Origin of the sequence: Occallatibacter gabretensis (genome assembly GCF_001449115.1) — a bacterium.
GTDB classification, from domain to species: Bacteria; Acidobacteriota; Terriglobia; order Terriglobales; family Acidobacteriaceae; genus Telmatobacter; species Telmatobacter gabretensis.
The window spans coordinates 403,701-461,371 of the sequence record NZ_LAIJ01000009.1; the positions used below are offsets into that span (position 1 = coordinate 403,701).

Annotated in this window: 46 protein-coding genes (1 of these 46 only partly in view); 21 read left to right on the forward strand and 25 right to left on the reverse strand. The window is 58.6% G+C overall.

Annotated features, from left to right (window positions below):
* The 4 genes in view from VO84_RS07975 to VO84_RS23025 are tightly spaced (at most 13 nt apart) and all read left to right on the forward strand, a layout consistent with a single transcriptional unit that may run on beyond the window.
* Positions 1-194: the 3' portion of a putative baseplate assembly protein gene (locus VO84_RS07975; RefSeq protein WP_058187134.1), read on the forward strand. It extends 3,136 nt beyond the left edge of the window; only the last 194 of its 3,330 coding nucleotides appear in the window; the start codon falls outside the window, past its left edge; it ends in the stop codon at positions 192-194.
* Positions 191-3,217 (forward strand): putative baseplate assembly protein, encoded by a 3,027-nt coding sequence (locus VO84_RS07980; protein WP_058187136.1) that lies wholly within the window; start codon positions 191-193, stop codon positions 3,215-3,217. The genes VO84_RS07975 and VO84_RS07980 overlap by 4 nt, the downstream gene beginning before the upstream one ends.
* Positions 3,214-5,370, forward strand: a complete 2,157-nt coding sequence (locus tag VO84_RS07985) for a hypothetical protein (RefSeq protein WP_058187138.1) — start codon at positions 3,214-3,216, stop codon at positions 5,368-5,370. Before VO84_RS07980 ends, VO84_RS07985 begins: the two co-directional genes overlap by 4 nt.
* Positions 5,371-5,383: 13 nt before the next feature.
* The gene (locus VO84_RS23025; RefSeq protein WP_058187140.1) at positions 5,384-9,163 is read left to right on the forward strand and encodes a DUF6519 domain-containing protein; all 3,780 of its coding nucleotides are present in this window, start codon (positions 5,384-5,386) and stop codon (positions 9,161-9,163) included.
* 67 nt (positions 9,164-9,230) lie between these two features.
* Here the strand turns inward: VO84_RS23025 and VO84_RS07995 are convergent, their stop codons facing one another.
* From VO84_RS07995 to VO84_RS22475, 3 genes are all read right to left on the reverse strand, one after another.
* The gene (locus VO84_RS07995; RefSeq protein ID WP_082661833.1) at positions 9,231-10,535 is read right to left on the reverse strand and encodes a glycosyl hydrolase family 8; all 1,305 of its coding nucleotides are present in this window, start codon (positions 10,533-10,535) and stop codon (positions 9,231-9,233) included.
* A 130-nt stretch (positions 10,536-10,665) separates the two neighbouring features.
* Complete coding sequence (gene xrtE, locus VO84_RS08000) at positions 10,666-12,297, reverse strand: exosortase E/protease, VPEID-CTERM system (protein WP_058187142.1); 1,632 nt, start codon at positions 12,295-12,297, stop codon at positions 10,666-10,668.
* 76 nt (positions 12,298-12,373) lie between these two features.
* Complete coding sequence (locus tag VO84_RS22475) at positions 12,374-12,619, reverse strand: hypothetical protein (RefSeq protein ID WP_157439794.1); 246 nt, start codon at positions 12,617-12,619, stop codon at positions 12,374-12,376.
* Positions 12,620-13,208: 589 nt separating this feature from the next.
* Here VO84_RS22475 and abc-f point away from each other — a divergent pair.
* On the forward strand, positions 13,209-15,158 hold the full coding sequence (gene abc-f / locus VO84_RS08005; protein WP_058187144.1) for a ribosomal protection-like ABC-F family protein: 1,950 nt from the start codon (positions 13,209-13,211) through the stop codon (positions 15,156-15,158).
* A gap of 52 nt (positions 15,159-15,210) precedes the next feature.
* Here abc-f and VO84_RS08010 read toward each other — a convergent pair whose 3' ends face one another.
* Complete coding sequence (locus VO84_RS08010; RefSeq protein ID WP_331458399.1) at positions 15,211-15,984, reverse strand: sulfite exporter TauE/SafE family protein; 774 nt, start codon at positions 15,982-15,984, stop codon at positions 15,211-15,213.
* Between the two features lie 61 nt (positions 15,985-16,045).
* On the opposite strand from VO84_RS08010, the gene VO84_RS08015 reads away from it, so the two are divergent.
* The 4 genes from VO84_RS08015 to VO84_RS08030 all read left to right on the forward strand — a co-directional run bounded on the left by VO84_RS08015 (position 16,046) and on the right by VO84_RS08030 (position 23,137).
* On the forward strand, positions 16,046-18,892 hold the full coding sequence (locus VO84_RS08015) for a phosphoenolpyruvate carboxylase (RefSeq protein WP_058187147.1): 2,847 nt from the start codon (positions 16,046-16,048) through the stop codon (positions 18,890-18,892).
* Positions 18,893-19,098: 206 nt separating this feature from the next.
* On the forward strand, positions 19,099-20,073 hold the full coding sequence (cysK, locus tag VO84_RS08020) for a cysteine synthase A (protein ID WP_058187148.1): 975 nt from the start codon (positions 19,099-19,101) through the stop codon (positions 20,071-20,073).
* A gap of 72 nt (positions 20,074-20,145) precedes the next feature.
* Positions 20,146-20,874: a serine O-acetyltransferase gene (gene cysE / locus VO84_RS08025; RefSeq protein ID WP_058187149.1), complete on the forward strand. Its 729-nt coding sequence runs from the start codon at positions 20,146-20,148 to the stop codon at positions 20,872-20,874.
* Positions 20,875-20,971: 97 nt separating this feature from the next.
* The gene (locus VO84_RS08030; RefSeq protein WP_058187150.1) at positions 20,972-23,137 is read left to right on the forward strand and encodes a PKD domain-containing protein; all 2,166 of its coding nucleotides are present in this window, start codon (positions 20,972-20,974) and stop codon (positions 23,135-23,137) included.
* Between the two features lie 24 nt (positions 23,138-23,161).
* On the opposite strand, the gene VO84_RS08035 is transcribed toward VO84_RS08030, so the two are convergent.
* Positions 23,162-24,328, reverse strand: coding sequence for a tetratricopeptide repeat protein (locus VO84_RS08035; protein ID WP_058187151.1), 1,167 nt, complete (start codon positions 24,326-24,328; stop codon positions 23,162-23,164).
* Positions 24,329-24,390: 62 nt separating this feature from the next.
* Positions 24,391-25,653 (reverse strand): amino acid deaminase, encoded by a 1,263-nt coding sequence (locus tag VO84_RS08040; RefSeq protein WP_058187152.1) that lies wholly within the window; start codon positions 25,651-25,653, stop codon positions 24,391-24,393.
* 28 nt (positions 25,654-25,681) lie between these two features.
* Between VO84_RS08040 and VO84_RS08045 the strand changes: the two genes are divergently transcribed.
* From VO84_RS08045 to VO84_RS08060, 4 genes are all read left to right on the forward strand, one after another.
* A complete protein-coding gene (locus tag VO84_RS08045) occupies positions 25,682-27,145 on the forward strand; it encodes an N-acyl-D-amino-acid deacylase family protein (protein ID WP_058188657.1) in 1,464 nt (487 codons plus the stop codon).
* Positions 27,138-28,490, forward strand: coding sequence for a GntT/GntP/DsdX family permease (locus VO84_RS08050; RefSeq protein ID WP_058187153.1), 1,353 nt, complete (start codon positions 27,138-27,140; stop codon positions 28,488-28,490). Before VO84_RS08045 ends, VO84_RS08050 begins: the two co-directional genes overlap by 8 nt.
* Before the next feature lie 99 nt (positions 28,491-28,589).
* Positions 28,590-29,702: a lactonase family protein gene (locus tag VO84_RS08055; RefSeq protein WP_058187154.1), complete on the forward strand. Its 1,113-nt coding sequence runs from the start codon at positions 28,590-28,592 to the stop codon at positions 29,700-29,702.
* Positions 29,703-29,902: 200 nt separating this feature from the next.
* Positions 29,903-31,153 (forward strand): O-antigen ligase family protein, encoded by a 1,251-nt coding sequence (locus VO84_RS08060; protein WP_058187155.1) that lies wholly within the window; start codon positions 29,903-29,905, stop codon positions 31,151-31,153.
* Between the two features lie 227 nt (positions 31,154-31,380).
* On the opposite strand, the gene VO84_RS08065 is transcribed toward VO84_RS08060, so the two are convergent.
* The 9 genes from VO84_RS08065 to VO84_RS08105 all read right to left on the reverse strand — a co-directional run bounded on the left by VO84_RS08065 (position 31,381) and on the right by VO84_RS08105 (position 40,487).
* Positions 31,381-32,265 carry a cytochrome c oxidase assembly protein gene (locus tag VO84_RS08065; RefSeq protein WP_197413955.1) on the reverse strand — a complete coding sequence of 295 codons (885 nt, stop codon included), beginning with the start codon at positions 32,263-32,265 and terminating at the stop codon, positions 31,381-31,383.
* A 2-nt stretch (positions 32,266-32,267) separates the two neighbouring features.
* Positions 32,268-33,731: a cytochrome b N-terminal domain-containing protein gene (locus tag VO84_RS08070; RefSeq protein WP_058187157.1), complete on the reverse strand. Its 1,464-nt coding sequence runs from the start codon at positions 33,729-33,731 to the stop codon at positions 32,268-32,270.
* A gap of 3 nt (positions 33,732-33,734) precedes the next feature.
* Positions 33,735-34,391: a QcrA and Rieske domain-containing protein gene (locus tag VO84_RS08075; protein WP_082661836.1), complete on the reverse strand. Its 657-nt coding sequence runs from the start codon at positions 34,389-34,391 to the stop codon at positions 33,735-33,737.
* Positions 34,392-34,400: 9 nt separating this feature from the next.
* Entirely contained in the window at positions 34,401-35,192 is a 792-nt protein-coding gene (locus tag VO84_RS08080) for a cytochrome c (RefSeq protein WP_058187158.1), read from the reverse strand.
* Entirely contained in the window at positions 35,189-36,082 is an 894-nt protein-coding gene (locus tag VO84_RS08085; protein ID WP_058187159.1) for a hypothetical protein, read from the reverse strand. Before VO84_RS08085 ends, VO84_RS08080 begins: the two co-directional genes overlap by 4 nt.
* Positions 36,079-36,672 carry a cytochrome c oxidase subunit 3 gene (locus tag VO84_RS08090; protein ID WP_058187160.1) on the reverse strand — a complete coding sequence of 198 codons (594 nt, stop codon included), beginning with the start codon at positions 36,670-36,672 and terminating at the stop codon, positions 36,079-36,081. Before VO84_RS08090 ends, VO84_RS08085 begins: the two co-directional genes overlap by 4 nt.
* A gap of 24 nt (positions 36,673-36,696) precedes the next feature.
* Complete coding sequence (ctaD, locus tag VO84_RS08095; protein ID WP_058187161.1) at positions 36,697-38,376, reverse strand: cytochrome c oxidase subunit I; 1,680 nt, start codon at positions 38,374-38,376, stop codon at positions 36,697-36,699.
* Positions 38,377-38,404: 28 nt separating this feature from the next.
* Entirely contained in the window at positions 38,405-39,436 is a 1,032-nt protein-coding gene (coxB, locus tag VO84_RS08100) for a cytochrome c oxidase subunit II (protein ID WP_231737837.1), read from the reverse strand.
* A gap of 166 nt (positions 39,437-39,602) precedes the next feature.
* The gene (locus VO84_RS08105) at positions 39,603-40,487 is read right to left on the reverse strand and encodes an aldo/keto reductase (protein WP_058187162.1); all 885 of its coding nucleotides are present in this window, start codon (positions 40,485-40,487) and stop codon (positions 39,603-39,605) included.
* 107 nt (positions 40,488-40,594) lie between these two features.
* On the opposite strand from VO84_RS08105, the gene VO84_RS08110 reads away from it, so the two are divergent.
* Positions 40,595-41,089: an NINE protein gene (locus tag VO84_RS08110; RefSeq protein WP_058187163.1), complete on the forward strand. Its 495-nt coding sequence runs from the start codon at positions 40,595-40,597 to the stop codon at positions 41,087-41,089.
* A 160-nt stretch (positions 41,090-41,249) separates the two neighbouring features.
* Here the strand turns inward: VO84_RS08110 and VO84_RS08115 are convergent, their stop codons facing one another.
* The 5 genes from VO84_RS08115 to ruvA form a co-directional block, all read right to left on the reverse strand.
* A complete protein-coding gene (locus tag VO84_RS08115; RefSeq protein ID WP_058187164.1) occupies positions 41,250-42,188 on the reverse strand; it encodes a hypothetical protein in 939 nt (312 codons plus the stop codon).
* Between the two features lie 73 nt (positions 42,189-42,261).
* A complete protein-coding gene (locus VO84_RS08120) occupies positions 42,262-42,549 on the reverse strand; it encodes a hypothetical protein (protein WP_058187165.1) in 288 nt (95 codons plus the stop codon).
* A gap of 235 nt (positions 42,550-42,784) precedes the next feature.
* The gene (locus VO84_RS08125) at positions 42,785-43,537 is read right to left on the reverse strand and encodes a DUF2461 domain-containing protein (RefSeq protein WP_058187166.1); all 753 of its coding nucleotides are present in this window, start codon (positions 43,535-43,537) and stop codon (positions 42,785-42,787) included.
* Between the two features lie 43 nt (positions 43,538-43,580).
* The gene (locus VO84_RS08130; protein WP_058187167.1) at positions 43,581-44,429 is read right to left on the reverse strand and encodes a hypothetical protein; all 849 of its coding nucleotides are present in this window, start codon (positions 44,427-44,429) and stop codon (positions 43,581-43,583) included.
* 220 nt (positions 44,430-44,649) lie between these two features.
* Positions 44,650-45,240, reverse strand: coding sequence for a Holliday junction branch migration protein RuvA (gene ruvA / locus VO84_RS08135; RefSeq protein WP_058187168.1), 591 nt, complete (start codon positions 45,238-45,240; stop codon positions 44,650-44,652).
* Positions 45,241-45,503: 263 nt separating this feature from the next.
* Here ruvA and VO84_RS08140 point away from each other — a divergent pair, with 263 nt between their 5' ends.
* From VO84_RS08140 to VO84_RS08160, 5 genes are all read left to right on the forward strand, one after another.
* Positions 45,504-48,338 (forward strand): hypothetical protein, encoded by a 2,835-nt coding sequence (locus tag VO84_RS08140; RefSeq protein WP_058187169.1) that lies wholly within the window; start codon positions 45,504-45,506, stop codon positions 48,336-48,338.
* 111 nt (positions 48,339-48,449) lie between these two features.
* Positions 48,450-48,836 (forward strand): hypothetical protein, encoded by a 387-nt coding sequence (locus tag VO84_RS08145; RefSeq protein ID WP_058187170.1) that lies wholly within the window; start codon positions 48,450-48,452, stop codon positions 48,834-48,836.
* Positions 48,837-48,870: 34 nt separating this feature from the next.
* Positions 48,871-49,713 carry a lipoyl(octanoyl) transferase LipB gene (lipB, locus tag VO84_RS08150; protein WP_082661837.1) on the forward strand — a complete coding sequence of 281 codons (843 nt, stop codon included), beginning with the start codon at positions 48,871-48,873 and terminating at the stop codon, positions 49,711-49,713.
* Positions 49,714-49,848: 135 nt separating this feature from the next.
* A complete protein-coding gene (gene sucB / locus VO84_RS08155) occupies positions 49,849-51,144 on the forward strand; it encodes a 2-oxoglutarate dehydrogenase, E2 component, dihydrolipoamide succinyltransferase (protein WP_058187171.1) in 1,296 nt (431 codons plus the stop codon).
* A 34-nt stretch (positions 51,145-51,178) separates the two neighbouring features.
* Entirely contained in the window at positions 51,179-52,006 is an 828-nt protein-coding gene (locus VO84_RS08160; protein WP_058187172.1) for a hypothetical protein, read from the forward strand.
* A gap of 68 nt (positions 52,007-52,074) precedes the next feature.
* On the opposite strand, the gene VO84_RS22110 is transcribed toward VO84_RS08160, so the two are convergent.
* From VO84_RS22110 to VO84_RS08175, 4 genes are all read right to left on the reverse strand, one after another.
* On the reverse strand, positions 52,075-52,272 hold the full coding sequence (locus VO84_RS22110; RefSeq protein WP_082662044.1) for a type II toxin-antitoxin system HicB family antitoxin: 198 nt from the start codon (positions 52,270-52,272) through the stop codon (positions 52,075-52,077).
* Positions 52,269-53,258, reverse strand: coding sequence for a cytochrome D1 domain-containing protein (locus tag VO84_RS08165; protein ID WP_058187173.1), 990 nt, complete (start codon positions 53,256-53,258; stop codon positions 52,269-52,271). Before VO84_RS08165 ends, VO84_RS22110 begins: the two co-directional genes overlap by 4 nt.
* Positions 53,259-53,312: 54 nt before the next feature.
* Positions 53,313-53,735, reverse strand: coding sequence for a VOC family protein (locus VO84_RS08170; protein ID WP_058187174.1), 423 nt, complete (start codon positions 53,733-53,735; stop codon positions 53,313-53,315).
* Between the two features lie 85 nt (positions 53,736-53,820).
* On the reverse strand, positions 53,821-54,651 hold the full coding sequence (locus VO84_RS08175; protein ID WP_058187175.1) for a helix-turn-helix domain-containing protein: 831 nt from the start codon (positions 54,649-54,651) through the stop codon (positions 53,821-53,823).
* 365 nt (positions 54,652-55,016) lie between these two features.
* Here VO84_RS08175 and VO84_RS08180 point away from each other — a divergent pair, with 365 nt between their 5' ends.
* Both VO84_RS08180 and alr read left to right on the forward strand, forming a co-directional pair.
* Complete coding sequence (locus VO84_RS08180) at positions 55,017-55,628, forward strand: YkgJ family cysteine cluster protein (protein WP_058188659.1); 612 nt, start codon at positions 55,017-55,019, stop codon at positions 55,626-55,628.
* Positions 55,629-55,637: 9 nt separating this feature from the next.
* Entirely contained in the window at positions 55,638-56,864 is a 1,227-nt protein-coding gene (gene alr / locus VO84_RS08185; protein WP_197413956.1) for an alanine racemase, read from the forward strand.
* A 128-nt stretch (positions 56,865-56,992) separates the two neighbouring features.
* On the opposite strand, the gene VO84_RS08190 is transcribed toward alr, so the two are convergent.
* Entirely contained in the window at positions 56,993-57,646 is a 654-nt protein-coding gene (locus tag VO84_RS08190; protein ID WP_058187177.1) for a cytidylate kinase-like family protein, read from the reverse strand.
* Positions 57,647-57,671 lie beyond the last annotated feature (25 nt).

Consider the following 57,671-nt stretch of genomic DNA (forward strand, 5'->3'; position numbering starts at 1 on the left):
ATGCGGCGGTGCGCGCAGTGCCCGGAGTCAATGCGGTCACAGCCACCACATTTCAGATGCAGGGAGTGAATGACACCTCCTATCTGCAATCAGGAGAAATCGAACTTGGTCCGTTGCAGATCGCGCGGCTTGAGAATAATCCGAGCTTCCCGAGCCACGGTCAGATCAGCTTTGTCATGGAGGGCGGAAAATGAGTTGCACTTGCTCACCGGGTAGCACCTGCGGCTGCTGCGCAGGCACAAGCATCCAGACTCCGCAGCTGATAACGAATACGCAGGGCCAACCGGCGATTACATATCGCACCGGTACGTGGGCCACCTTCAAGGAATCCATGCTCGCGCGGCTCTCATCTGCCGCTTATCCCGCACTGGCCTCTTTAAAGACGCGTGACGACGACGACTTCACAATCGCATTTCTCGATGCCTCTGCCGTGATGCTCGATATTCTCTCCTTCTATCAGGAGCGGCTGGCCAATGAGAGCTATCTCCGCACCGCGCAACAGCTGCAATCGCTCACATCGCTATCGCAGCTCATTGGTTATCAGCCCGCGCCTGGGATCTCGGCATCTGTTTATCTCGCATTTACGTTGAAAACAGCTCCTGGAATACTGAGCGATCCCACCGCACCTCCAATCACCATTCCCACTGCCACGCAGGTGCAGAGCATCCCAGGACAGGGGCAGACACCACAGACCTTTGAGACCTCCGCGCCAATTCCCGCCAAGGCAGACTGGAATGCTCTGCCCGTGCTGGCTGCATTGCCATGGACGCCCAGTTCTGCGAACGGCATGTATCTTGCGGGGACGGCCACGCAACTGAATCCCGGCGACATGATTCTGATGCTTGGCGCACGCGCGACAAACTCTTCCAGCAGCGATTGGGTGGTGCTGTCTCTCACTACGGTCAAAGCCGATACGGCGAACAGCCGCACCTGGATAGCATGGTCCAACCCGCAGCCCTCTGCCACTTCTCTGACCTCGACGAGTCCGCTGCTCTATGCCTTCCGCCAGCGCGCTGCGCTCTTTGGCTACAACGCCATTGATCCACATATTCTGGACCAAAAAAATCTCACATTGCCGACCAGCGACTTTGGCAGCGACGGCGACTGGGCTGGTCTCAGTCCTTCTTTGACGATTGATCTTGACTCGTCCTACTCAAAGGTCGCCATCAGCAGTTGGGTGGCATTGATGCAGCAGACGATTTCCACCTCGTCGGGCTTCGCCAGCGAGGTAGGCGAGCTCGAATCCGGTGCCGTGAAGTTTGAGACGGCACGCGTCTCCAGGGCAAAAGTGAACACTGGCCTGAGCCATGGAGTCACTGAAAAACATCTACCACCCGAGAGAGCGTCAACGACAACGGTGACTACCAGCGTCGATCTTTACCAGGCCCAGACGATTACGGCGGTCTCGCGCAGCAACTTTGGCATGAGCGCGAAGATCACGCGCGTCACGCCGGACACAACAACCGACCTGGGCAACTACAGCGCGCGTACCGCCATAGTCTTCGCACAGACAGATCAGCTCACACCGACGCTGCAGCCGCTCAACTATCCGCTCTATGGAACGCTGCTTGATATTCAGGCATTGCGGCCAGATCTGATCGGAGCCACGGTGGTAGCCATCAGTGGCACGGCACAAAAGATCGTGTTGAATGCAGGTGTCGCAAATCTGCAGTTTGTTCCGGATGACGAATCAACGCCAGTCGGCCTCAACCCCGGCGATACCTTCACACTCATCGCACCACCACCGCTGCCATTCAATTCGGATGGCTCGATTCCCTCGTGGTCGACATCCACGAATGCCCTCACGCTTAAAGTCACGGATGCCAGCGGACGCACAGGAACACTGCAGGGCACGAGCGCCTCAGTTTCGCTCTATCTCAGCTACTTCTCGCTGGTCGCGCCTTCGTCAAGCGATCCTGAAATCTCCGAGTGCGCGCTCATCTCGCAGGTTGTAGGCGTCACGGCGCTCAACTGCTCCACACCGCACACGCAGTTCCAGCTGCAGAACCCGCTGCTCAACTGCTACTGCCGGTCGACAGCCACGGTGAACGCAAACGTGGCGCTGGCTACTGCGGGAGCTACCGTTACAGAGATCATGGGCAACGGCAGCGCCGCCACGCAGAACCAGAGCTTCACTCTGCGCCAGAAGCCGCTCACCTACGTGCAGGCCGCCACTCCCAGCGGCTTCCAAAGCACCCTTACGGTACGCGCCAACGGCGTGGCATGGACAGGAGTTCAAAGCCTCTACGAGCAGGCTGCCACGGCACAGGTCTTCACCATTCAGAATCAATCTGATGGGACGAGTGACGTGATCTTTGGCGATGGTGTGGAAGGTGCAACGCTGCCCAGCGGCCAGAACAACATCATTGCCACGTACCGCATCGGCTCCGGCTCGGCAGGAAACGTCGCCGGCGATGCAATCACTACTCTCATGCAACGCCCGCTTGGCGTAAGCGGAGTCACCAATCCGCAACCGGCCACTGGCGGCGCCGATCCGGAGTCCATTGATAACGTGCGCTCGAATGCTCCCCAAACCGTGCTCACGCTTGGCCGCGCCGTCTCCATTGCGGATTACCAGAACTTCGCGTCAATCTTTGCTGGCATTGCGAAAGCATATGCAATCTGGATTCCCAGCGGCTCCGCACGCGGTGTTTTTCTTACCGTTGCCGCGAACGGTGGCACGGCGCTCGACTCCAGCAATCCCACGCTGCAGAACCTGATCTCCGCGCTGCAGAGCTATGGCAATCCGCTGATTCCCATCTCCGTGCAGTCTTTCATTGAGACGCTGTTTGGTTTCTCTGCTGACGTGATGTATGACCCGCGCTACGATCAGCCAACCGTTGAAACGAAGATTCGGCAAATGCTCGTCACTACGTATTCTTTTGCAAATCGCACCTTCGGCCAGGGCATCTCCACAGATGAAATTGCCGCGGACATTCAAGGCGTTGCAGGCGTCATTGCTGTCAATGTTACAAATCTCTCGGTGATCGCCAGCAGTGAAGGCGGCGATCTCGCGAATCTCTCCGGCGGGTTTACCGTCTCCAATTGGAATAGCTGGATGTCGCAGCCGGTGACAGTGCCACGCCCGTGGTCTGATACCTCCGCACGTATCTGTCCATATCTCCCAGTCGCCAGCACGCAGGCTCTTCCGCTGCCCGCGGAGATTCTCGTTCTCGATCCCGATCCGAAATCCGTCGTTCTGGGAGTGATGTCATGAGCACACCCGTAGTTCAGCAGCGCCAGACGCTCTTTTATCTTCTGCCCGCGCTCTACCGTCTACGCGATGCGCAGCTTGCTTCCTCTGCCGGCGTGGAGATGGGGCCGTTGCAATCACTTCTTTCCGTGGTGGAAGAGCAGATCGCCATTCTCGAAGAGAATGTCAACCAACTCTACGATGATCAGTTCATTGAAACTTGCGCTCCGTGGGTCGTTCCTTACATCGGCGATCTCATCGGCTATCAGTCGATTCACGGAATCACATCCTCTGTAGACAGCCCCCGTGCAGAAGTCGCTTCCACCATCGGCTTCCGCCGCCGCAAGGGCACAGTGCCGGTCCTGGAGCAGCTTGCTCGCGACGTTACAGGCTGGGGCGCACATGCCGTTGAGTTCTTCCAGGTGCTGGCCACAACACAGTACATCCGCAACCATACGCGTCTGCATAACTACTACGCACCGAACCTGCGCCGCTGGCAGCCGCGAGAGTACATCGATACAGGCTTCGACAAAACTGCTCATAAGGTTGACGTGCGCCGCATCGCTGTGGAGCGTGGTCGCTACAACGTCCAGAACATCGGAATCTTTCTCTGGTCGCTGAATGCGTACTCCATTACCCAGACACCGCTCGTTCAGCTTTCCGGCGCTCCGCAATGCTTCCGCTTCAGCTCGCTCAATGCGGATGCTCCGCTTTTCAATAATCCAATTGAGCTTGAGTCCGAAACGACTACACTTGCCGGTCCGGAGAATGTGCCCAACTATCTAAGCCGTCACGTCCTCTGCAAAGACATCACTCAGATTCAAACGAACTCCGCTGCGCCTGTGTATTACGGCCCGGGTCTGAGCCTTGTTGTGTATCGCAACGGCTCTCTGCAGGATCCCGCACGCATTCAGGTCACGAACCTCTCCGGCGCGGATGGCTCATGGATCAACATTCCCGCAAGCGGTAACACGATTGCCGTCGATCCTGAACTGGGCCGTGTGGCCATTGCGCCCGGCACGCCGAAGGACACGCTCAGCGCCACATGGCATTACGGCTTCAATGCAGCCATTGGCGGCGGGGAGTATCCACGCTCGGCTACGTTCCTGGCCTCTCCGGATCAGGCTATCGTTCGTGTTCCCGGCGACTACGCCACCATCCATGAGGCGCTGGCCGCTCTCTCTGGCGATGGGGTTGTAGAGATCAGCAACTCAGCTATTTACTCTGAGCCGAGCGGCCTCAATATCAACGTCCGCGCCAACGGCCACATCGAGTTGCGAGCCGCAGATGAGTCTCGTCCGACTTTAATGCTCGGAGGCGCCATCTCCATCACCGGAGCTTCAGAATCCGTCTTCGACATCAACGGCCTGCTGATCTCCTACGCACCGCCTTCCGGCACAACGGCGCCCGCGGCGCTGCTGCACGTCCCCGCGGCCTCCAACACGCTCGCTAACCTGAATGTCACGCACTGCACAGTGGTTCCCGGCTGGGCTCTGCAATCGAACGATGATCCGCAGACTGCGTATGCGGGGTTGCCATCCCTTCTGGTCGAAGCCTCCGGCGTTACAGTCCAGATCAATCAATCCATCCTCGGTCCGCTCTGGCTCAATGGCCAGTCCACAGCTTCGTTGACAGACTCGATCCTGGACGCAACGGACCCAACGCTCGTCGCCTGTATCGCCGGTATCAATTCCACCACCAAAGGCCCCATCCCCTCCGGCGCGCTGACCATGCAAGGCTGCACCGTCATCGGCAAGGTGTATGCCTCGCTGTTGAGCCTGGTAAGCGATTGCATCTTTCTGGCTGAGCTCACAGAGGCGGATGTTTCCACCACGCCGCCGCTGTGGAACGCGCCTCTCTGGGCAGCGCGCCAGCAGCAGGGCTGTGTGCGCTTCAGCTTTGTGCCCGCGGGCTCCATTTTGCCGCGCAATTACGAGTGCGTGGAGCAGGCTGCAGGCGGACCCGCGCCTATGTTTTATTCGCTCCGCTATGGCTGCCCTGCTTACGCCAAGCTGCTGCCCACCACAGACCCAGCCATCCGCCAGGGAGCGGATGATGCGGGCGAAATGGGAGCATTTCATTTTCTTCTCGCGCCGCTGCGCGATGCTGACCTTCGCATCCGCCTGCAGGAATACATGCCCGTAGGCCTAGAGTTCGGAATCTTCTACCAAAGTTGAAAGGAAGCACGTTATGAGTTTCGATATCAGCCGCTCTACTTTCCGCCCGCGCAAGAACTTTCTCGGCGTCGTTATGCAACAGGGCCGTGTCCAGCTGGATTCTGACTGGAATGAGTGGCAATCGGAGTTCTCTCGCCGCATCCAGGCCGGCACTCTGGACACGGTGGGCCGCGCTGTTTTTTCCGCATCCACGCCTAATGCCTTCAAGATCACGGCGGGCACGGATGCAAGCGGCAAATCCACTCTTACGATTGGCGCGGGCCGTTACTACATCGACGGTCTGCTGGCGGAAAATCACGGCCCGGAAGCGCAGGCCGCATGGGATAGCGCGCTGGCTGAGCTCTCCGGCGCACCCGCTTATTCCACAACCACTGCGGCCACCGATTACACGCAGCAGCCTTTTCTGCCCGGCGCAGTGCTCCCAACCGGCAACGGCCCGTTCCTCGCATACCTCGATGTATGGCAGCGCGATGTAACTTACCTTGAAGATCCGGACCTCATCGACAAGGCCGTCAATATCGACACAACAGGCCGCTTGCAGACCGTCTGGCAGGTAAAGCTTCTCGATCTCTCGAACCTTGGAACTACGCCCGACTGCTCAACCGACGTACCTGCCTTCGATGCTCTTGAACAGCCGCCTGCTGCACGGCTTACGAATGGTCTTGTGCCCAATGCCAACTCGGGTCCATGCTGTCTTGCGCCGAATACCAGCTATACAGGCCAGGAAAATCAGCTTTATCGTGTGGAGATTCATCAGGCAGGCGTATCTGCCGCCGCGCCCGCAGGCGGATTTACCTGGCCATTGCCCGCAAATACTCCCACCTTTAAGTGGTCGCACGACAATGCTTCGGTAGAGACCAGTGTTTCCGCCATCTCGGCCGTCTCCACAGCCTCGGGCTCTGTCAGCCAGCTCGCTGTTGCCAGCCTTGGCCGCGATCAGGAGCTTGGCTTCAGCGTAAACAACTGGATCGAGATCACCGACGATGCCTACGAGCTGTACAACCAGCCGGGAGAGTTCTTCCAGATTGCCTCTCAGCCATCCGCTGCCCGCAACATCACACTCAACGGAGCGGTCTCGTCGCACTTCCCACTCACCGGCGGACAGACCAATCCCAAGCTGCACACGCGTATCCGGCGTTGGGATCAGTCCGGCAAGGTCTACCAGACAGATTCATCGGGCAATACCACACTCTGGATCGATTTGAATGCGCCAGGTAGCAACGGCCAGATTCCCATTCCGCCCGCGGGCACAATGCTGGTGCTTGAGAACGGCATCACCGTGTCCTTCGATCTCAATCCTGAGCCGACTTCTTCAAACCCCACAACCTTTCGTGCAGGAGATTACTGGCTCTTTGCCGCACGCACCGCTGACGGCTCCGTTGAGCAGATCACCTCAGCGCCGCCGCTTGGCATCCACCATCACTATGCGCAGCTTTCCATAGTGACCTTTCCCAGCACCGTCACCGATTGCCGCATTGAGTGGCCACCCTCGCAGTCCGGTTGCGACTGCTGCTGCACAATTACGCTCTCGCCTTCGGACCTCACCGGGAACATGACTCTGCAGTCTATTCTCGATCAGCATCAGAATCAGTCCACCCCTACGATCATCTGCCTGGAGACGGGAACCTATAGCCTGCCCGCTCCACTGCGCTTTACGTCGGCGCACCAAAACATCACCATCGAAGCCTGCCAACCCGGCTCCGCCCGCATGCAGGCCCTGCAGGGCAATGAATCCAGCTTCTCGGATGGCATGATTGTTATCGACAGTGCCAACGCCATCACGCTTACAGGTCTCACCATGCTCGTCCCGGTTGCGCCGTACTCCGCAACCACGTTTGCCGGTCAGACCCTCACTGCACTCGATTCTTCTGTCGCCTCGATGATTCAGAATCTTCAGGTCTGCATCGGGATCCGCATCGTCAGCGGAGGCAGCATCTCTATCTCTCGCTGTGCATTTGGATTGGGCTACTCAGTCGACAAGCAGCTGCCCTCTCTTTTTGCGGCGGGCATCTTTCTGAACGGGCAAAGCAGTGGCCTGAAAATCGAGAACAATGAGTTCCTCGCAAGAACCATCGATCGTTCGTCCTCGGAGATCTTCACGACCGGCGTCCTGCTTGCCTCCACCGTTTCTTTTGGCATCCCAACCACCATATTTGTGAACAGACCTGCGGCTGAGCGAAATCTCACAGATGAAACGCCGAAATTAAAAGCTCGCGCCCAGTCTGTAGCCGCACAACAAGCTCCGGCACAGGCGCAGGCACCGGCCCAGGCCCAGGCGCCCACTGCGGCGCAGCTTGCGGCTAATTCGCCCACGCTGAATCTTGGTTCGATCACCGAACGTCCGATCGCTGAGGAGCCGGGCCTGCAGAACATCGGAGGTCAGCTCCAGAACATCTTCACCTTCGGCAATCTTCCCCAGACGACGCTCGCATCGCAGGGCGGGACCGTGCTTGCAGCCACTCTGGACACGTCCGTGCTGCGCAACAATACCTTTATTCGCCTTACGGCTGCCACACTGCTGCTCGGTGAGCCCGGTAACCTGGATGCCATTGGCAACACCACCACGAACTGTCATGCAGGCCTCTGGATCGTGGCCCCCGCGATGACGCAGCGGATTCTCACCGATCCTCAAAATCTTGCAGTGCTCGGCGCGACTGTCGCTCTCGGTTACCCGCTTCCACAGGGCGATGCATCCACCTTGACCACGGTTCAGGCTGCGCCTGCATCCACGCGTATCTATGCCGGCGCTCAGACATATACTGACTCACAGCAAAATCAGTGGCTTCCCGACACGGCTGCGAAAAATGTCACCATAAGCGGCGGCGGAGGCATCACGCGGCCTGCTCCCGTACCCAACGTCACGGGCACTGCGGACCCGACTCTCTATCAGGCCGAGCGCTGGGGCAACTTCAGCTATACATTCAACAGCCTGCCGGTCGGATACTACACGCTCACGCTGAAATTCGCGGAAATCGTGGATAAAAACGCAGGACAGCGCATCTTTGATGTCTCCGTCAACGGCGTGCAGGTGCTCACAAACTTCGACATCATTGCCGATAGCGGAGTAGACGCTGCTGACGACAAAGTCTTCTCCGGCGTCGTGGCAAACAGTGCCGGACAGATCGTTGTGCAATTCACCGGAACCACTCTTGGCACGGACCCAAATCCCAAGGTCAACGCGGTGGAGCTTGACCCGCTCTGGACCGGCGCTCCATTCCTGGGAGCCGGCAATGAGAGTGCCGCAGTGAGTTTCTTCGATCAACTCGCGCAGCTTGCCTTGCAGGGATATGCAGATCTCGGATTCTCAGTGGCGCAGCTCCGCGTGCAGAATAACGAGATACACGGACTCACCTCGCCAGGCGTGCTCATTTTCGGAAGCGATGCCGTCGCCAATGGCAACTCCGGTTCGCTCATGCTCACCGCCAATCGCGTCGATGGCGAGATCTCGGAGAATAGTCAATTCCTCAACGCCGCAGGAGCGGAAACTCACTCCGACCTGAATATCGCGTCTTTTGCCGCCGCCTACTTCCCTAGCATGTTCTATTACATGGTCACAATCGTTTCCACAAGCCGTGCCGTTGTTTCTGCCAACCTTGTGACCAATGGAAATGTCTCGGATGGCTTCGGGCCGAGCCTGTATCTCAACGACACTCAGGTGCAGAGTGCGGCCATTTCGGTCATGAGCAATACTCTTGCGGGCAGAATGTCTGTCGGTCCTGCGCGCAACCTTACAGACTCCACACTCGATGCCCTGCTGCTGTCGTGGAATTTCCTCAACACGATCGTGGTCTAAGTGGCCTGAGCAGAAATCGGACCTCTCATCCTTGCGGCTAACGGTTGTCGCAAGGATGAGAGACCGTTTACTTCGGTCCCCAGATGCGGAACTCGCCGCCCAGGTGCATCAGGCTCATCATGTAGAGCATCCCGTCGTAGTAGCGGCTCTGCCCGCTTGGCACAGGTGTTTCCCATAGGGCTTTCACAAATCGCTTCGCGCGTTCCTGGTCAGTCGCCGCCAGGCCCGCCACTGCGTTGGTTCCCACCAACCCCGCGGGATGGTCTTCATGCGTCAGTCCCGGCGTTGAGCCCAGGTCTTTGCCCTCCAGCGTATAAACCGGCCCGTACTTGTCGATGCCCTGCGACTCGAAGAACGCCTGAATGCGGTCGCTCAGCTCGCGCTCCGTAGGCGCTTTGCCCCACCACGACCAGTCCACGGACCAGTTGCTCGCCGTGCGCCATGCGTCATAACCAAACTTGTCCGATTGCACGAATCCCGACTTCACTGGCGTGCCGTCAAAGTTCGCATACGCCGGGGCCAACCCAGTTTTCGCGTCCGCAGTCTTTACAAAAAGCTCCCGGCTCGTCTGCGCTGCTTTCGTCCAGAAGTCGTGGTCTTCCTTCGGTCCCCATAGCGCCCACAAATCGTAAAACGCTGGCAGATGATACGAAGGGTCCGTGAATGGATGCGGCATCTTGTCCGGCACAAAGAGGATCATCGGTGGATCGTCATGCATCATCGGCCCCACCGTGTGCGGCACCATCTTGCCGCGGAAATTCATTTGTCCGGTGATCTCCGGCCGATGCACCATTGCCGTCAGCAGTTTCTCTGCTTCGGCCTGGTAGTCATAGATTCCCTTGCCGTTGCCCCAGCGATTCGCCGCAAACAACAGCGCCATGGCAAAATACGATTCCCCATCCGGCGCAGCGCCTTCGGAGTTGCGCGTCCCATCTGTCTTGCAGCTCCACGCAAAGAACTGGTAGCTCGGCGCCTTGGGATCGCTGACGTACATATACGTCTTGGCCCAGTTCCAGATGCCGTCAAACTCGGCCTTCTTGTTGAGCTGGACAGTAATCATCATCCCGTACGACATGCCCTCGGTTCGCACATCGTGGTTGGCCCAGTCCGTCACATACATCAGCGGGCCATTCTCATTTTTGCCGGATGCAAAGGCGATAGTCTGCGTCTGCGGATCGCCGTGAAAGAGCTGCTGAAATGTGGCCTCGATCTTCTCGTGCGCGGCGCGCTTCGAGTATCCAGCTTCCACCAGCAGATTGCGATATTTGCCGGTTGTGTAAGCGCCCGCGCCATCCGCATGCGCTTTTTGCGCGACGATCGCCACGCATGAAATGAATGCCAACAGCAGCACTACGCCAAGCCTGGGCTTCATATCGATTTACCCTCGTAAAAAGCGATTTACTTATTCAGTATGCGCAAGGAGGGTATCGCGGTTCTGCAGCCACTGGCAAATTACTTTCTATACGCTGAGGGAAACACTTGAGGCAGGCGTGCGATGAGCTTTACCAGAGTCCCCAATCACCGCGCATCAGCACCCATGCGGCCAGCAGCAGATTACTCACTGCATGTGCGGCAACCGCATCGCCAAGCCGGCCTTTGTATCGAGCCAGCACGGCATAAGCCAGCCCGGCCGCCGTGCCAACCATCCATTGCTGACCATGCATCAGCCCAAAGACCAGCGAGGAGATCACTATCGAGACCACAGTGAGCCTTCCGAGCGGAAGACCGTCGAAGCCGTGGCTCACCAGCCTGCGCGCCAGAAATCCACGAAAGGCGAGTTCCTCAGCCAGGGGCACGGTAACTACGGCTGCGGCTATGCGAATCGAGATCCACGCCCAGCGAGCAGGGAGAGAAAGCTGGTTCAGATCCGTTCCCAGCGCGGTTGTGGCTGGATGCGCTTCTCTGAAATGCGGAAAGATCCAGACCAGAAAGACAGCCGCGCCAATCGCCAGCGACTCCCAGCCGAAGCGCCATTGAATAGTCTTATATGTTTTGCGGTAGTGCCAGATTGCCCAGCCCGCAGCCACAAACCGCAACGGATAGAGCCATTCAAAATGCCCTGAAGCAGATCTGGAAATGAAAGACGCGGCGAGAATCGCCAAGAACGGAACCAGATAGGCGGCAGTGGCAGGAGATTCTTCTTTTGTGCGTGTCCGCGTGCCAGATACAGCAAGCGCGGGAATCCCCATGCCGCTCACATGGCTGCCTGACACAAATGTCGCAGACGGATTTCGGCGAACCCAGCGCAGCTTGCCCGCCGCCATTGCGAACAGGTATGCCACCGCCGTGAAGGCAATCCATCCCGCCTGCGAGTGGAAGCCAACCATTGCTATCTCAGGCGCTCCCGCGTTGCCAATAAGGATCAGAACCACCAGCCGTGCTATGTTCAAGGTCCATGCGGCGGCAAGCGCGCAGGGAATAAGCACCAGCGCTTGCGGAAAGCGGTTCTCCTTGCGGAAGAACAGCAGCCACGCCACGGTAAAGATCAGGATCAGCCCAAGCCCTTCCAGCCCTGAACAGGCTGGTTCCACGCTCACGCAAAAGCGTTCCGTGCCGAGTACAAAGGTTGCCGGATCCACCACAACGGAAGGCAGCATCCATCCAAGCACCGCCGCAGCCGAGCGAAAAGCAAGAACCTGCAGGACACGTCCCTGTGTCATCACGTTGAGGTTCCATGCGGTCTGCATCGGAAACCGCAGACACCAGGCGGCCACGCCCACGAGCAGCGAGTAGAGCCACAGTTTGCCCGTGGCATCAATCATTTCCTTGAATGCGCGGAATGGAATGCAGGCCATCGCGGCAAGAGTCAGTCCCGCCAGCACCACCAGGCTGATAGCTGCGGAAGAGACGAAGATCCAGACGCCGTCAGCATGCCGGGAAACCAGCGCAGCACCCCACGCCGCACCTACGCATACAAGATGAAGAGCGAAGAAACCACCCCGGAATTGCAGCGGGACACGCATTGCCTTGAGCGTCCGGTAGCCAAGGCAGGTGAACGCGGCAAGTGCCGCAATGCCGATGGGAGCCAGCGGAGCAATCAGCAGGCCCACATGCACAATGCTCCCAAGAATCGCGGCATCGATCGCCACGATTAGCAGGAACAAGTGAACGCGCCCCAGCATATGCGAAGGCATACGAAGGCTGAAGCCGGACCGGGAACTCGCGTTCGCGGTCCACGCAGGATTAGAAAATGAATTCAGGACTTGCTGCCTAGCTTCGGCGCCGTGAGCGCATGACAGTCAGCATGCCGGCAAGCAGTGACACTCCACCGATAGCCGAGCCGGGATCGATCTCAGGGGCACGGAGCGGCGGTAAAGTACGGCCCGAAGTTGGCGGAGGCGGAGCTGGAACATCGGGTTGAGGATAGCGGACCGGACCCAGCGCGCGAGCTGAACTCGATTCAGTCGGAGACGTAAGGTGGCCGCCGGCAAACAAACTTTGATCTGCTGCGTACACGCTCGGACTCATGCTCAAAACAAATCCGGCACAAACCAAGGAGCATTTCAAAAGGAACTTCAAAACTACACTCTCACGTCTTCTCAGGAGCCCCGCCCGAACTCGAAAACATTTTCATCCCCTCTGCGTTCTCATTGGCCTGTCCTGCGCCTGATTTTTGATAGGAATGCTTGTTTTTCTGTACGGGTTATGTCATCCAGCATTGCGTTTTGATGCCGTGCAGTCGTGCAGCATACAAAACAGTTGAATTGTCCGGTCGGCAACATCCCGGCTGCGCCACTGACTCTCTGAGCCTGCAAACCAACGCTTGTAGTCTAGAGAACTGGCGAAACTTCTTCCACAGTGATTCTTTCGGAACGGCGCCCGTAATTCAAACAATTTCCATGAGTTAGCCGATGCAAATAGTAATCGTGGGAACTCACACGGGTACTTCCCACTTTGGAGTCAGATGGTAAATCGCTTTGGTACTTTCAAGTCATTTAGTCATAGCACTCTCGATGTACTTGCCCGTCTAAATCGCTTAAAAGCCTCATTCCGGCCAACGGATGCACCCCCCATCGGTAACCTGCTCTGCGAAAATTAGGTCTGAATGCTCTCTCTTCAAAATGCGGGAAAACGCTTTGGGCCGCGCGTCCTGTTCATGGAAGCCAACTGGCTCATCCGCGCAAAAGAAAAAACCGCGCTCGTAGGCGCCAACGGCACCGGAAAATCCACGCTGATGAAGGTGCTCGCCGGGCTGGAGCAACTCGACTATGGCGAAATCCAGCAGACACGCGGCATGAGCATCGGCTATCTGCCACAGGAGGGTCTGCGGCTTACCGGCCGCACCATCTTTGACGAGTGCCTCACGGTCTTCGACGAGATTCACGCCATGGAGCGCGAGATCGAGCAACTCGGGGGCCGCATGTCGGAGCTCGATCACTCAAGCGCCGAATATGAGTCCACCGCGCAGCGCTTCTCTCTCCTGCAGGAACGCTTTCATGCGCTCGATGGCTACGCGCTGGGCGCGCAGGTCGGCTCCGTGCTTACCGGCCTCGGCTTCGGCAAAGAGGATTGGTCGCGCAGAACCGATGAGTTCTCCGGCGGCTGGCAGATGCGCATCGCGCTGGCCAAGCTGCTACTCGCCAAACCAAATCTGCTCCTGTTGGACGAGCCTACAAACCATCTTGATCTCGAAACTCGCAACTGGCTTGAAGAGTATTTGAAGTCGTATCCGTTCGGGTACATTCTCATCTCGCACGACCGCTATTTTCTCGATGTGACTATCGATCGCACCGTGGAGATATGGAACAAGCGGCTCAACATCTATCAAGGCAACTACACGAAATACCTCCGGCAGAAGGATGACCGCCGCGCGCAGCTTGAGGCGGCGTACCGCAACCAGCGCGGGCAGATCGAGCACCTTGAAGCCTTCATCAACCGCTTTCGCGCTCAGGCCACGAAGGCGAAACAGGTGCAGAGCCGCATCAAGGAACTCGAAAAGATCGAGCGCATCGAAATTCCTGAAGAAGAGCCCGTCATTCATTTCAGCTTTCCTCAGCCGCCGCCTTCGGGCCGCACAGTAGTGGAGGCTGAAGGGCTCTCCAAAAGCTACGGCGAAAAGCATGTACTCCATAATGTGCGTTTCAACATTGAGCGCGGTGATCGAGTAGCGCTTGTCGGTGTGAACGGCGCTGGCAAATCCACACTCATCAAGCTGCTTACTGGTGTCGAAACGCCGACAACCGGTACAGTTAAGCTCGGCCACAACGTCGTCAGCGAGTACTTCGCGCAGGACCAGTACAAGGTGCTTGACCCCGAGGCGCGCATGTTGGATGACATCAGCCGCGCAGCGCTGAAGGTACCTGATTCCGAGTTGCGCTCGCTTCTCGGGTGCTTCCTCTTCAGCGGCGACGATGTCTTCAAGAAGCTCAGCGTGCTTTCCGGCGGCGAGCGCAATCGCTACGCGCTCGCGCGCATTCTCGTTTCGCCCTCGAACTTCCTCTTGCTCGACGAACCAACCAACCACCTCGACATGCGCGCCAAAGATGTGCTGCTCGAAGCTATCGCCAACTTCTCAGGCACCGTTGTCTTCGTCTCCCACGATCGCTACTTCATCGACAGGCTGGCCACGCGCGTGCTGGAAGTGGAGAACGGCACGGTGATAAGCCACGAAGGCAACTACGAGGACTACCTGCGGCGCAAAGAAGGACTTGCCGTCCAGACGATTGCGCCTGTGGCGCCATCCGTGCTGAAGCCTGCGCCGGTGGAAATGCAAAGTGCAGCCGCTGAGGATAAGGCCGATCCGCAGAAAGACAAGCCAAAACGCCTGAATCCCATTAAGCAAAAGCAGATGGAAGATCGCTGCACATTCCTCGAAGAAGAGATCCCGCGCATCGAATCCTCCATCGCCCACACCGAGCAGCAGCTCGCCGTCTTCGTCTCAGCGCAGGAGACCCAGCGCCTCACCACGCTGGCAGAAGACCTTCGCGCGCAGCTCGGCACTCTTACCGGCGAGTGGGAAGAGCTGATGCTGCAGCTGGAGGAACAAACGGTTTAAGCAAGAGCTATTTTCGCTACGCCGCCGTCAGATTCATGCAAATTCGAAGCGGCTACAGCTTTCCATGAACGGCCTCTGCTAGCAGTAGCAGGCCAACTGCAACCAGGCCGAAGTACACATACTTTACAAACCCTTCACGTTCCATGCGGTGATTAAGAAACCTGCCGAGAAATATGGCCGGAACTGCCACGGGAAGCGATACAAGGTAATAATGCGTCACTGCCGGAACCCACAATCCGGCCCACCAATATCCTGCAAGAGCTATCAGGCTGGCCGGCAGAAAATATGCCTGGAGCGTCGCGCGGAAGTGCTGTGCGGTCCATTGCCGCATGGCTCCATAGATGGCGAGTGGCGGCCCGTTCATCCCGTAGGCGCCTCCAAGAATGCCGGCAGCAAAGCCACACACGAGAAGTAGCCGGATATCATCCTGCTGCAAAATGATTCGTCTTGATGCAAGCAGGGAATACAGAGAAAACCCGATGATAGTTAAGGCCAGGACCACCTTGACCGATATGGGATGACCACTGGTTAGAAGGAGCAGGCCAATCGGGATTCCGAAGATGGTTGCGCCGATCAGCCAGCTTGCGCTGCGGAGATGAATGCGCCGCCAGTCCTGAAGAATAACGATTCCACCTATTGTGACGGACAGAAGGGTGGCCAGCGGAGTTGCGACGGTGACAGGGATAAAGAGAGCGAGAAGAGGGACTGCGACAAGGGCCTCTCCGAAGCCGAATGTGGAACGAATCAAAGTGGCAGTAAAAATGATCAGCAAGATACAGGGCAATACCATGTTGAATACAATCGACTCCCGAAAAATCCCAACCATTCCATTAGACATGGTCCCAAGCGCCATCGCACGTGGATGAGTCGTGGATAATTTAAATACGATGGCACTTTTATGGAGTCCCGAGAGCTGGTCAAAGCGGCTGGCAGAGTTGGAAGCCCGATCCGGCGATCTGAAAGCTGTTCCTCTGCGGCGAGACGTCCGTTCGCTCGGCATTCTGCTTGGCGAAGTCCTGCGCGAGCAGGCCGGCGACGATTTCTTTGAACTGGTCGAGGCACTGCGCAAGGGCACCATCCGCCGCCGCGCAGCAGAGAACCGCCGCAATCGCAAAGAAGCGGAGCGCCAGGCTGCTGAAGCGCTCAAGCTTGTACATTCGCTTCCTATCGAGCAGGCCGTTCTGCTCTCGCGTGCCTTCGCCTTCTACTTTGAGCTCATCAACCTGGCGGAAACCAACCATCGCAAGCGCCGCCGCCTGGCTTTGCAACTCTCCGGTGAAGCTGCCGAACAGCGCGGCTCACTTGCCGGAACCTTCGCCATCATGAAGCGCGTAGGCATCGGCTCGGAAGAGGCTCTGGAATGGCTGCGCCGCGTGCTGATTGTGCCGGTCTTTACCGCGCATCCGACGGAAGTGGCCCGCCGATCTGTAATGTTCAAGCGCCGCCGCATCGGTGAATTCCTCGCCGCGCTTGACCGCATCCCAACGCCGCGGCAGGAGCTGGCGCACCTCGAAGACTCAATCCGCGCGGAGATCACCAGCCTGTGGCAAACAGACGAGGTACGCTCGCGTAGACCCACTGTGTACGACGAGATCAAGATGGGGCTCGATTACTACGATGTCGCCATCTTCGCTACGCTTCCCGTGCTTTACGAAGAAATCTCTGAAGCCTTGCGCTGCGTCTACGGCCTCAAGATTGAGCCGCACAATCTTCCACAGGTCTTGCGCTTCGGCTCGTGGATCGGCGGCGACCGCGACGGCAATCCCTTCGTTACGCCGGAGGTCACGCGCGATGCCATCCGTCTCGCTCGCATGCACCTGCTGGCCTTCTATCGCCGGCAACTGGAGCGCATCATCGACCTGCTCACCTCCAGCGCCCAACAGATCCCCGTCAGCCGCGAGCTTCGCAAGCGCCTCGAAGATTACATCGAACAGCTTCATGTGCCTGCCGAGCAGGTCTTCGGCGAGCAGTTCGAATTCGAGCATTATCGCCGCTTCGTTCTCTGCATCAAAGCGCGCGTGCGGCGCACCCTGGAGTCGGCCATCGGCAGCTCGCTGCCGGCCTTGAGTAGAGGAGTTTCAGGCCAGGGCCATGAGCTTCTCGCAGAAGCGCTGCCTGTATACAGCTCCGCGCAGGAGCTGCTCGACGATCTTGAAACTCTCCGCGCCTCGCTTGCCGCCAATCGCGGGCTGCGAATTGCTCGCTCCCTCATCGATCCATTAATCCTGCAGGTCCGCACCTTCGGGCTGCATCTGCACACGCTGGATATTCGCCAGCACGCGCGCATTCACGCTCAAGCCCTCAAAGAGGCAGCCGCAGACGCCATCGCACCGGATCTGCCCGGAGCGCTCTCCGCGGAGACGGCAGGAGTTCTCGAAACCTTTCGCGTCATCGCCGAGACCAAGCGCAGCGGCTCGCCCGAGGCCATTCGTCATTACGTCATCAGTGGCGCATCCTCCGTGGATGACGTGCTCGCCGTAGTGCGCCTGGCGCGGCTCGGCGGAGCGCGCATGGAAGGCTCCAAAACCGATCCCGGCCTCATGCCCGTGCCTCTCTTCGAGTCCATTGAAGACCTGCGCCAGGCTCCGGATATCTGCCGTGAGCTCTGGTCGCGCCCCGACTATCGCCAGCTCCTCGCCACATGGAACAACTGGCAGGAAGTCATGCTCGGCTACTCGGACTCCAATAAAGACGGCGGCATGCTCACCAGCACCTGGGAGATCTTCCGCGCGCACCGCGATCTGCATACCGTCGCGCGCGAATGCGGCGTAAAGCTGCGTCTCTTTCACGGCCGCGGCGGCACCGTAGGCCGCGGCGGCGGACCGACGCATCGGGCCATCTTCGCGCAGCCCATGGATTCCTTTGAGGGCCAGCTCCGCATTACTGAGCAGGGTGAAGTGCTGAACTTCAAATATGCGGACGAAGTCCTTGCAGAGCGCAACCTGGAGTTGATGATTGCCGCTTCGATCGATGCGCTTGCCCGTCCCAACGCGCGTGATCCCAAAGGCCACTTCACTGGCATCCTTAAGCCAGAGTGGGAAGCCGCCCTCGACGAGCTCTCAGAAATCTCTTTCGGCTTCTATCGCGAAAACATCCTCGACAACCCCAGCGTCATTACCTACTTCGAGCAGTCCACGCCGGTAGGTGAGCTCGAACAGGCCAAAATCGGATCGCGCCCCGCGCGCCGCAAAGCCTCGCGCAATATCGCTGACCTGCGCGCCATCCCCTGGGTCTTCGGCTGGACGCAGTCGCGCCTGCTCGTGCCCGCATGGTTCGGCGTTGGCCATGCCATCGAGCAATACCTCGCGCCTCCCGGCACATCCAAGGTGCGTCTCAAGCTGCTTCAGGAGATGGCCCGCGAGTTCCCGCTCTTCATCGACCTCGTCCGCAATGTGGAGATGGCGCTCGGCAAAGCCGATCTCGCCACGGCCAAGCTCTACTCCTCGCTCGTCGAAGACTCCAGGCTCCGCGATTACGTCTACGAGATGCTCGAAGCAGAATTTCACCGCAGCGTGCGTGCCGTCCTCGCCATCACCGGCCAGAAGCAGCTTCTCGAAGGCAATGAGGTCCTCGCCAACTCCATCCGCCTCCGCAATCCCTACGTTGATCCCATGCACCTCATCCAGGTCGACATGCTGCGCCGCAAGCGCACCGGGGAAAACACGCCGGAGGTGAACCGGGCTATCTCGGCAACCATTAGCGGAATCGCGGCAGGTCTGCGGAATACCGGCTGAGCCGTCTCCACCCACTTGCATCCACCCACCCCCGGGGTCTACGCTAAACCCATGCGTCGATGTCGCTAACACCGTCCTGGTGCGAGTTTCCGATGCTCACGTGTGCCTGCCTGCGCCGTTCCTGCCCCGCCACACAAGCTCTCACCAATCCCTGACCACAATTTTTAAGACCGCGGGGCTTCTTCCCGCCAAAAGAGGAGAACGTTATGGCGCATATTGCCGCAAATGTTACGGAACTGATTGGAGGCACGCCGCTGGTCAAGCTGAATCGCCTGGCCGCCGGTCTGCCCGCTACCGTTGTTGCCAAGCTGGAGAGCCGCAACCCGCTTGCCAGCGTGAAAGACCGCATCGGCTTTGCCATGATTGATGCCGCCGAGAAGGCCGGCAAGATCAAACCGGGCGAGACTGTTCTCATCGAGCCCACCAGCGGTAACACAGGCATCGCGCTGGCATTTGTGGCCGCCGTCAAGGGTTACAAGCTGATCCTCACCATGCCGGAGACCATGAGCGTGGAGCGTCGCGTGCTGCTTAAGGCCTTTGGAGCCGAGATTGTGCTCACTCCCGGGCCCAACGGCATGAAGGGGGCCATCGCCAAGGCCAATGAGATTCTGGCCAAGACGCCGAACGGCTTCATCCTTCAGCAGTTCGACAACCCCGCCAATCCCGCCATCCATGTGGCCACTACAGGTCCGGAAATCTGGAACGACACCGATGGCGCGGTGGACATTCTCATCTCCGGCGTAGGCACCGGCGGCACCATCACCGGCGTTGCGCAGTACATCAAGCCGCTCAAGCCATCGTTCAAGGCCATTGCCGTAGAGCCAGTGGACAGCCCGGTGCTCAGCGGCGGCAAGCCCGGCCCACACAAAATTCAGGGCATTGGCGCAGGCTTTGTGCCGTCCATTCTCGATACGAAGCTCGTCGATGAAGTCATCCAGGTAACCAATGAAGAGTCCATCGAGATCGCCCGCAGGGCTCCCAAGGAAGAAGGCATCTTCGTCGGCATCTCATCAGGCGCGGCGCTGGCTGCTGCGCTCAAGGTGGCTGCCCGCCCTGAGAACGCAGGCAAGCTGATCGTCGTCGTGCTCCCGGACTTCGGCGAGCGCTATCTGTCGAGCGTGCTCTTCGATTCACTCCGCCAGGAAGTTCTGGCGCTGCCAACGGAAACAGTTACGCTGTAAGAACGAGGGATCAGGGGTCAGAGATCAGTAAGAAACTGCTGACAACTGATCCCTGATCTCTGATCCCTGCCTATGTTCGATCGCATCCGCGAAGATATTCGCACCGTTTTCGAGCGCGACCCCGCAGCCCACTCGTGGTTGGCGGTGGTTACGTGCTATCCGGGCCTCTGGGCGGTATGGTTCCATCGTGCCGCGCACCGGCTCTGGAAGGCACATTTTCGCCTCATTGCGCGCATCCTCTCGCAGAAGGCGCGCTTCCTCACCGGCATTGAGATTCATCCCGCAGCCACCATCGGCCGCCGCCTGTTTATCGATCACGGAATGGGCGTGGTCATCGGCGAAACCGCGGTCATCGGCAATGATGTAACGCTCTATCAGGGCGTCACTCTCGGCGGCACAGGCAAAGGCCACGGCAAGCGCCACCCAACCATCTGCAACAACGTCTTCATCGGCAACAACACCAACGTGCTCGGTAACATCTCCATTGGTGCGAACTCCCGCATCGGCGCCGGCTCCGTTGTGTTGACCGATGTGCCGCCCAACTCAACCGCCGTAGGAGTACCCGCGCACATTGTCTATCGCAACGGTGAGCGCATCCTCATTACAGATCCGCACGAGATCAAAGACCCGCTCTCAGATGCGCTCATCGCTCTTTCCGGCCGCATGGATCATCTCGAAGCGAAGCTTGGCAGCGTCGCGCGCCAGGCCGAGCCCTTTGCCGCGGAAGAGGCCGATCGCACTGCGTATCGCAAGGAGCTGGATCTGCTCTCGGAGTATGTATCCATGGGGGAAGGGATTTAGGGGCGAAGGCATCTAGCGCTACTGAATTCAGGCTAAACGTCGGCAGTGAGTGCTATCGTGGATGAGTCCTCGCATCCTCATCCGGAGCCTTTGTTTCTTGTCCCGCGTTCGCACGCTGCTTGCCTGCATCCTCGCCGTTCCCACGCTCCTTCAGGCAGCTCCGCATATCTACCCCGTACCCGTCCCGCAGGAGCTGCGCTCCACCGCTTTCACCGTCACGGTAAACGGCAAGCCAGTCGATGTGGCCCACGCCGCAGCAAGCTACGATTTCGCAAACTTCGATATCACCGGCGCAGTCGACATCGAGATCACTGCCGCCGAGCCGGGCTTCTGGGATCACGGCGTGGACATAGAGCCGTGGCGGCTTGGAATCCGCGCACAGCGCACCGGCCAGACCATTCGTTTCCACCTCTCCGGTCCAGCCAAGCTCTCCATCAGCCGCCCCCGCGACTTTCTGAACCACGCCTCCATGCTCTTTCTCTTCGCAGGCTCTCCGCCACCCGCGCCGCCCAAAGGCCCCAACATAAAAACCTATTCCGCCGGCGTGTATCACGAGAGCCTGAATCCCAAAACTGGCGACACGCTGTATCTCGCTCCTGGCGCGTACATCTACGGCAGCCTGAATCTCTGGCGGGTGGATAACGTAAAGGTGCTGGGCCGTGGCGTCATCATTTATGACGGCCCGCAGAACCCCAATGACGACGACGGCTGGATGCAGAAGCCCGATTGGCACTGCGTAGACTCACTCGAAGCCCATCACGTCGAGGTCGATGGACTCACCTGCATCCTGCGCTCGCGCACCTGGTCCATCCAGATGAAGGATTCTTCAGATTTCACCTATGATGACCTGCGCGTAGTCGGAGGAAATCCCGGCAACGCCAACCAGGACGGCATGGACTGGGTGGGCTCATCGAACGGTGTGGTCCGCAATTCTTTCTTTCGCGCGTCCGATGATGTCATTGCGCTGATGGGCAACTGGGATGGCTACACAGAGGCCGATATGCTCCGTCCCGGCAAGGATGTGCATGACATTCTGGTGGAGAACAGCCAGCTTTCCACCAGTATCTCCAACATCGTCCGCGCTGGCTGGCCGCAGAAGATCTTTAACTCGCGCAACTTTACTCTCCGCAACTCCGACATTCTGCATGCCGGCATCGGCGCATGCATTCAGACTTTCGGCCTCATCGGTTTCTGGGGCGCAAAGGACGCCAAAGGCCTGCATCAGAACTACACCTTTGAGAATCTATTCCTCGACAACTGGTACTCGCTCGCGCAACTGGAGCAGGAGCAGCCTGCCCTCAAGAATTTCACCTTTCGCAATATCTGGGCGCTCGATCAACCGCCAATGGTAGAGTCCAACATCAAAGGCGATGTATCCGGCGTAACGTTTGAAAACGTAAAGTACGGCCAGCGCGTAGCGGAAAACAACGCCGATCTGCCGCTGTTTGTGAATGCTCCCGAGCAGCCGCATTACGCGCCCTCACCCGGCCCTATTGCAAGCTTCACACTCGACAAGCCGATTGTCGCAATCAACCAGGACGTCATCTTTACGGCAAACAAGTCTACGAATGTCGCGTACACATGGTACTTCGGCGATGGAACCACGGCGCAGGGCCGCAAGGTTCATCACACTTACAAAGATACCGACGGTTCCGATCTCGATGGAACCAATGGCGCAGGGCGCTTCCGCCTGCTGCTGCAGGTTAAGGACGAAAAGGGCCACGAAGACTGGGCCGCGCAGGGTCTTGTCGTAGTTGCCAAATGGCAGGATGCCACTCCGGCTGCTGGACCGATGCTTCCCGGTCTTGCGTTTCAGGTCTACGCGGGTTCATGGACGGAACTGCCTGATCTCAAGAAAGAGACCGCTGTCATCACCGGCGAGTCGCCTAACCTGAACGCGGATGCGCGCGGCTTCGAGCGATATGCTGTCGCGTGGGATGGCCTTCTCGATATTCCCGCAGACGGCGGCTATACCTTCCATCTCATGGATCGCGATGGCGCGCGCCTCGTTCTTGACGGCATAGAAGTGGCTCGCACAGGTGCACCCTTTGCAAATACCTGCGGCTCTATCGGCAACGCCGTGCGCTATGATCGCGGCTCACTCGGCCTGCACGCTGGCTTGCATACGTTTCACGTGGAGCAGCTTCACAACGCCAGCAATGGCGCACCGCGCGTGTTGTGGGAGGGCCCATCTCTGCCGACTGCCGACATTCCTTCCGCAGCCTTCACCCATCCGCGCCAGGACATCATCACCGCGCGATAGCCAACTTACTTTAAGATAGCCGGCTTACTTTTTCTCCGGCGTGTCAGGCTTTTCCGGTGGGGGCATTCCCATCACCTTGACCAGCCGGTCGTCCTCAGCTTTGTTCAGGCTATTAGTCTTTTCAAACTCAGCCTTGGCATCCGCTGTTCGTCCCATCGCGCGATAAAGCCGCGCCAGCCGCCAGTGTGCGGCTGCATCCTTTGGAGCCAGTCCGATCGCTTCTTTCAATTCCGTCACAGCGGCATCGTTCTGGCCCGCGTCCGCATACAGCGTGCCCAGATCCCGATGTGCCATCGGATTCTGCGGCATCAGCTTCACCAGCTTCTCAAGCGACACCTGTGCTTGCTCTGCGTTGCCGGTCTTCATCTGCGTATCGGCCAGGTAAAGCATAGCTAATGCATGCTGCGGATTATTCTTAAGCTCGGCCTCAAACTGCGCCGTCGCTTCGTCATACTGCGCCTTGGTCCAGAGCAGATAGCCCAGGCCGAAATGCACATTCGGCTGCTTGGGATCCACGGCAATCGCCGCGCGAAATTCTTTCTGCGCACCGAGCGGATCGTGCATCTCATCCAGCGCTTCACCGACAATCATGTCCGCTTCTGCCGATTCCGCATTCAGTGCGACGATGCGATGAAATGCATCCAGCACGCACTGATACTCCTTCGCAAATAAGCAGCTATGCGCCAGCGTCAACTGCAGCTCAAGGTTCTGCGTATCGCCATCCGCGGCGCGCTTCAGATAAGGAGTTGCGGCAGCGTACTCGCCCAGCCCGTAGTACGACATGCCAACGAGCAGCGTCACCCGCTGGTCGCCCGGGTTCGCTTTCGACATGGGCGAAAACATCTCGATGGCCTGCTTGTAGTCCCCATTCTTGAAGTACGCTAGGCCGAGATTCGGTCGCAGTCCCGGCATCGCCGGTGCAATCGTCAGCGCCTTGCGATATGCCGCAATCGCCTCACTAAAATGCCCCTGCCGTGCTTCAAGCTGGCCAATGTGTGCAAGCGGCTCAGGCTCTCCGGGATGATGCGCGGAATATGCCCGCCACTCCGCTGCCGCCTGCGCATTTTGTCCCTGTTGCTCCAGCGCGCTCGTATTTGGCCGCGCATCTGCCTGCGCGTGAGCTAGCAACACTCCGGTCAGCGCCATAAGAGCAAAGCCAGAAGCCCATCGATACGCGGCATGGAAATTCATTTCACCTCTTAAAGTTTTTACCCTTTGGCGCGCGGCGCGCGCAGTTGCCTGGACGGTCAGTCCTAAAAGTACGTCTCCGCCACATCCACCACGTTATATTCGCTGTCCACAATCGGCAGCACGCGCCACTTGTCGAAAGTCAGGCACGGATGGCAGATGTCAAAACCAATCATGTCGCCTACGCGCACGTCATCCCCCGGCTCAATCACCAGAAAGCCATGCTGATCCATCAGCTTGCTCACCTCCCAGTGAGCAGGCGCGCGCGTCGGCGCCGCATCTCCTGGCCGATAGCGCAGCGCAGGTACCGGCAACCCTGAGTCAAAAGCCGCATCGCGCCGGCCCAAACCCACAATCGCCTTCTGAGCTTCAGGAACCGACTGCACATACGCCCACACATGCAATGCTGTCTCAAGCCCCGGCTGCAGTTTGTACGCCACAGGATTGGTCTTCTCCATCCTCAGCTGTGCCTGCCGGTAATTGCCCGCATCATGCGTCAGATAGCAACCCGGACGCAGCACAATCTCCGCATCTGTCAACTTCGATGCTGCCGTAAACTCCTCCGCCACTACGTCAAACCAGGCTGAACCTGCCCCTGTAAGAATCGGCCTGCCCGCAAAACGTCGCTCCGCGGCCAGCTTGGTCGTCACCTCGCATGCCCGCCGCAGAAACACACGAATCTCATCCTCTTCTTTCAGCACGCCCTCGTATACTTCCACGCCGCGCAGCGCCAGCGCACCCTTGTGCTTATCCAGCGCATGCAGCAGTTCCTGTAGCTGCGCCTCATTGCGAATCCCCGCGCGCCCGCCCTCCACGCCAAGCTCAATCAACACATTCAGCTTCTGCCCGGAGCCCGCAAAAAACGCACCCAACAACTCCACCTGCGCCGCCGAATCCACCAGGCAGTAAAACTCAAACTCCGCATTGCTCAGCAGCCGTGCAATGATATCCATATTCGGCTTGCCCACCAGTTGATTGGCCATCAGCACGCGGCGCACGCCATGCTCATACGCCACCAGCGCCTGCTGCGCCGTAGCCACCGTAATGGCCCACGCGCCCGCCTCCATCTGCATCGCAAAAAGCCGCGGAGCCATCGTCGTCTTGCCATGCGGAGCCAGCTTCACGCCATATTCGGCCATAAACTGCCGCATCCACTTGAGGTTATGCTCCAGCTTGTCGCGGTAGAGCACTGCCGTGGGCAGGCTCAGGTCCTCGCGCAGCAGGTTCCACCCGCGCTGGCCAATTTCTTCCAACGAAACCGGCTCAGAAAGCTGGCCGATACCTTTATTTAGCGGACTGATTTTACGCGAACCGATAAGTGAGCTCATGGGCACCCTTTATTCTAAAGGCATTGCGATGACGAACTGTGACCTCATTCTGCGCCGGGCGCGTGTCGTGGACGGCTCGGGCGGCGAACCGGAAATACTCGACGTTGCCATAGCCAATGGCCGCATCGCAGCCATCGCTCCCACGCTCTCTCTCACAGCCCACACAGTCATCGACGCCGAAGGCCTCGTCCTCGCCCCCGGCTTCATTGACACCCACACGCACGACGATACCAGCGTGATTGAGACGCCGGAGATGCTTCCCAAAATCTCGCAGGGCGTCACCACCGTAATCGTGGGCAACTGTGGCATCTCCGCCGCGCCTGTGCGCCTAAATCCTGATTATCAAAAAATAGGCCCGCCCGATCCCATGACCCTCCTCGGCCGCGCCGAATTCTTCCGCTATCCCACCTTCACTGCGTATGTAGACGCAATTGCCGCCGCAAAGCCCGCCGTCAACGTCGCCGCACTAGTCGGGCACACCGCCCTCCGCAGCAATGCCATGGATCGCCTGGACCGCGCCGCCACGGATGCGGAAATCGCTGCAATGCGCGCAGACCTGGAAGAGGCTCTCCATGCCGGAGCAATCGGTCTCAGCACCGGCCTTGCCTATGCCAACGCCAATGCCGCGCCAAATTCAGAAGTCCTCGCGCTCGCGCAACTTCTCACCTCAGCCCACGCCGTCTACACCACGCACATGCGCACCGAGACGGAAGCCATCCTCGACGCCATGCAGGAGGCCTTTGACGTTGGCCGCGAACATCATGTTCCCGTCATCGTCTCGCACCTCAAATGCGCCGGCATCGATAACTGGGGCCGCAGCGGGAAAGTACTTGAAGCCTTTGACGCCGCCCGAACGCATCAGCAAATCGCCTGCGACTGCTACCCTTACGCAGCCGGCTCCAGCACGCTCGACCTCAAGCAGGTAGACCCCCGCGTGAAAATCACCATCACGTGGAGCTCGCCACATCCTGAGGTCGCAGGCCAAACCCTCGCCGAGATCGCCGAGCAGTGGAGCCTTTCTCAACTCGACGCAGCGCGCCGCCTGCAACCCGCCGGAGCCATCTATCACTCCATATCGGAGACCGACATGCGAATGATCCTCGCGCACCCCGCCACCATGATTGGTTCCGACGGCCTGCCCCACGATCCGCGCCCGCATCCACGTCTCTGGGGAACCTTCCCGCGCGTCCTTGGCCGCTACAGCCGCGAAGAAAAGCTCTTCCCGCTCGCCACTGCTATTCATAAGATGACCGGCCTGCCCGCAGCACGCTTCGGCATTTCGCAGCGCGGCCTCATTCGCGAAAACTTCCACGCCGACCTGGTGCTCTTCAATCCAGAAACCATCCTCGACACAGCCACCTTCACCGATCCCGTGCGGCCTTCTCAAGGTATTCATTCCGTCTGGGTCAACGGCACGCTGACATATACCTCAACCGGCGCGACCGGCGAGCGCGCAGGCAAATTTCTGAAGCGGGAAGTAAGCAATGATTGACGCCCACGGCATCTATCTCCTCATCGCCGCCGCCGCCGCAGTGCTCGCGCTCATTCTGCTCGTCGCATGGGCCAAGCTCAATCCCTTCCTCAGCATTCTTCTCGTCTCTCTCTCTCTCGGCGGCGCAGCCAGAATGCCGTTCCCCACAATTCTTCGCTCCTTTGAAACCGGTCTCGGCAATACCCTCGCCCACATTGCAGTGGTTGTTGCACTCGGCACCATGCTCGGCAAAATGATGGCTGAATCCGGCGGAGCCACAGCCATCGCCAACCGCATCATCGACTGGTTTGGAGAGAAGCGTGTGCCATGGGCCATGATGGCCATCGGCTTTCTCGTCGGCCTGCCCGTCTTCTTTGAGGTGGGATTCGTTCTGCTGATTCCCATCGCCTTCACCGTCGCCCGCCGCACCAAAACCAATCTCGTCCTCGTCGCGCTCCCCATGCTCGCCGGCCTCTCGGTCGTTCACGGCCTCATTCCGCCGCACCCGGCAGCGCTTCTAGCCGCATCCATCTATAAAGCCAACGTAGGCCGAACTATCTTTTACGGCGTGCTCATCGGCCTGCCCACTGCCATACTTGCCGGACCCATCTGGGCGAAGATCATTGCGCCATTCATTCAGCTTCCGGAAGAAAATCGCATGGCCGCGGAGTTCGTCGAGCACAGTGAAGAGCAGGGCACACCGGGCTTCGCCATCACCGTCGCCACCATTCTTCTTCCTGTAGCGCTCATGATGCTCGGCAGTTGGGCCGACTCCATCTCGCCAGTCGGAAGCTCGTTGAACCAGGCGCTGCATCTTGTCGGCAATGACGATATCGCTCTCTTCCTCGGCGTGCTGGTCAGCTTTTATACTTTCGGCAAACGGCGCGGCTTCACGCGTGAAACCATTCTCCGCTTCACCAATGAGTGCCTCGCGCCCACGGCCACGGTAACGCTGCTTGTCGGCGCAGGCGGCGGTTTCGGCCGCATCCTGCAGGATAGCGGCGTCTCAGGCTCCATCGTTACCGTTGCAGTGGCAAGCCACGTGCCATTGATCCTCTTCGCCTGGCTTCTCGCCGCTCTCATGCGCCTCGCCACCGGGTCGGCCACAGTAGCCATGACTACAGCCGCCGGTATTGTTGCGCCTATCGCACTTCATACGCCAGGCGCGCATCCTGAGCTTCTCGCCATCGCCACCGGCGCGGGCTCGCTTATTTTCTCGCACGTCAATGATGGCGGCTTCTGGCTCGTCAAGGAGTACCTCGGCCTCAGCGTTCCACAAACCATCAAAACATGGTCCATCTGCGAGACCATCATCTCTGTCACTGCGCTCGTCTTTGCGCTCACTCTCTCGTTTCTTCCACTATGATCGAACCCGCTACAACAAGAGGCTCTGCTTATGAATCGAATCGTTTCTCGCCGCAACTTTTTACGCTCCGGAGCCATCGCAACTACAGGAGCCGCACTCATGCCTAAGGCATTTCCTGCTTCGCCATCGCAACGCGCTTACGTTGGCACGTACACCGGCTCTGACAACCACGGTGAAGGCATCTACATTTTTGACCTGGATCCCGCGACCGGCGCTCTCAAGAACCGCAAGCTCGCAGCCACCACAACAAGCCCGTCATGGATCGCACTTCATCCCAACAAGCGTTTCCTCTATGCCGTCAATGAAGGCGATAAGTCGGGCTCTGTCACAGCCTTCGCGGTGGATGCTGCTTCAGGCGCACTTCGTCAGCTCAATGCAGTAAGCTCTCATGGCTCCGCACCATGCCACCTTAGCTTTGATCCCAGCGGCAAATTCGCGCTCGTCGCCAATTATGTCTCAGGCACCATCGCCGTGCTGCCCATCAAGCCCGATGGCTCACTCGGCGAAGCCACTGATGTGCAGACGCACACAGGCGTTGCCGGTGCGCCCAACGGCGCAACCCACGCGCCTAAAGGCAGCTTTACCACCATCGGCCATGACGCTCCGCACGCGCACTTCATCCAGCCTGACGTCAAAGGCCATTTCATCCTCGCCGTCGATCTAGGCCAGGACCGCATCTACACATACCGCCTCGATTCCGCTGCGGGAAAACTTGCTCAGCAGACCACCACATCGATTCCCACCGGCGACGGCCCACGCCATCTCGCCTTCCATCCCAACGGCGAATGGATCTATGCGATTACCGAGCAGGCTTCCACCGTCATCTTCTTCCAATACGATCAGAATTCCGGCTCGCTCACCTCGCAGCAGACCGTCTCCGCACTGCCGGAAGGCTTTGCCGGAAGCAGTTACGGCTCGGAGATTTCCATGCACTCCAACGGTAAATGGCTCTATGTTACTAACCGCCTGCATGATTCCATCGGAGCGTATTCCATCGGCGCTGACGGCCATCTCACGCACATTGGCCACGTGCCAACCCTCGGCGACTACCCGCGCCACACCAACATCGATCCCACCGGCCGCTACTTCTTCGTCTGCAATCAGAAAGGCGACAACGTCACCAGCTACCGCATCAACCCGCAGACCGGCGCTCTCACATCCACCGGCCATTACACAGCCGCCGGAACGCCCGCCTGCATTATCTTTGCGTGATCAACTCTGCACGGGTGCCCTACGTCTCGTCGGAGATCCGCTTTCGGCGGTCGAGCGCACCCCATTTAGCGGCGACAGTGCCTCTTCGCTTTCGGCCTATATCGCTTAACGAAAATGACTATTAAATGACATTCGCTTGTTGTCGTCTCAATTAGATTTTCTATAAAAGGCCTTCTACGCGCTTTCGGTGCCCGCTTGCAATGAGCGAACCTACGAACATTCCGGCAGAACAGCCATCTGGCCTGGCATATTTTTATGGGCTTTATTTAGGGTTTCGTCTATTCATCATAGTGCTGGTTGCAGTGCTGGGAGTCATTCCGCAAGCCGGTGTCGTGTGCGATCTTGCCATTGGCTTTCTCCTGTTTGCCGTTGTCATGTTTCGCTGCCTGGGAGAACCTCGGCATGACCTTCAGTTGCTGAGGATCAGCTCCTCTCGATGGGCAATTCTTTTTCTTTTGTTCACGGGCTGCAGTCTGGCGTGGAGCGTTACCTCTTCCGTGCCCGCAGCCGTGGCATTCTGGTGCGCCATGGCGGCCAACAGCGGCGTGGTCGTTCTTCTTATGCGCACGCAATCTGTGAAATCCGTCGCGCAGGGACTGCTGAAGGGGTTCGCGCACGGTGCCTGCATGGTGGCCATCGTTGCATGGATGCTGCCAAGCACGGACGACAGCCGATTAGGATACGACGGCCTGGTTGGCACCAACAACATCGGGTATCTCTGTGCCTTTGCATTCTACTGTGCACAGTACCTGGTTATTGTTCGCAAGGAAAAACATCTATTCGCATTGCTGGTGCTGGGCATGACCATGTTCCGCAGCCTCAGCAAAACAACTATCATTGCGTTTTTCGTCAGCCAGGCCTTTCTTCTGTTTGCGAATAACGCCATACCACGACGTAAACGAATCCAGATTGCACTGATAGCGCTGGTACTTGTCCTGCCGTTCTGGACGTTGCTGTCGTCCTATATCGACAACTATGCATCAAGCGCCCAGCCAGAAAACCTCACAGGACGTCTCGGAATATGGATCATCTTGATCTCTAACGGCATCGAAATGCCTTTGCTTGGACACGGCTTTCATTCAGTTTGGCAAGTCATTCCGCCCTATGGCCCGGATCAGTTTGAGGTCCGCCACGCGCACAACGAGCTTGTCCAGCAGTTTTACTCCTATGGAGCCATGGGCATCATTTTGTTTTGCGGTATCTACACCAGTTTCTTCCTGCAAGTCCGCAAGCTTCCGCGTAGTCCACTGCGAAGTTTTCTCTTTAGCCTACTCATCTTCGTGTTGATTCGCGGATTAGCTGATACAGAAACTTTCGACTTTTCGCTGCCGATGTGGATGATTCTGTTATTCAGCGTTCTTATGCGAGAGGAAAGGGAAGAAAACTGCATTGTCAGTCAGGCTGAAGCGACTAACGATTCAGGCGGACATCTATTGCATCCGGCAACGTGACGAACACTCATCCCATCTGACATGAGTCAGGCAATGTCGTGACAAGCTCTCTATGTTTTGAGGTTCGTCCTATAGAAGAAGTCTGGCCGTCACCGTTTCAGTGATTCGGGACCACGTACACCCAAAAGCAGGAATCAGAATCGCACGGCATCCCGGATGAATAACCACAAACCGTCAATTACTGGTTGATCAACATCTCCGCACAGCTTCAGCGTGGACGATGCTGCCTAGTCCTGAGACGCTGGCCGAAAGTGCGCTCGGATGAATTTGTGCCTCGGCTGTAATAACTGAGCTGTCACCACCACCGCCGGCACAAGAAACACCAGGGAATTTACCACCCACATTCCCGCACCCGCCGCCGCCTGATCCTGCATCGCCGTCATCCGCGTTATGCGCTCCGCCTCCGCATAGCTTGGATATAAAACCTTCCCCGCAAAGACCAGCGCCGCTGACAGCACAGTGTTCAAAATATCTGCACTCAAGAGATAGGGAATCACGGTCCATCGCGGCCAGTGTGATTTCGCCGGCCATGGAGCCAGCACCACCCACCAGAACGCAAGTGACGTAGCAAAAAAACACAAGTGCTCTATCTCATGAATGCGCTCATTGCGCACTGCCGTCTCAAAAGCTGCAGGAATATGCCAGCCTAAATACGCAGCATTCATCGCCAGCCATACCACCGCCGGATGCAGCACAAATCGCGCCACTGCATGAATCCACCGCGCCCGCAGCAGCGGCCCCACCACACCGCGAACAAACACACGCGGCAATCCCCGTAGCATAGGAACCACAGGCGCGCCCAGAATCATCAGTGGAGGTGCAACAGACATGAGAATGAAGTGCTGCAGCATGTGTGCCGAAAGCAGCGCATCGTCGAGCGCCTCAATCGGCGAGGCCAGCGCCATCCACATTGAACTTATCCCAGCCGCAAACGCAACCACACGCCACGCGGGCAGCTCGCGCTCCCGCCTCTTTCGCAGCGTCCACCATCCGCGCAGATACACAATGAGCGTCAGCGCAAGCCCGAAGAAGGGAAGCAGAGGAAACGACCACCCATGTACAAGGGCATCGCCAATCGAGTGAACCTCGTCGGCGTCCAGCCAAACAGCCATCGTCATTTTGTATTCATCGCCACCACGCCGCGCGAAGCATCCACAGCCGGCGGTTGATAGTGTGGTCGCAGCGTCTTAAGATAAGCCACCAGCGCCGTTGTCTCCGCCGGCGAGAGCGCCGCACCATAAGCAGGCATATTACCGCCCCCCTGCAGCACCTGCCGGATCAGTTGATCCTCCGTCAGCCGCGTAGCCACAGTATCGAGCGCCGGTCCGCGCTGGCCGCCGAGTCCGCCAAGCTGGTGGCAGTTACGGCACTGCTTCTGTTGAAGAACATTCGCGCCCTGCCGCTCCAGCGGCGTGCGATTGTGCAGCAGTTCTACCGGAATCGGCGCACCGCTCCACGCATTCATGATCGGGCTCCATGGCGTGTACGTGCCGAGATGCGTAAACACGCCAAAGCAGATGGCGATGAACATCACGCTGAAGACTGCCACCGGCCTGCGCCACCAGCTCTTTTCACCCACGCCCGCCACAAACGGCAGCGCTACAAGGATCGCCACTGCAATCGGCGGCACAATCAGCAGAAACGGCGTCTCGAGCTCCGGCGGCAGGAAGGAAAGCACCGTGTAAAGCCACAGGAAGAAGAAATCCGGCTTGGGCACGGTGGCAATAATCGTAGGATCGGGTGTGCCTGTCGGTCCGTATGGCCCAAAGACCGCTGCGCACACCGCTACGGCGAAGAGAATGGCCGCGGAAAATACCAGATCTTTCCAGACTGCGCCGGGCACAAACGGCAATCCGTCTTTATGTGCCAGCTCGGTGTATTCGGCGATATATGTTTCGCGACGCACAATGCGCCCCGGTGTAGGCCACTCATTGATACCGAGCTTCAGCACCATCCATACATGCATCGCTGTGAATGCTAAAAGCGTGCCGGGAATCACAAACACATGCAAGGCGAAGAAGCGCGTCAGCGTTGCCCCGTTAATCATCGGTCCGCCCAGCATCAGATGCACCAGCGGCCCCCCAATGAACGGCACACGCCCCATGATGGATGCGCCAATTCCCAGTCCCCAGTAGGAATCCTGATCGAAGCGCAGAACCTGCCCCGTGAACGCCATACCCAGCGTCATGAGCAGCATGAAAACGCCCAGCACCCAGGTCAGCTCGCGCGGATATTTGTGTGCGCCAAACAGAAACACCTGCGCCATGTGGATGAGCACCACGGCGACCATGAAGTTTGAGCCCCAGCCGTGCATGGCGCGCAGAAACCAACCCAGCGGAAGATCGTGATTGAGCACCTGCAGTGAGTCCCACGCATGCGCAGCCGATGGCGCATACACGAGCCCGAGCAGAATGCCAGTCACAATCTGCAGCATGAGCAGCACAAAGCTGGCCGAGCCGAAGACGTACCACCAGCTCGCCGTCTTGCGCGGAACCGGGTGCATGATTTCGTGCTTGATCGGCCCTTCGAGCTGTAGCCTGTGCTCCAGCCAGTCGTAGATGTTCTTGTACCAGGCCATGCTTTACCCTCTCGGCGACTCGTACGGATTGGGCTTGTAGGGTTCAATCGTCTTGACGATGTTTGCCAGCGCCTTCTCGGCAGGCTCTTGCGGCCACTCGCCGCCCGAGCACGGACCGTCAGCGGATGCGCGATTGCTCAGCGTGGGAATCTGTCCCGCGTCAATCAACAGCTTGCCGTTGTCGAGCTTCACTTCATAGGTAAACAATCCCCGCTCCGGCGGTCCCGATGCCCGGTTTCCATCCGCGTAATACACGCCGCCATGGCAGGGGCACATAAAAAGCTGTGACTCCTTGAACCACCGCACCGGGCAGCCCAGATGTGCGCAGTTAATGGCAAAGACCGTGAAGTCGCTCGCGCCCGAGCCGGTTCCTGTGCGCCGCACGTACGCAGGCACCTGCGCCGTCGCGCCATCCCACGAGTTCGAAAATGGATTCTGAAATGACACAAGCTTTGTCTCGCCCGCGGCAAAATCGTCCGCGCTGCCCAGCGCGATCCACTGCAGATATTCCTTGCGCTTGATCACGGGCCCTAGCAGGTACGCCACTACAGGCGTGGCAATTGCCAGCGCCACTGCCGCATTCAGCGCAATGCCAACCTTCATCAGAAATGTGCGCCGCGATAAGTCTTCCGCAGCACCCGCTACAGGATGCTCATCCATTTGTTTCCCTCACTGTTTCACAGGGTTTGGCGTGGGTATACGCGCTGGCCCCTGTTGCCCGGCCCCCGGATAGGGCTGGCCGGGTGTTGCGGGCTTCTGCGCCATCAGCCACGCGGTCACATCCGTAATCTCGTCCTCAGACAGTGCCCGGCCTTTCACCAGTCCGCGCCAGTCCGGCATTCCCAGATCAGGCCGTCCTGCAATCACCGTTGTGCGAATCGTCTGCTCATTCACAAGCGCCAGGAATGACCCATCGCGAATCGATCCTCCCTGCGCAGGCTTCTGCGGTGCTGCTTCATGGCACTGCGCACACGCCGTCTGATACGCCTGTTCACCCTTTGCCGCATCACCGGCGTGCGCTGCCTTGTACGCCGGAGCATTCTGCCCTGCGAGTACATTGCCTTTATTCCAGCGTGCGCGCAGGCCTGCCACAATCGCGTCAATCTGCTGCTCTGTCAGCATCCCGCCCTGCTTCGTACCAAAGGCAGGCATCAGCGTTCCAGGTTCGCCATTCGCGATCACATCGCGCAGCGTCGCGTCGTCTACAAGTGACTGATATGTAGGGTTGGCGAGATTCATCGCGCTGCCGTTCTGCCCGTTCGCGCCATGGCATCCGGCGCAGTTCGATCCATAAAGCGTGTCAAAGTTTGTGACCTGCTCCGGCCGCGGAACCTCAGGTCCTTCACCGGGCTTTCCCGGCAATCGACAGCCTGCGAATGGCAATGTAGCGGTGAGTAGCAAAACCGCGCAGAACGCAAACCGGGCGGAGAACATGATGGACAGCATGGAGCGGGTCTTCATTCCTTGCCGTCTCCCTTTTGCCCGGACTCATGCCCAGACTGGTGCTCGCCATGCTCGTGCATCAAGCCCGGCGTCTCCACGCCCAGCCGTACAGCCAGGGGAAGCTGCGCCAGCCGCTTCAGCTTGCCCAGCCGCGTCACCACGTAGCCGGCTACCAGGCCAAAGACCACCTGCGATAACGCAAATGAGGGCCAATCGATGCGGTTCTGCAGGAATGGATTTACCAGCCCCAGAACGCTATGGAGCAGACCTGTCCACAGCACAGGCGCAATGATTCCGCCCAGTAGAATCGGGCGTTTCGGCCACACCGGCAATAGAGCGCCATATAGAACGCCCACTAGCAGGGTCGTCGCGCCCTGAATAATATTCGCCGTTACAAACGCGCTCAGCCGGAACTGGCTCATTTCGGCCACAGTGGGATTGATCCAGTCGCCCACGCCCGCGCCGCCCAGCAGATTCACGATGTACCAGACGCTATGGAAGCGCAGAATCCCGTAAATCTCCGCTGGAATCACCATCGCAATTCCGCCGGCAATGCCGCCATAAATTCCGCTTGAAATCGGAAGGGTCTCAAGCGGCAGCTGCGCCCTGTGCCGTTCGCTTACCTCAATGCGCGATACCTTTTCGTGCATCGGCACATAGTGCATAATCTCGATTGCCACGGGCACATCCTCATGCGCCTCGCGCGGCAGTACATTGCGGAACCATCCCGCAATCGACACAACCGCCAGCACACCGCCCAGCACACCAATCCACGGGCTCATCACCAGCGATGCAAAAACCAGCACCAGCCCCAGCGCCATCAGAAACGGAAACGCCGTCGGCGCAGGCAGATGCACAACGCCCGGTGTCGCGCCCGCGCCAGGATCGGAATGAGGAATCTCGGTCATCGGCCTATCCAGTAAACAACGGTAAAGACAACCAACCACACGGCATCCACAAAGTGCCAGTAAAGCGCCAGAACCTTCACGCGCTTGGCATGAGCCGGCTTTAATGCGCCTGTCAGAGCAAACACTGCGGTCACCAGCATCATCAGCAGGCCCGCAATGACGTGCGAAGCATGCAGGCCCACCAGTGCGTAATACGTCGTTCCGAATAAATTCGTGCTGATAGTGAGATGATCTTCCACAATCAGCTTGCGCCATTCTGCAGCAGTGCCGTAGAGAAAAATTGCGCCCAGCGCCATCGTCACCAGCCACCACACGCGAAACGCCAACATCTTTCCATGCTCAATGGCGTGCTCGGCCAGCACAATAAACAAACTGCTTGAAAGCAGGCAGACCGAGTAGAACCACGGAACCTCCAGCACCTGCTTAGGCGTCGGTCCGCTCGTGTCGCGGCCAATGTAGAAGAGATAGGCCACCACGAAGATCGTGAAGATCGCGCTTTCAGCAATGATCAGGCAGGTCATGCCGATAACGCCCTTCGAGGGCTGCCACTCCTGCTCGCCTTGCCCGTGTTGTATCGCCGCGCTACTCATCCAGTCCCCTAGTCCCTGTCTTTATCAATCAAACGCCGAATCCGGATCTTCCGGATGCTTCAAATCCCATAGCGGCCTGCGGCTCTCAACCACCGGCTCCCTGGCAAAGTTGTAGACTGGCGGCGGTGAGGCCGTTGACCACTCCAGCGTCCATGCATCCCACGGATCAGGCCCCGCATGCGGCCCCTTGAAGTACGACCACACCATGTTGATCACAAAGAGCAGAATCGCAATTCCCTGAATGCCCCCGCCAATCGAGACCAGCATGTTCAGCGTGCCCCAGCCGCGGTCTGCACCGTAGGTGTAGATCCAGCGCGGCATTCCGAGCAGGCCGGGGATGTGCATCAGGTCGAAGGTCATGTGGAAGCCAATCACCATCAACCAGAAGTGCCACTTGCCCATGCGCTCATCCAGCATCCGCCCCGTCATCTTTGGATACCAGTAATAGAGCGCCGAGAAGATCATGAAGATAATGGCGCCCACCAGCACGTAGTGGAAGTGCGCCACCACAAAGTAGGTGTTATGCAACTGCCAATCCCACGCGGAAATGCTCAGCATGATGCCCGTCAATCCGGCAATCAGGAACTGAAAGAGAAATCCGATCGCAAAAAGCATCGGCGTCTGGAAGCGGATTCTGCCACCCCAGAGCGTTGCCAGCCAGTTGAAGATCTTGATGCCCGTCGGAACACTTACCAGCATGGTGGAAAGCGTGAAGAACGCATTGCCATACGATGTCATGCCGATGGTGAACATATGGTGCGCCCACACGCTCAGGCTGATGAAGGCAATACCCACGCTTGCCGCCACCATCGCCGGATAACCGAAGATGGCCTTGCGCGAGAACACCGGAATAATCTCGTTTGCAAAACCGAATGCCGGCAGCACCAGCACGTACACTTCCGGATGCCCGAAGATCCAGAAGAAGTGCGCCCACAGTATGGCCGATCCGCCCGCCTGCGTATCAAAGAAGTGTGCGCCCAGATAGCGGTCCATCATCAGCATGGCCTGCGCGGCAGTCAGCGGGCTGATCGCCACCAGCGTGAGAAACGACATGGTCGCATAGATCCACGCCAGCAGCGGAAGCCGCATCAGCGTCATGCCTTTGCACCGCATGCAGAAGACTGTGGCGAGAATGTTGATGGAAGTTCCAATGCTTCCAATGCCGTTGGCCAGAATCGCGACTGTCCAGTAGTCGATCGTGTGTCCCGGCGAGAAGGCGCGCTCTGTCAACGGAGCATAGGCAAACCAACCTACATCTGGTGCCGTGCCGGTGCCCGGCAGGCCCGATCCACCAATAAAGCTGAAATATAAAAGCATTCCTGCAAAAGCGCTGAGCCAGAAGCTGAAGGCATTCAGCCGAGGAAACGCCATATCGCGCGCGCCAATCATCAGCGGTATCAGGTAATTTCCAAACCCGAAGAGAATCATCATGCCCACGAGAAACACCATCGTGGTGCCATGCATGGTGAACATCCGGTTGAAGGTCTGCGGAGAGAGAAAATGCAGATTCGGCGCGGAAAGCTGAATGCGCATCAGCAGCGCCTCCACGCCTGCGATTACCAGGAACAAGAGCGCATAGACGATGTACATGATCCCAAGCTTCTTGTGATCCACCGTCACAATCCAGCTATGGATCGTCTCCAGATACGTGCCGCGCTCGCTCGCTACAGCTCCGCTCGGTATCGGGATTGTCGTTTCAGACATCGTCCTCAACCTCTCACTTCCCCAGCCTCTACTTCAGTGTCTGCAGGTATGCCGTAATCTGTGCGTACTGCTTCTCGGTCAGATGCATTGCCGGCATCAGCGATCCGGTTTTGTAATCATCCGGATTCGTAATCCATCCCTTCAGATTCCCCGGCGTATTATCCATCGCACCCGCTGCCAGCGTCGCCCGGCTCATCAGGTGCGTCAAATCCGGTCCAAAGCGTCCATTCGCCACCGTGCCCGACACTGTGTGGCAGTTGATACATGCCTGCTGCTCAAAGACCCGCTGTCCCGTTGGCGCATCGATTGCATCGCCTGTACTGTTTGCTCCGCTCGCCGGAAGCTCCACTGCTGCCTTCTGCTGGCCTGCAATCCACTTTGCAAAATCCTCCGGCGTGTCTACGCTCACCCGCAGCAGCATCTTGGCATGCTGCGTTCCGCAGAACTGCCCGCACTGGCCCAGATACAAGCCCGGTTTGGCCGGATCAATCCACATCTCATTCACGCGATTCGGCAGCATGTCGGTCTTGCCGCCCAGTTGCGGAATCCAGAAGCTGTGAATCACGTCCGCACTCGTCAGCTTGAGATACGTCACGCGGCCTGTCGTTCCCTGGCCAACAGGGATATGCAGCTCATTCGCCGCCGTAATGTTGTACTGCGGATAGTGATACTCCCACCAGAACTGGTGCCCCACCGCCGTCACATCCAGCGCACTCGCAGGCTTCGGCGCATCCTGCACGCTGAAAAGCACCCGCGCAGTGCCCAGAAACAGCACTGTCACAATCAGAATCGGAATAATCGTCCACGAAAGCTCAATCTGCATGGAGCCAAAAACCTGCGGAGGCTCCGCCACATCATCAGCTCGCGCGCGGAACTTGACCAGCGCATAGACCAGCAGTGCACCGACAGCTACAAAGATCGCCGCTGTAATCCCCAGGACAAAAAACGCGAGCCCATTCACTTCGCGCGCAGGGGTCGATTGCGTCGAGAAGATGGAAGTGGAAGGCGACGCAGCAGCCATCACCGGCCATAGAACCAGCGCCGTGGCGACAAACTTCAATCGTCGGATGAAAACACGCGATATCACTCGGAGTTCACTATCCATGATTCAAGGAACGTTTAAGTTCAAGAGATGAACAAATTTGATGCGTGCCGCCATCCTGCACTGCATCCGGCTCAGTATGAGAATCCTAACCCTGACATCCCGGCGCGTAAAGACTAAATATTCATGGTAGTTCAGTAATAGCATTATTTAGTTGCAACCATTCCCGGTCAGTGATACGCATCACACCGGCTTTCACATTTTCTTCAAGATGGGCCACCTTGCTCGTCCCCGGAATCGGCAGCATCACCGGCGAGCGATGCAGCAGCCAGGCCAGCGCAATCTGCGCCACGCTCAGCCCATGGCGCTCTGCCATTTGCGCGGCCACGCTTGCAGCAGGGTGTTCGGCTTGCAGCAGTTTGCCGCCCGCCATCGGATACCACGGCAAAAATCCAATCCCGCGCCCTTCGCACCACATCAGCGTCTCTTCGTGCCGCCGGTCTGCCAGCGAGTAGTGGTTCTGCACCGTCACAATCGGTACAATTTTTTCCGCCTCTTCAATCTGCTCCGGCGTTACCTCACTCAACCCAACGTGCCGAATCTTGCCCTGCTCCTGCATTTGCTTCAGCGCGCCCAAACTCTCCTCCAGCGGAGTCCGCGGATCAATCCTGTGCAGCTGATACAGCTCAATCCGCTCCACCTTCAGCCGCCGCAAACTCATCTCCACGCATTGAATCAGGTAACCCGCGCGGCCCACATATTCGGTCTTCGCCGGCCCCTGCCGCGTAATGCCGCCCTTGGTCGCAATCACCAGCCCTGCCGGATAAGGGTGAAGCGCCTCGCAGATCAGCCGCTCGGCAATCTCCGGCCCGTAGGCATCCGCCGTGTCAATCAGGTTTACGCCAAGCTCCACCGCACGCCGCAGCACCTGTCTTGCCGCCGCAGCATCCTCCGGCTCGCCCCACGCGCCGTCACCCACCAGCCGCATCGTGCCATAGCCCAGCCGGCGCACGCGCAAATCGCCGCCAATCAGAAACTCACCACTCGCCGCCGCCGAAATCTCTGTCATCGCATCTACGATGCTACCGCGCCCAATTCTGCTCGTAGCCCGTGAACCATTTCCCCCCTCCGCGCGTAATATCTTTCGTAGCAACGAATCGCAGTCAGGAGCAGCCCATGAGCAGCCTTTACTATTCCGCCCCGTATTCCAATCTCGAGACGGTCTTTTATCAGCAGTACCAGGCCACGCGGCGCGATGAAGTAGTAGGCGTTCTGCTGGCGCTCTTTCTAGGCGGCTTCGGCGCGCACCACTTCTACCTGGGCCGCATCGGGCTCGGCATTCTCTATCTCTGCTTCAGCTGGACGGGGCTTACCTGGATCCTCGGCTTCATTGAGTGCTTCTTCATGCCCGGCCGCGTCCGCGAGTTCAACGCCATCCAGGCCGCAGGCATCGCCGCCGCGCTCGGCATTGGCGTACCGCAAGGATGGGGCTATCCCGTCAATGTAAATGTCTATACGCAGCAGCCCGCCGCCGCTACCGTAGGTGGAGTCGCACCGGCTCCGGTTTCCACGATGGCTTTGTCCACGCTAGTCGCCTGCCCGCGATGCCGCAACGCCAACCCACCCGGCTCCCGCTTCTGCGGCGGCTGCGGACACGCCCTCGAAGGATAGCGAACGGGGAATTGAAAACCCGCAGCTTCATCACCGGCCACGGCACAAACACGGCATAAATAGAAAGGCGCGATTTGCATTCACGAACCGCACCTTTGTTTTTCTAGTCCCTTAGTCCCTATTCCCTAAGTCCCTGTAATTTGCGCGCTCCGCGCGCAAATTACATATTCGCTTCGCCCGCCCGCATGCTCTCGTTGAAGTGCGGCTTGGTGAAGTTCAATCCGGCCTCGAGAGCCGCCTTGAACTCCGGCGCACGTTCCAGCAGCGTGGGCGTGGGCGCGGCAAACTCGCCATCTATGGTGAGCAGCCCTTCGCCCGCCTCGTGGCTTGCCATACGCAGCAGGTCGGCTTCAGTCGTGTTCAGGTACTGCGCATCCTGCGGATCAGCAATCCACACCGGCTTATTCTCACCCAGCACACCGCTCAGCCAGTACACCTTGCTCAGCAGGTATTGCAGCCGCTCGGTGTCGTTGGTATCTGTAAAGACAAACTGCTTATGCCAGCGGCTGTAAAAGCGAGTCGTCACAAAGACTGGCTGGCGATTGCCCGACTTCAAAAACTCAAGCTGTCCCAGGTCCAACGTCTTGCGGACAGCGTTGTACACAAACGACTCCGCATAGGGCTGCTCCATCGCCGGAACGATCTCGGCAAACGTCACCGTCACGCTCGCAGCCAGCTTCACGTGCAGTGTCTCCGCTCCGCCGTCAGCCAGACGCATCTCACCATGCACAATGTAGGTGTCCGCGCCCGAAGTGGACAGGTGGAACGGCCACGCAAACTTACTCAGCGAAACAGGCAGGCCGCCCAGCGTCACATAACACTCGGGCCGCGGATTCCTCAGCCGTTTAGCCGCCGCCGCCAGGTGCGCCGTCAGCCCATCAGCCAGCCCGGCCTTCGCCGGATCAAATCCCTCGCTCAGCTCAAGCTGCAGCGTTCTGCCCTCGGCCCCGGAAACAGCCCCGGGCGCCGCCAGCACAAACACCGCCGTGGGCTCGTCGTGAAAATCCTTGCCTTGGCTGATCGATGAGACTGTTAGCCCAGCCTTGGCTGCGGCTGCTTCCAGAGTTTTGACAAGAGACGACTGCGATGCAACGGTCATAAGAAGCAAATCCTGCTGTGAAATCGGTACCCTTCCAGTCTAGTGCATTGGCGCACACGGGATCGCACCAGTTTCACCCCGCGTTCGGCACCCAGATCTTTTCCGCCTTCACAATCATGGCGTCAGCAGGCAGAGGAATCACTTCCTCGGAGCTGGCAAAGAATGCCAGGCCTTTGTAGCTTGTCAGGTATTGATACTTGTGTTTGAAAAATCCTCCGTCCGCTGTAACCACCAAAGGCTCCTGCACCTTTGCCAAAATCTTCTGAAACTCCTCCGCCTCAACAAAGACCACCGTGCCTGCGGCCTTGATAGCGTTCGCCATCGCCGCCGCCGCTGCTGCTGCTCCTGCTGCTGCACCCATATTTTTCCTCCTGCCAATAGAATGTTCGCAGATCCTGCCAGGAACCCAGGCAGCCGGGTGCCTCATCCTTGGAGCAGTTTCATCGCACCACCGGGTCCCCAGCGCGCGATTTTTGTGCGATTCCCCAGCCGCACCACAAAAGCCGGGTGCACCATTCGTGCGGCGTCTCTGTTCCGTGTCGCCGGGTGGAATAGCACTCTCGCTTCCCTTCCGCAATCGAGCTAAAAACTAAGGGCTAAAAGCCGCTACCCAGCCCAAACAAAACCTTCTTCTTCGGCTTCAACGCCGCCTCAATTGGCGCATTCAGCGCATCCACCATCGGCGTCGCCAGCTTGAAATACCTGATCAATGTCGCCGCAAGATTCTTATCCAGAGCCGTCTCCGCGGGCAGCGTCGCACCCAGCCCCCACTGCCGGCATTTGATCAAATCCATCCCCGGGTGCTCGGCAGGAAATCCCTTTGGAGGCCGCGTCAACGCATTCCCGTCGAACTCAGTGAAGTGCCTGCGCACGTTAGGCTTTTGGAGAAGCTTTCTGAACGATTCGTGATTCTCCAGCAGCCAGTTCCGTATCGCCGCCAGCTGATCCTTCTCCGGCATATACGCACCCGCGGCAATCACCACTTCCTTGGCGCTCACGTGAAAGTAGTACCCCGCGCCGGATGTCTTCTCCAGCCCTTGATGCGACCACCACGCCGCCACATGTGTCTTGTAAGGCCGTTTGTCGGAGGCAAACCGCGTGTCCCGATAAATCCGAAACAGGCTCTTCTCCGCCGGCCGCACGTGCTGCGGCGCAAACTCCAGCATCGCCTCCGTCACCTTGCGAACAACGGCGAGCATCGGCTCCTTCAGCTCCGCCTCAAAAGTAGCCTTGCGAGGCTGAAACCACTCGCGATCGTTATGCCGCGCGAGGTTGCGCAAAAACTTCAGCGCCTCCGGTCGGAAGTAAGGAACAGCAGGCTCGGAAGCAGTTTTCACGGTACGTGACATAGTACAGGCAGGCTAACAAAAAACGCGCCTCCGTGTTCCACACCTAGGGTGTGGCCGCATCCTTCTGCGCAGCCTGTCGCGCCATTTTGGCCCGATGGCGGCGGATGTAGTGAGCGGCAATATCCGGATAGAACTCGCGAATCGATGCGAACGCCACGTCGCGCATCACGGAATAGCCGAATTTGCTCGCCAACACAGTGAAGCTCGTCGCGCTCGAAGGATAGTAGTTCTTAGAGATCACCTGCGTCAGAACCTTGCCTCCCAGCCCCGCAATATTCGGTGTCTGCCTGCCGCCATAGGTTCGCGCCACTGCCTGCCGGCTGATTACGTACAACGCACGCATCGGGATGCTGTGTCCCGCCCCCAGCGCGTAATAGCGGGTATCCTCATGCAGAAGACTGGGCAGCAGCCACGCGGAAAGATAGGTTCCGTCTGTCTTGTCCACAAAGCCACGCCATGTATACGCATAAAAGCCCCCCACGCCCTTGCCCAGGGCAGGGTGAGTATTGATAGCTTCGGCAGAAAGGGAAGTTATACCGAGAAAGACAAACGACGAATAATCGAATGCCTGGTGGGTGGCGATACCGAAGCTGTACTTCCATCCCAGCGGATGGGGCGCGACACCTCCGGAGACGGAGCGGAAGTTGGGCATGAAACCCAGAATGCGCTTCGGCTGATGGAGTTCCAGCGGAGCCGTATCATCTCCGCCGCCTGTTTTCTGTTGGGCTTTTTGCTGCTCAGCCCCCTGCGACTGCGGCACATCTGTGAAGCTGCCTGACCACGTGGAATCCGCGGCTCCATCGCTGGGACCGGAGGCGGCAAAATACACCTGAGGAACGGGAGCATCCGGAAGCGGCGCCGATTGAGCCTGACTGCCGACGCCAACACACATACAAAGAAAAACTATACCGCGATGCAAATTCGCCATCCTTAAAAGCAGGGGGAACCATGTCGTTCCGAAAGGCCGGAACGCAGCAGTCCCTGAATGATTACGAGAGCGAAGAAATTAAGCAGGCAGGTTACGGCAGCATTGGGCGATAAACCGTCGCGCAGAATTCCGGGCTCGGATACCTCGATGTCCCCCCTGGACCTGACTTACATAGGTTATCTGACTATCGAATCACCTTCAACGCCCCGCGGAACAACCGATCGAAATCCCCCGCCAGCGCCGCATCCTTGCTCACCGCCTGCTCAATCGCCTTTTCCGCGGCGGGCCGCTGATAGCCAAGGTTCACCAGCGCGCTCAGCACATCGTCCACCGCCGCGCCCTTCACGCCAGTCGGCACAGGAGCCACGGCAAAATCATCGAGCTTGTCTTTCAGCTCCACAACCAACCTCTCCGCCAGCTTCTTTCCCACACCCGGAATCCGCGTCAGCTGCGCATGATCCTGCGCCCGAATCGCCTGCACCGCGCGCTCTGGCTGCAACCCGGAAAGCATCTTGATCGCCAGCTTCGGCCCCACGCCGCTGACAGTAATCAGCCGCTCAAACAGCCGCTTCTCCTCGCGATCGTGAAACCCAAACAGCGAAATGGCATCATCCGTCACCTGCGTATGAATGTGCAGCGAAGCTTCTGCGCCCACTCCCGGGAGCATCGTAAACGTCGGCACGGAGATGGCCACGTCATAGCCCACGCCGCCCGCTTCGACAATCGCCTGCCCCGGCTGCTTGTCGATCAGCTTCCCACGCAAGTGTGCAATCATTCCCTAGATTCTCGCCTGTGCGCCCGTGCCCGTGCAACGCGCGGCAATCGCAATGCACTATCTCTCGAAAAAACATTGCCTGGACAGCTAGTCCTTGCGCTATCCTTGCTCTGTTTTCCTCACACTTTCCCGGTAGCTGTTCTACGCATCCTCTCGCCCTCAGGCCCGCGCCCTGCGCGGTTGGCGAATTCTTTCCTGGGTGGCTTCTCCGAGCCGGGTAATTGGACCACTCGCTGTGCCAATTTCCATCGGGGGTTGTTTCTATGTGGAAGTGGATCTTTTCGCTCTTCTTCGGTAAGGCTGGGCATTCTTTCGGTGCGCTCGTACGCTACCTTTACTTTCTGCGCTTCGCCATCTTTCTCTGGCTTCTTCCAGTCCTGTTCTGCGCCCTGAATGAGACCGGCGCGCGCACTCTCTTGAGTGGCATTGTTACGCCGGTGCGCTGGGTGCAGTATCTTTGCGTCTCTTTCTTCCTCGTCGCAAACGGATTTGAATCCCTGACTCTCGCACGCATCGTTCTCTTCCATGGAGAAGAACGCTTCGGCCACCGGCCTCCGCTGTGGCTGGCGCGCTTCTTCGCCGCTGAAAGAAAGCAGGAGCACAAGTGGCTCCCCGATCACCGGTGGTTTGCTGAGACCATCGCGCCCCTAGCCTCGCAGCTGACCAACCTCTTCATGTTCGGGTACTTCTTCATCAACGGCGGCAAGGAAGGCGTCTCTTCGGGACAAATTGCACTGGGCATTACCTCCGGCGTCATTCTTGCGCTCTTTTTCTGGTACGCCGTATGCGGCTGCTACTACCTCACCTACCAGCCGGTAAATCAGCCTGAAGATGGCACAGCTTTGTCTACAGCGGCGAAGACGCTCGTGCTGCCACGTTGGATGTTTTGGCTCAGTGAAGACGGCCAGGGACGCGGACGCGGCGATGTGCTTGAATACGCCAAAGCACCCGATAAATTAGAGAAGATCACAGGACTCTTTGCCTTCTTTTTTCCCATCGATGGCTATAAGCCGAAAAACAAAAGCTTGCTTTTTGAAGCACACTACTTTGCGCTGGTAGCCTCCGGAGGGTTTTTCGGACTCTACTTTGCCCTGTGCCCCATCACGGCTCCCATGCCTGTCAGTTTCTGGCCCTGGGCCTCCATGATTGTCTACGTACTTGGCGGCCTCATCTTCATGGTTGTGGTTCGCAAAACGGTGCCAGGCGGAGCAGAACTCAGCCCTCCGGAAGCCAAGCGCCTCTTCCTTTGGAAGCTTTGCCTCGGCTTGCTCATGGTCGGCTTCTCCTTGTCCCTTCCTCTGCTTTATTTGGTAGAAGATGCTGAACGCTTCCCCATCCTCGCCCTCGTGCTCATCCTCATCATGTCTGCCGGCTGGCTGCTCGGCGGCCTCGCCTTCTTTCTCGATCGCTTCCGCGTACCCGTGATCACCGCCGTCATCTTCACCATCGTCATTCCGCGCATGCTTCATTTCGACGCCGGAATGGACGAACACTACATCTCCATCGCAACCCGTCAAAGCCCGGCCACGCTTCCCACACCTGCCGAAATTCTCTCCGCCAAGCTGCAGAAGCTCCCCGACGATCAGCCTCTGATCATCGTCACCTCTACCGGTGGCGGCATTCACGCTGCGGCATGGACCGCAGCCGTCCTTCAGCAGCTTGAGCATCTCTTCCATGACAACCAGATGCCTGAGCTCAAGTCCTTCCACGACCACGTTCTCTTGCTCAGCACCGTCTCCGGCGGCAGCGCAGGCCTGTACACCTATCTGCGGGAGCTGGACCCCAAGCTCAACGGAGGCAATCCCCAGTGGGATCGCATGCCCATTGAAGCCGAGTGCTCCAGCCTTGAAGCCGTTGGCTGGGGCATGGTCTATTACGACATCCCAAAGTCCGTCGTGCCTGTCATTCCCTACTTCGTGCCTCCGTCGTCAGGCGTTGACGACCTGAAAAAGTGGCCTCTCTTCAAGGACCGCACCTGGGCCTTGCGTCGCGCCTTCTCACGCAATCTCAACGACGCATATTGCCAGACCGTCTTTGAGCAGAACTACAACCTGAGCGACAAGTTCAGGCCCATTCTGCGCAGTGAAGTCCTCTACGCGCACGGTCAGAATGAAAAGAACGAAGCCGAGCTAATGGCCGGCAATCTCAACCCACTCGACGACTCCATCCCCGCATTCACCATGAACACCACCACGGTCGAAGGCGGATATCGGTTTCTATCGGCCAACTATAGGGTTCTCCCCGCTTCCCTCACACCTGATCCCTTCAATCCCGAGCCTGCGGAATCGTTCCTGCAGGTATACGGAAGACAACGGCTTCCCGACCCTCCCGTCAGCCGGAACTTCGCGAATAAATACGCCGATCTTCCTCTCGCCACAGCCGCGCAGCTCTCCGCAACCTTTCCGTACGTCTCCTCGGCCGCGACCTTCCCCAACATGCACCACAAACTCGGTGTCCACTTCGTCGATGGAGGCTACTACGACAACGACGGCACCGCATCCGCCATGGAATTTCTGCGCGCCTCACTCGATTGCTGGGGAGACGCGCGCAGGAAGCAGGCCTCATCGCCCCAAAACCCATGCAGCGTCATTGAAGCAAGAGTGAAATCCTCCGGCCCGCTTCGAATCATTCTCGTAGAAATTCGCAACAGCCCCGATGTATCCCCGACCGCTCAGGCATGTTGCCTCGCCTGGCAGGATATCGCAAGCAACAAAGTCCCCTGGAACCTCTTCAATCAGCTCTTCGCGCCGCTTCAGGGCTTCTGGGGAGCAGGCCATGACAGCATCACAGACCGCAACCGCAACGTCCTTCTCATGCTCATGGGCACGTACAAGGATCGGCTGGACATCAAGCATTTCGTGATCGACGACCGCTCTACCGCCCCTAACAGCACGGCTACCGATAAGCCCCTTACCGATCCGTTGAACTGGTCGCTTACCCCGGCCCAGCAGTATGAAGTTACAGACACCGCAACCAATGACGAGAACTGCGCCAAGTATCAGAAAATCAAGAGTTGTTTCCTGCCAGGTGCAGCCTGCGATCCCAACGTAGCCCCGCCACCGGTGGAACACAATACCTGCAGAAGAACGCATCCGTAGTGCGCTGTACCCACCGCAGCGTATGCTGTTGCGGCGCTTTCTCAGGAAAAGAACTGCCTATAATGCCCTCATGGATCAGGCACTCAGAGTTGCATTGCAAGGAGTCTCATAATGAAGATCGTCGCCGCCATCGCCCGCTATCTGCTGGGCATACTCTTTCTGGTCTTTGGCAGTAACGCATTCCTGCATTTCATTCCCACTGGCCCTATGCCTCCTGGCCTCATGGGGCAATTTGCCGGCGCGCTTGCCGCCTCCGGCTATGTATACGTCATCGGTTTCTTTCAGGTAGTGCCCGCTTTGCTCCTCCTCGTCAATCGCTTCGTCCCGCTCGCGGTCACGCTGCTCGGTCCAATGATCTTCAACATTCTCGTGGTGCACGTACTCATGGCGCCGGCCAGCATTGCTCCGGGCGCGCTGGCAGCCATCCTCTGGTTCATCCTCTTCTGGCACGTCTTTCCGGCACTCAAAGGCATCTTTCAGGCCAAAGTCGAGAACTGATCCGAACCATTCGCCGCTCGTAAAATAGAAATGAATGATCGAGTACCTATATCTCGGCCGCATGCCCTACGACGAAGCCCTCGCGCTGCAGAATGAGCTCGTCGAGCTGCGCCGCGCCGGCCGCATCGGCAACACGCTTCTGCTGCTCGAACACCCGCCAGTTCTCACCCTCGGTCGCAACGCCGATCGCTCCAACGTTCTCGCTTCCGACGCGCTTCTCGCCAGCCGCGGCGTCACCCTCCACCACATCAATCGCGGCGGCGACGTCACCTATCACGGTCCCGGTCAGCTTATCGGCTATCCCATCTTCGACCTCCGCAGCATGAAGGCCGTCTCCGGCAACCGTCTCGGCCCCGTCGACTTCGTCCGCCTCATGGAAGAAGCCCTTATCCGCCTCTGCGGCACCTATGGCGTCCACGCCGGACGCATCCCCGGCCTCACCGGCGTCTGGTGCGGCCTGAATGATGGCGCGGCCTCAAACTCAGTCGAGCCACAAAATTCGTCCAAAGAGTTGCCGCCCGCAGATCGTAAGATCGCCGCCATCGGCATCCATGTCTCGCGCGGCATCACCTCACATGGCTTCGCCTTCAACCTCACTACCAACCTCAGCGACTTCCAGCTCATCAATCCCTGCGGCATCACTGACAAGCCAGTAGCGAGCCTCAATCTCGAAATATCTGACCCCGCGCGTCTGCCCGCATTGGAAGCTGCCGCGCATGAAGCCGCGCGGCAGTTCGGCATGGTCTTCGCGCAACCCATCCTCGCCGTCGAAAGTCTTCACACCCTTCGCGCCCGGGGCGCCGAAGATACTCCTCTGCAACTGCCTCGCGAGCTAGAGCAGTTCCTGGGCCGCGAGCACCCGCAACATCGCGCGTGATTTGTACCTGCGGGTGCCCACCCTCGCAAGAATGGCGCCGCAGGCGCAGTCCGCCGCACGCGAAGTGCGGCAATTTATAATCCCGGCTTGGGGACCGTTCATTTTGCGGCCTCTTTGTAACGCGGAGAATTACTCATGCCGACCGACGTTGTCATGCCCCAGATGGGCGAATCAATCTTTGAGGGCACCATTACCAAATGGCTCAAGAAGCCCGGAGACGTCGTCGAAAAAGATGAGCCGCTCTTTGAAATCTCCACGGACAAAGTAGACGCCGAAATCCCGGCTCCCGCCTCCGGCATCCTCTCAGAGATCAAATGCCCTGAAGGCGAAACCGTCACTATCAACACCGTCGTCGCCGTCATTGGGGGATCGAACGAAGCGCCCGTACCTGCCTCATCCACAGCCGCCGCAGAACCTGCGCCCGCCGTTGCTCCAAAATCGGAAGAACCAAAGCAAGCTGCCACACCTGCGCCGGTTCCTGTACCGCAGTCGCAGCCTGCACCCATCGTCAGCGACGAGCCGTTACGTTCTTCACCCCTCGTCCGCCGCATCGCCCGCGAGCACAACATCGACCTGCGCCACATCCGCGGCACAGGCTCAGCCGGCCGCATCAACAAAGACGACATTCTCAGCTATCTTGCGGACGGAGGCACGGCTGCCTCTGCACAGTCCGCGTCGCAGGCGCAATCGCCTGGACGGCCAGTCCCGACACTGAAGGACGAACTCGTCCCCATGTCCCGCATGCGCAGCATCATTGCGGAACGCATGCTGGAGAGCCGCCGCACCAGCCCGCACGCCTACTCCATTTACAAGGTCGACATGACGCGCGTCGTGCGTCTTCGCGAGCGCACCCGCGCCGCCTTCGAGCAGCGCCACGGCGTCAAGCTCACCTTTATGCCCTTCATCGCCGCCGCAGCCATTGATGCTCTGCGCCAGTTCCCCATCGTCAATGCATCGATCGAGACCAATGGCGGCGTCAGCGGCATCCGCTACCACGGCAACATCCATCTCGGCATCGCCGTCGCGCTTGAATGGGGTCTCATCGTGCCCGTAGTCCGCCAGGCCGAAACCCTCAGCTTCCCCGCACTCGCCCGCGCCATCGCCGATCTCGCCGAGCGCGCCCGCACCAAAAAGCTCAAGCCCGAAGAAGCCTCCGGCTCCACCTTCACGCTCACTAACTCCGGCGTCTTCGGCGGCGAGTACGGCACGCCCATCCTCAATCAGCCCGAGGCCGCCATCCTAGCCATCGGCGGCCTGAAGAAGGAACCAGTCGTCCTCACAGATTCAGAAGGCAACGACACCATCGCCATCCGCTCTATGCAGACCCACTGCCTCGGCTTCGATCACCGCATCATCGACGGCGCAGACGCCGGCAAATTCATGACGACATTCAAAGACACGCTCGAAAACTGGAACCGCGAGATTGTTTAGTAGGACCGCGCGCTCTTCAAGTTAGAATCCCACCATGCAACAAACATCAGACGTGGCTGAAACTGTAAATCATTCAAACCGTAAGCTGTTACTTGCTGTTTTAGGCGTCATTGGGCTAGTCGCGCTTGGGCTTTCAGCATGGTTCTGGCATGTATGGCAGAACGGCGATGGAAAGGCAGCGGCTTTTGCAGGTTGGCTTTCCTTCATAGCGGCAGCAATTTCTTCATCGATAACTATTGTCTACGTTTTCTTTACTTATACATCTCTTCGCAAAGCTCAGCAGACTATTGATTTGCAACAAGAGCAATTGAAACAAATGAAGGCTTCATTAAGCCTGCAGCAACAGCAGTGGGAGCAGAAGACAAGCGTTGTGCCACAGTTTTGGATCGAGACATTCGACGAAGCCAGATGGCATAGACGGCACCCCGATTTCCCAAATACCAACCAGCTGATTCCGCTACAGTTTGGAAGGCGCTTTCAAATCGCAGTATGGAATTATAGTGAGCAATCTTTCTTGGTTGAAACGGTTGGGTTACAAAGAGCGGATGTTGCAATGGTCCCAAATCAACATTTCGATTCGTTACATGCAGTAATTAAACCGCACTCGGTAGAAACTATCGACGTTTCAAATTCGATCATGCTACTGCTTACTCAGAGCATGAATTCTGGTGATGTAAAAGGTCTTTTCGACAAAGATTTAGATCAAACTGCAAAGATTTTGGCGCGACTCACGTATACCGATTGGTCCCATCGAGGCGCATTGACCAATGTTCGTGAATTCGAGTTTCTTTACAGACCTTATAGTACTGACATTACGATCCGTACACCGGAAAAACCAAGTCATGTGAAACCTAGTATTTGAAATATCTGGATCTTTTTCTTAGTTTCAGCAAGCAAACTGATTGGAGGTAGGAATTTACACCACTGATATTACTCTCGAATGTTCCTTTCGCTGCCCGACAGTTCTCTGGCAACTTCCACATATTCATGTATCGCGGCGTGTATGTTTGTAAGAGCCTCTTCTTTGGTTGAGCCCTGCGAAAAGCATCCTGTCAATCCAGGGCAGGAAACGCTATAGCCTTCTTCAGATTTCCGCAGAACAACCTGATAAGTAGTCGTAGAACTCACTTCCCCGCCCAAGCCAGCCCATCCGAATTCGCGCCATCCTCAATCGTCCGTGTCACCGTCCACGTGCCCAGGTCCACTTCGGCAATCTTGTGCGAACCCACGCACGACACATACGCAACCTTCCCATCCGGCCGCATCAAAATCTCCTCCGGATCAGCCGGCGTATCCACGCTGCGCACCACCTGCATCGTCTTCAGGTCCACCACGGCAACCTTGCTCTTGCCGGATATGGTCACCATCAGCCACCGCCCATCAAGTGTCGGCGTTGTCCCATAGGCCACGCCCTCCAGCGCAATCCACTTCGCTACCGTGTTAGTCGCCGTATCAATCGCCGCAAGCTGCGGCTTCGTCTGGTCCGCCGTAAACACCCACTTATCATCCGGCGTAATTGAAATCCGCTGCGTATTCCCCGAAATCGGAATCACCATCAGCGTCTTTCTCGCCTTAATATCCAGCACCGACACCGTCCCCGGCCCAACATTCGCCGTATAGCCGCGCCGCCCGTCATGCGAGAGCGCAAGCATGTGACTCTGCTCCTGCCCCGTCGGTATCGATCCCACAATCTTCAGCGTCTTCGGGTCAATCAGCGTGATGGACTTCTCCAGCTCCGTCGTCACATACAGCAGCCCATCCTTCGGTCCGATCAGCGGCATGTGTGGCCTTACCCCGTGGCCGAAATCCACATGTCCCACCACACTCCGCGACGCCAGATCAATCACAACCAGCTCGTGCCCGTCCGTCCCCGGCTTGCCCACGCCGGAGTTCCCATAGATCGGCACATACGCCAGCTTCCCATCTCTCGAAGCAATCACTTCATGCCCGGTAACGCCGCCCTCCGGCACCGCGGCCAGCAACTTACCCGCCCACGGATCGACAATCCCCAGGCTCGCATCGCCCTTCTGCACCACCAGCAGATGCGCCTCCTGCGCGCAAGCCGCACCCGCCACCAGACCCATCACCAACCAAACCACACAACGAGCAATCATGCGCACAAATCCCCTCTACCGAAAGATGTCCACCATCTTATCGGACCGCACGGCCTACTCGTGCGCCTTCCAAGGATCGTACGTCCCCACGCTCCAGCTATGCCCCTCTGGGTCAAGAAGCGTAAACTCCCTGCTTCCGTAGTCCGTATTCTGAATCTCCCTGAGAATCACCGCACCCGCAGCATGCGCCTTCGCGTACACAGCGTCCGTATCCGCCACCACCACATACGCGCTCCGCGTCTCGCCACCAACTTCGCCGGGTGACTTAAACCGCTTCCCGTGCACATCGTCCTTTGCCGAACCAAGCATGATCATCCCGCCGCCCAGCGCCAGCTCCGCGTGCGCAATCGTTCCATCCTCATTCACGTACGCAGCATGTTTCGTGCACCCAAGCACGTTGCACAACCACTCAATCGCCGCCGGCGCATCCTTATACCGCAGCGCGGGCATAATCGTAGATTTCAATTCGTTTCCCATAAAACCTCCTCTGGCGTTCTACCTACGCCACCCAGCATGTCACTCGCGCAATCAAGCAGTCTTGGAAATTTCGGAAATGTTGTTTCTAATCCGCCACCACATGATTCGCCCACGGCGTGCCACGCAGCCGGGTGTAGGTCGTCGCATCAATCCCGGAAAACGCGCGAAACTCATTCGCAAAATGCGACTGGTCGTAATATCCACACTCCAGCGCCAGCTCCGGCCACGGCACATCCACACCCGCATGCAGCTGCCGTACCACGCGCTGAAAACGCTGCACCCGGCACCATACCTTCGGCGACAGCCCTACCTGCTCGCGAAACACCTGCGAGAACCTTCGCTCGCTCCATCCCACGGATCGCGCCACCTCGCGCACAGAGGTCACACACGCATCCCGCCCAAAGCGCCGCAACGCAAACTCAATCGCAGGCATCACAGCATAACCATTGCTTCCTGCCACGCAAAACGCCGTAAGAAACTCTTCGAGACATCGCAGCCGCTGCTCTGGTGTCGCCAGCTCCCGCAGACGATCCCGCAATCCCCGCGCCCGTAGACCCCACACATCCTCAAGGCCCATGCTGCGATTGCTGAACACGTCCGCCGCATCCCTTGCAAACACCGGAAAACCACCTGGCCGAAAGACCACTCCAATCAGGTCCGCCATGTCGGAGGTATCCACAATCTCAAACACCGTCCGCGCGCCCACCACCTGCGATGCAGCCATCTGCCGGGCCGGCTCACCCTCAGGGCAATCCAGCAGAAAATCCCGCGCCAGGTTCAGAATCACCTGCGTATTGCCCGTCGGCAAAACGCGCTCGCGCCTGTGCCCGCACTCCGGTGCGCGCGCATACCACAACACCCGGACAAACCGGTCCAGCGGCGGCTTCGGAATGTGCTCAAGGTAGATCACAATCACTAGTGCCCGTTATAGCACCGCTGCAATGAAGATCGGGCTTATTCCGAATCCTCGTTCGCCATCGGTCCCCAACTCACAGAACCGTGCCAGGTATCGGCCATCAATCGATATCTGCTTCCGCACGCAGCGCACTCGAAAACATGCTCCAGAATATCTCCCGGCCACACCGGCCCCAGCAGTTCGTACAGTGGGCAACTCGCTTTCACCAACACGAATGTACCCTGGTCAATAATATCCAGCAGCCGTCGTGCAATATCACGGTACTCACGCGGATGGCTGAAGTTCCGGGGCTCAGAAAACCCCTCGCATCGCATACAGCTCATGCCGACAGTCTGCCACATCTTGCCGGCGCGTATCCTGAATTCATGCCCCTCCCCCCGCGCGACTCCGAGCTCATCCAGATCATGGACACCGAGCTCGCCCGCACAACCCATATCTCGGGCTCATGGCTAGCCTGCCGCCCTGGCTGCACGCAATGCTGCCACGGAGCCTTCGCCATCAATGCCCTCGACGCCGCTCGTCTCAGCTCGGGCATGGAATCCCTGCGCCAATCCAATCCCACACTCGCCGCCCGGATCGAAGCACGCGCCCAATCCTGGCTCGCCGAACACAGCCCCAACTTCCCCGGCAATCTCGCCACCGGCACTCTCGGCAAATCCGAATCTGAACAAGAAGCCTTCGAAGACTTCGCCAACGATGCCCCCTGCCCCGCGCTCGATCCAGCCACCGGCCTCTGCGATGTTTACGAATATCGCCCCATGACCTGCCGCGTCTTCGGCCCGCCAGTCCGCGTCGAACCCGAAGACCCCACCAACACCGCCCTTGCCTGCTGCGAGCTATGCTTCATCGGCGCATCGGAAGAAACAATCGCCGCCTGCGAGCTTCACCCTCCACATGCCTTCGAATCCGAAATCCTCACCGAGCTTGACTCCAATATCGAGACCGTCGTCGCCTTTGCCCTCATTGCGCCACGCTAAACTCTAGCTTTGGACCCCCTTATGACCACCCACGCCTCCCCGGCTTTTGCGAATCTCGCCGAGATCGACACCAGCGCCCTCGAAGATAATTACCGTTTCCTCCGCCAGCTCGCTCCGGGCAGCGCCGAATGCGTCGCCGTCGTCAAAGCCAACGCCTATGGCCATGGCCTCTCGCTCTGCGCTCCAGCCGCCGTCCGCGCCGGCGCACACTGGCTCGCCGTCGCCAGCGTGGAAGAAGCCATCGCTGCCCGCGCTTATGCCCCGCAGGCGCGTATCCTCGCCCTCGGCAGCATCCTTCCCGGCTGGGGCGCAACCGTCATCGCGCACGGCATCACCCCCTGCATCTGGACCCTCGAACATCTCGACGAGCTCGAATCCGCCGCCCACGCCGCCGCGCTTGGCCCCGCGTCGCTCGCCGTCCATCTTGAAATCGACACCGGCATGAGCCGCCAGGGTGCAGCTCTCGAAGAACTTCCTGACATTCTCAAGCGCATCACGCCCTCATCGCCGCTGCGTATCGAAGCCGTCATGACGCACCTCTACGCCAGCGACGAAGACAACGGCGCACGATCCGCCCAACAGTACGTCAAGCTCGACGAAGCCCTGCGCATGATCCAATCCACACCCGCCGCCGCACATCTGCAATACCTCAGCGCCGGAGCATCTGCCGCACTCCTCGGCTCAGACGCAGCAGACGTCGCAGAAATGGCGCAGCGCTTCGGCCTTAAGCCCATGTTCCGCCTCGGCCTCGCACTATACGGAATTGCGCCTCGTTCCACTGATCTGCAGGCGCCGGCGGCGCAGTTGCCTGGACAGCCAGTCCTCAAGCCTGTTCTCACCTGGAAGACCCGCGTCGTCAGCCTGCGCACCATCCCCGCCGGAACCGAAATCGGCTATAACGGCACCTTCACCGCCACTGAACCCATGCGCCTCGCGCTCATCCCCACCGGGTACGCCGATGGCCTCGACCGCAGGCTCAGCAATCGCTTCAGCCTGCTCGTCCGCGGCCAGCGCGCCCCGCTCGTCGGTCGCGTCAGCATGGATATGGCTGTCCTCGATGTCACAGAAATTCCCGGTGTCGAAACCGGAGATGAAGTCGTCATCCTCGGCACACAAAACAGGGGCACACAAGACAACGAAACCATCACCGCCTACGACCTCGCCGACGCCTCAGAGACTATCCCCTGGGAAGTCTTCACCAGCATCGGCCCCCGCGTCCCCCGCATCTCCGTCTAGTTCATACTTTGGGTGCCCCCTTCATGCGCGGTTTTATCGCGCATGGGTGGGATATTTACAGCTCTTTATAGTTTTTGCCGTTTTATCTATAAAAGTGATCTCTGACCTCTGATCTCTGATCCCTGCTTTTATCTCGCCAACACTTCCGCCACACCCACCTGCAGTCCCGCCCCACCAGTAGCAGCCGCAATCATCGCTTCCGCGCCAATGCACGAGTTCAGCAGCAAATGATACAACCCTCTCGCATTCCACTCCTGCCCGTAAAACTGCTTGATCACCGCCGCGCGCCGCTTGTCATGCGCCGCCAGCCGCTGGTCTGCCTGCTGCGCCTCACCAGGAAACTGCTTCTCAAACCACGCGCGTTTGGCCGCCTGCGTCGCATACACAAAGACGTGAAAGCAGCCCGGCACACTCGCCAGCGCACACGCCGCGCCGCGCCCAACCAGTACGCAGTTTCCCTCCTGCGCCACAGCTTCCATCTCTTTGCGGATCAGCGCATACATCCGCGCGCAATCAAAAACCTTGTCGTCACACGGTTCCGTGCCGGAGTAAAACGAGTCCTGCCAGAACAGCTTTCCATAGCGGTAATACCAGGGATCCAGCCGGTCGTCGAACTCCGCCGCCGCCTTCTCCGGCACACCGGCCGCTCGCGCCGCCCTGCTCAAAAGCTCATCGTCCAGCAGCCGCCATCCCAGCCTGCCGGCAAGCTCATGCGCAAACTCCGCGCCCCTCGAACCATACTCGCGCTCAACTGTAATCACTCGGATTGGCTGTCGGCCCATATGCGTCTCCACCCTTGGAAGCGGA

What these genes read in the sequence shown, in the direction of transcription:
- VO84_RS08145 (WP_058187170.1), top strand. Translation starts at nt 48,450, where the DNA reads ATGAAGATCGTCGCCGCCATCGCCCGCTATCTGCTGGGCATACTCTTT.
- xrtE (WP_058187142.1), bottom strand. Translation starts at nt 12,297, where the DNA reads ATGCCTTCGCATATGCTGGGGCGCGTTCACTTGTTCCTGCTAATCGTG.
- lipB (WP_082661837.1), top strand. Translation starts at nt 48,871, where the DNA reads ATGATCGAGTACCTATATCTCGGCCGCATGCCCTACGACGAAGCCCTC.
- VO84_RS08115 (WP_058187164.1), bottom strand. Translation starts at nt 42,188, where the DNA reads ATGACCGTTGCATCGCAGTCGTCTCTTGTCAAAACTCTGGAAGCAGCC.
- VO84_RS08190 (WP_058187177.1), bottom strand. Translation starts at nt 57,646, where the DNA reads ATGGGCCGACAGCCAATCCGAGTGATTACAGTTGAGCGCGAGTATGGT.
- VO84_RS08075 (WP_082661836.1), bottom strand. Translation starts at nt 34,391, where the DNA reads ATGGATGAGCATCCTGTAGCGGGTGCTGCGGAAGACTTATCGCGGCGC.
- VO84_RS08165 (WP_058187173.1), bottom strand. Translation starts at nt 53,258, where the DNA reads ATGATTGCTCGTTGTGTGGTTTGGTTGGTGATGGGTCTGGTGGCGGGT.
- VO84_RS08140 (WP_058187169.1), top strand. Translation starts at nt 45,504, where the DNA reads ATGTGGAAGTGGATCTTTTCGCTCTTCTTCGGTAAGGCTGGGCATTCT.
- VO84_RS08060 (WP_058187155.1), top strand. Translation starts at nt 29,903, where the DNA reads ATGAGCGAACCTACGAACATTCCGGCAGAACAGCCATCTGGCCTGGCA.
- VO84_RS08055 (WP_058187154.1), top strand. Translation starts at nt 28,590, where the DNA reads ATGCCTAAGGCATTTCCTGCTTCGCCATCGCAACGCGCTTACGTTGGC.
- VO84_RS23025 (WP_058187140.1), top strand. Translation starts at nt 5,384, where the DNA reads ATGAGTTTCGATATCAGCCGCTCTACTTTCCGCCCGCGCAAGAACTTT.
- VO84_RS08120 (WP_058187165.1), bottom strand. Translation starts at nt 42,549, where the DNA reads ATGGGTGCAGCAGCAGGAGCAGCAGCAGCGGCGGCGGCGATGGCGAAC.
- VO84_RS07995 (WP_082661833.1), bottom strand. Translation starts at nt 10,535, where the DNA reads ATGAAGCCCAGGCTTGGCGTAGTGCTGCTGTTGGCATTCATTTCATGC.
- VO84_RS08080 (WP_058187158.1), bottom strand. Translation starts at nt 35,192, where the DNA reads ATGAAGACCCGCTCCATGCTGTCCATCATGTTCTCCGCCCGGTTTGCG.
- VO84_RS08035 (WP_058187151.1), bottom strand. Translation starts at nt 24,328, where the DNA reads ATGAATTTCCATGCCGCGTATCGATGGGCTTCTGGCTTTGCTCTTATG.
- abc-f (WP_058187144.1), top strand. Translation starts at nt 13,209, where the DNA reads ATGCTCTCTCTTCAAAATGCGGGAAAACGCTTTGGGCCGCGCGTCCTG.
- VO84_RS07985 (WP_058187138.1), top strand. Translation starts at nt 3,214, where the DNA reads ATGAGCACACCCGTAGTTCAGCAGCGCCAGACGCTCTTTTATCTTCTG.
- VO84_RS08050 (WP_058187153.1), top strand. Translation starts at nt 27,138, where the DNA reads ATGATTGACGCCCACGGCATCTATCTCCTCATCGCCGCCGCCGCCGCA.
- VO84_RS08040 (WP_058187152.1), bottom strand. Translation starts at nt 25,653, where the DNA reads ATGAGCTCACTTATCGGTTCGCGTAAAATCAGTCCGCTAAATAAAGGT.
- VO84_RS08015 (WP_058187147.1), top strand. Translation starts at nt 16,046, where the DNA reads ATGGCACTTTTATGGAGTCCCGAGAGCTGGTCAAAGCGGCTGGCAGAG.
- VO84_RS08065 (WP_197413955.1), bottom strand. Translation starts at nt 32,265, where the DNA reads ATGGCTGTTTGGCTGGACGCCGACGAGGTTCACTCGATTGGCGATGCC.
- VO84_RS08085 (WP_058187159.1), bottom strand. Translation starts at nt 36,082, where the DNA reads ATGACCGAGATTCCTCATTCCGATCCTGGCGCGGGCGCGACACCGGGC.
- VO84_RS08110 (WP_058187163.1), top strand. Translation starts at nt 40,595, where the DNA reads ATGAGCAGCCTTTACTATTCCGCCCCGTATTCCAATCTCGAGACGGTC.
- VO84_RS08070 (WP_058187157.1), bottom strand. Translation starts at nt 33,731, where the DNA reads ATGGCCTGGTACAAGAACATCTACGACTGGCTGGAGCACAGGCTACAG.
- ruvA (WP_058187168.1), bottom strand. Translation starts at nt 45,240, where the DNA reads ATGATTGCACACTTGCGTGGGAAGCTGATCGACAAGCAGCCGGGGCAG.
- VO84_RS08045 (WP_058188657.1), top strand. Translation starts at nt 25,682, where the DNA reads ATGACGAACTGTGACCTCATTCTGCGCCGGGCGCGTGTCGTGGACGGC.
- VO84_RS08180 (WP_058188659.1), top strand. Translation starts at nt 55,017, where the DNA reads ATGCCCCTCCCCCCGCGCGACTCCGAGCTCATCCAGATCATGGACACC.
- VO84_RS08010 (WP_331458399.1), bottom strand. Translation starts at nt 15,984, where the DNA reads ATGGTTGGGATTTTTCGGGAGTCGATTGTATTCAACATGGTATTGCCC.
- VO84_RS08170 (WP_058187174.1), bottom strand. Translation starts at nt 53,735, where the DNA reads ATGGGAAACGAATTGAAATCTACGATTATGCCCGCGCTGCGGTATAAG.
- VO84_RS07980 (WP_058187136.1), top strand. Translation starts at nt 191, where the DNA reads ATGAGTTGCACTTGCTCACCGGGTAGCACCTGCGGCTGCTGCGCAGGC.
- ctaD (WP_058187161.1), bottom strand. Translation starts at nt 38,376, where the DNA reads ATGTCTGAAACGACAATCCCGATACCGAGCGGAGCTGTAGCGAGCGAG.
- VO84_RS08105 (WP_058187162.1), bottom strand. Translation starts at nt 40,487, where the DNA reads ATGACAGAGATTTCGGCGGCGGCGAGTGGTGAGTTTCTGATTGGCGGC.
- cysE (WP_058187149.1), top strand. Translation starts at nt 20,146, where the DNA reads ATGTTCGATCGCATCCGCGAAGATATTCGCACCGTTTTCGAGCGCGAC.
- VO84_RS08090 (WP_058187160.1), bottom strand. Translation starts at nt 36,672, where the DNA reads ATGAGTAGCGCGGCGATACAACACGGGCAAGGCGAGCAGGAGTGGCAG.
- cysK (WP_058187148.1), top strand. Translation starts at nt 19,099, where the DNA reads ATGGCGCATATTGCCGCAAATGTTACGGAACTGATTGGAGGCACGCCG.
- VO84_RS08130 (WP_058187167.1), bottom strand. Translation starts at nt 44,429, where the DNA reads ATGTGTGTTGGCGTCGGCAGTCAGGCTCAATCGGCGCCGCTTCCGGAT.
- VO84_RS08160 (WP_058187172.1), top strand. Translation starts at nt 51,179, where the DNA reads ATGCAACAAACATCAGACGTGGCTGAAACTGTAAATCATTCAAACCGT.
- sucB (WP_058187171.1), top strand. Translation starts at nt 49,849, where the DNA reads ATGCCGACCGACGTTGTCATGCCCCAGATGGGCGAATCAATCTTTGAG.
- VO84_RS08125 (WP_058187166.1), bottom strand. Translation starts at nt 43,537, where the DNA reads ATGTCACGTACCGTGAAAACTGCTTCCGAGCCTGCTGTTCCTTACTTC.